51 protein-coding genes (2 of these 51 only partly in view) are annotated in these 57130 nt (G+C 69.1%); 27 read left to right on the plus strand and 24 right to left on the minus strand.

The genetic code is table 11. The features are described from left to right. Positions 1 to 334 carry the 5' portion of an SDR family NAD(P)-dependent oxidoreductase gene (locus tag J2850_RS16350; RefSeq protein WP_209983515.1) on the minus strand. 452 nt of this gene lie to the left of the window's left edge, so 334 of the gene's 786 nt are visible here — the first part of the coding sequence; the start codon lies at positions 332 to 334; its stop codon lies beyond the left edge, outside the window. Positions 335 to 435: 101 nt separating this feature from the next. Between J2850_RS16350 and J2850_RS16355 the strand changes: the two genes are divergently transcribed. The 4 genes from J2850_RS16355 to J2850_RS16370 all read left to right on the plus strand — a co-directional run bounded on the left by J2850_RS16355 (position 436) and on the right by J2850_RS16370 (position 3991). Then, positions 436 to 1068, plus strand: a complete 633-nt coding sequence (locus J2850_RS16355) for a TetR/AcrR family transcriptional regulator (RefSeq protein WP_209983517.1) — start codon at positions 436 to 438, stop codon at positions 1066 to 1068. Between the two features lie 415 nt (positions 1069 to 1483). Beyond that, on the plus strand, positions 1484 to 2611 hold the full coding sequence (locus J2850_RS16360; protein ID WP_209983519.1) for a branched-chain amino acid ABC transporter substrate-binding protein: 1128 nt from the start codon (positions 1484 to 1486) through the stop codon (positions 2609 to 2611). A gap of 130 nt (positions 2612 to 2741) precedes the next feature. Next, the gene (gene hmuQ, locus J2850_RS16365; RefSeq protein WP_209983522.1) at positions 2742 to 3068 is read left to right on the plus strand and encodes a heme-degrading protein HmuQ; all 327 of its coding nucleotides are present in this window, start codon (positions 2742 to 2744) and stop codon (positions 3066 to 3068) included. Between the two features lie 14 nt (positions 3069 to 3082). Next, a complete protein-coding gene (locus J2850_RS16370; RefSeq protein WP_209983524.1) occupies positions 3083 to 3991 on the plus strand; it encodes a pirin family protein in 909 nt (302 codons plus the stop codon). Between the two features lie 11 nt (positions 3992 to 4002). Here J2850_RS16370 and J2850_RS16375 read toward each other — a convergent pair whose 3' ends face one another. The 7 genes from J2850_RS16375 to J2850_RS16405 all read right to left on the minus strand — a co-directional run bounded on the left by J2850_RS16375 (position 4003) and on the right by J2850_RS16405 (position 13077). Further along, on the minus strand, positions 4003 to 4902 hold the full coding sequence (locus J2850_RS16375; RefSeq protein WP_209983654.1) for a hydroxymethylglutaryl-CoA lyase: 900 nt from the start codon (positions 4900 to 4902) through the stop codon (positions 4003 to 4005). Between the two features lie 2 nt (positions 4903 to 4904). Then, a complete protein-coding gene (locus tag J2850_RS16380) occupies positions 4905 to 6908 on the minus strand; it encodes an acetyl/propionyl/methylcrotonyl-CoA carboxylase subunit alpha (RefSeq protein WP_209983526.1) in 2004 nt (667 codons plus the stop codon). A gap of 5 nt (positions 6909 to 6913) precedes the next feature. Next, positions 6914 to 7696: an enoyl-CoA hydratase/isomerase family protein gene (locus tag J2850_RS16385; protein WP_209983528.1), complete on the minus strand. Its 783-nt coding sequence runs from the start codon at positions 7694 to 7696 to the stop codon at positions 6914 to 6916. A 10-nt stretch (positions 7697 to 7706) separates the two neighbouring features. Continuing rightward, positions 7707 to 9314, minus strand: a complete 1608-nt coding sequence (locus J2850_RS16390) for a carboxyl transferase domain-containing protein (protein WP_209983530.1) — start codon at positions 9312 to 9314, stop codon at positions 7707 to 7709. Positions 9315 to 9360: 46 nt separating this feature from the next. After that, the gene (locus J2850_RS16395) at positions 9361 to 10494 is read right to left on the minus strand and encodes an acyl-CoA dehydrogenase (RefSeq protein ID WP_209983532.1); all 1134 of its coding nucleotides are present in this window, start codon (positions 10492 to 10494) and stop codon (positions 9361 to 9363) included. A gap of 181 nt (positions 10495 to 10675) precedes the next feature. After that, positions 10676 to 11857, minus strand: coding sequence for an acetyl-CoA C-acyltransferase (locus J2850_RS16400; RefSeq protein WP_209983533.1), 1182 nt, complete (start codon positions 11855 to 11857; stop codon positions 10676 to 10678). Positions 11858 to 11904: 47 nt separating this feature from the next. Next, a complete protein-coding gene (locus tag J2850_RS16405) occupies positions 11905 to 13077 on the minus strand; it encodes an isovaleryl-CoA dehydrogenase (protein WP_209983535.1) in 1173 nt (390 codons plus the stop codon). 299 nt (positions 13078 to 13376) lie between these two features. Here J2850_RS16405 and J2850_RS16410 point away from each other — a divergent pair, with 299 nt between their 5' ends. Together J2850_RS16410 and J2850_RS16415 are read left to right on the plus strand one after the other, a co-directional pair. Continuing rightward, the gene (locus J2850_RS16410) at positions 13377 to 14372 is read left to right on the plus strand and encodes a bile acid:sodium symporter family protein (RefSeq protein ID WP_209983537.1); all 996 of its coding nucleotides are present in this window, start codon (positions 13377 to 13379) and stop codon (positions 14370 to 14372) included. Between the two features lie 139 nt (positions 14373 to 14511). Then, a complete protein-coding gene (locus J2850_RS16415) occupies positions 14512 to 15006 on the plus strand; it encodes an Lrp/AsnC ligand binding domain-containing protein (RefSeq protein WP_209983538.1) in 495 nt (164 codons plus the stop codon). A gap of 98 nt (positions 15007 to 15104) precedes the next feature. Here J2850_RS16415 and J2850_RS16420 read toward each other — a convergent pair whose 3' ends face one another. Together J2850_RS16420 and J2850_RS16425 are read right to left on the minus strand one after the other, a co-directional pair. Beyond that, positions 15105 to 15707, minus strand: a complete 603-nt coding sequence (locus tag J2850_RS16420; RefSeq protein ID WP_209983540.1) for a TetR/AcrR family transcriptional regulator — start codon at positions 15705 to 15707, stop codon at positions 15105 to 15107. An 83-nt stretch (positions 15708 to 15790) separates the two neighbouring features. After that, positions 15791 to 17509: an AMP-binding protein gene (locus tag J2850_RS16425; protein ID WP_209983543.1), complete on the minus strand. Its 1719-nt coding sequence runs from the start codon at positions 17507 to 17509 to the stop codon at positions 15791 to 15793. A 200-nt stretch (positions 17510 to 17709) separates the two neighbouring features. On the opposite strand from J2850_RS16425, the gene J2850_RS16430 reads away from it, so the two are divergent. The 7 genes from J2850_RS16430 (at position 17710) to J2850_RS16460 (ending at position 26493) form a co-directional block, all read left to right on the plus strand. Beyond that, positions 17710 to 18594, plus strand: a complete 885-nt coding sequence (locus J2850_RS16430) for an ABC transporter ATP-binding protein (protein ID WP_209983544.1) — start codon at positions 17710 to 17712, stop codon at positions 18592 to 18594. Further along, on the plus strand, positions 18594 to 20537 hold the full coding sequence (locus J2850_RS16435) for a long-chain fatty acid--CoA ligase (protein WP_209983546.1): 1944 nt from the start codon (positions 18594 to 18596) through the stop codon (positions 20535 to 20537). The genes J2850_RS16430 and J2850_RS16435 overlap by 1 nt, the downstream gene beginning before the upstream one ends. A 189-nt stretch (positions 20538 to 20726) precedes the next feature. Continuing rightward, on the plus strand, positions 20727 to 21614 hold the full coding sequence (locus J2850_RS16440) for a branched-chain amino acid ABC transporter permease (protein ID WP_209983549.1): 888 nt from the start codon (positions 20727 to 20729) through the stop codon (positions 21612 to 21614). Between the two features lie 10 nt (positions 21615 to 21624). Next, positions 21625 to 22698, plus strand: coding sequence for a branched-chain amino acid ABC transporter permease (locus tag J2850_RS16445; RefSeq protein ID WP_209983551.1), 1074 nt, complete (start codon positions 21625 to 21627; stop codon positions 22696 to 22698). A gap of 142 nt (positions 22699 to 22840) precedes the next feature. Continuing rightward, on the plus strand, positions 22841 to 24154 hold the full coding sequence (locus J2850_RS16450) for an ABC transporter substrate-binding protein (protein ID WP_209983553.1): 1314 nt from the start codon (positions 22841 to 22843) through the stop codon (positions 24152 to 24154). A gap of 155 nt (positions 24155 to 24309) precedes the next feature. Further along, on the plus strand, positions 24310 to 25092 hold the full coding sequence (locus J2850_RS16455; RefSeq protein ID WP_209983656.1) for an ABC transporter ATP-binding protein: 783 nt from the start codon (positions 24310 to 24312) through the stop codon (positions 25090 to 25092). A 171-nt stretch (positions 25093 to 25263) separates the two neighbouring features. Beyond that, entirely contained in the window at positions 25264 to 26493 is a 1230-nt protein-coding gene (locus J2850_RS16460) for a phenylacetate--CoA ligase family protein (protein WP_209983555.1), read from the plus strand. A 41-nt stretch (positions 26494 to 26534) separates the two neighbouring features. Here J2850_RS16460 and J2850_RS32235 read toward each other — a convergent pair whose 3' ends face one another. Further along, positions 26535 to 27158: a glutathione S-transferase family protein gene (locus J2850_RS32235; protein WP_209983557.1), complete on the minus strand. Its 624-nt coding sequence runs from the start codon at positions 27156 to 27158 to the stop codon at positions 26535 to 26537. Positions 27159 to 27454: 296 nt separating this feature from the next. Between J2850_RS32235 and J2850_RS16470 the strand changes: the two genes are divergently transcribed. The 12 genes from J2850_RS16470 to J2850_RS16525 all read left to right on the plus strand — a co-directional run bounded on the left by J2850_RS16470 (position 27455) and on the right by J2850_RS16525 (position 43643). Continuing rightward, the gene (locus tag J2850_RS16470) at positions 27455 to 27844 is read left to right on the plus strand and encodes a response regulator (RefSeq protein WP_209983559.1); all 390 of its coding nucleotides are present in this window, start codon (positions 27455 to 27457) and stop codon (positions 27842 to 27844) included. Between the two features lie 123 nt (positions 27845 to 27967). Beyond that, a complete protein-coding gene (locus J2850_RS16475; RefSeq protein WP_209983562.1) occupies positions 27968 to 28894 on the plus strand; it encodes an NAD-dependent epimerase/dehydratase family protein in 927 nt (308 codons plus the stop codon). 110 nt (positions 28895 to 29004) lie between these two features. Next, entirely contained in the window at positions 29005 to 29832 is an 828-nt protein-coding gene (locus tag J2850_RS16480; protein ID WP_246513128.1) for a glycoside hydrolase family 191 protein, read from the plus strand. Further along, positions 29832 to 32189, plus strand: coding sequence for a polysaccharide deacetylase family protein (locus J2850_RS16485; protein ID WP_209983566.1), 2358 nt, complete (start codon positions 29832 to 29834; stop codon positions 32187 to 32189). The genes J2850_RS16480 and J2850_RS16485 overlap by 1 nt, the downstream gene beginning before the upstream one ends. 10 nt (positions 32190 to 32199) lie before the next feature. After that, a complete protein-coding gene (locus J2850_RS16490) occupies positions 32200 to 35220 on the plus strand; it encodes a tetratricopeptide repeat protein (protein WP_209983568.1) in 3021 nt (1006 codons plus the stop codon). 10 nt (positions 35221 to 35230) lie between these two features. Next, on the plus strand, positions 35231 to 36877 hold the full coding sequence (locus J2850_RS16495; RefSeq protein WP_209983571.1) for a hypothetical protein: 1647 nt from the start codon (positions 35231 to 35233) through the stop codon (positions 36875 to 36877). A 24-nt stretch (positions 36878 to 36901) separates the two neighbouring features. Next, the gene (locus J2850_RS16500; protein WP_209983573.1) at positions 36902 to 37633 is read left to right on the plus strand and encodes a hypothetical protein; all 732 of its coding nucleotides are present in this window, start codon (positions 36902 to 36904) and stop codon (positions 37631 to 37633) included. A 61-nt stretch (positions 37634 to 37694) separates the two neighbouring features. Next, positions 37695 to 39089 (plus strand): GAF domain-containing protein, encoded by a 1395-nt coding sequence (locus tag J2850_RS16505; RefSeq protein WP_209983574.1) that lies wholly within the window; start codon positions 37695 to 37697, stop codon positions 39087 to 39089. After that, positions 39086 to 40234, plus strand: coding sequence for a tetratricopeptide repeat protein (locus tag J2850_RS32240; RefSeq protein WP_209983576.1), 1149 nt, complete (start codon positions 39086 to 39088; stop codon positions 40232 to 40234). Before J2850_RS16505 ends, J2850_RS32240 begins: the two co-directional genes overlap by 4 nt. Then, positions 40231 to 41784, plus strand: coding sequence for a GT4 family glycosyltransferase PelF (gene pelF, locus J2850_RS16515; RefSeq protein ID WP_209983578.1), 1554 nt, complete (start codon positions 40231 to 40233; stop codon positions 41782 to 41784). The genes J2850_RS32240 and pelF overlap by 4 nt, the downstream gene beginning before the upstream one ends. 1 nt (position 41785) lies before the next feature. Then, positions 41786 to 43165 (plus strand): exopolysaccharide Pel transporter PelG, encoded by a 1380-nt coding sequence (gene pelG, locus J2850_RS16520; RefSeq protein WP_209983580.1) that lies wholly within the window; start codon positions 41786 to 41788, stop codon positions 43163 to 43165. Between the two features lie 16 nt (positions 43166 to 43181). Further along, on the plus strand, positions 43182 to 43643 hold the full coding sequence (locus J2850_RS16525; RefSeq protein WP_209983581.1) for a hypothetical protein: 462 nt from the start codon (positions 43182 to 43184) through the stop codon (positions 43641 to 43643). Between the two features lie 113 nt (positions 43644 to 43756). Here J2850_RS16525 and J2850_RS16530 read toward each other — a convergent pair whose 3' ends face one another. From J2850_RS16530 to J2850_RS16565, 8 genes are all read right to left on the minus strand, one after another. Next, a complete protein-coding gene (locus J2850_RS16530; protein ID WP_209983584.1) occupies positions 43757 to 44854 on the minus strand; it encodes a LacI family DNA-binding transcriptional regulator in 1098 nt (365 codons plus the stop codon). 29 nt (positions 44855 to 44883) lie between these two features. Next, positions 44884 to 45918 (minus strand): M14 family metallopeptidase, encoded by a 1035-nt coding sequence (locus J2850_RS16535; protein ID WP_209983586.1) that lies wholly within the window; start codon positions 45916 to 45918, stop codon positions 44884 to 44886. Between the two features lie 77 nt (positions 45919 to 45995). Then, positions 45996 to 46340 carry a RidA family protein gene (locus J2850_RS16540; RefSeq protein ID WP_209983588.1) on the minus strand — a complete coding sequence of 115 codons (345 nt, stop codon included), beginning with the start codon at positions 46338 to 46340 and terminating at the stop codon, positions 45996 to 45998. Positions 46341 to 46373: 33 nt separating this feature from the next. After that, the gene (locus J2850_RS16545; RefSeq protein WP_209983590.1) at positions 46374 to 47180 is read right to left on the minus strand and encodes a transporter substrate-binding domain-containing protein; all 807 of its coding nucleotides are present in this window, start codon (positions 47178 to 47180) and stop codon (positions 46374 to 46376) included. A 68-nt stretch (positions 47181 to 47248) separates the two neighbouring features. Beyond that, a complete protein-coding gene (locus tag J2850_RS16550; protein ID WP_209983592.1) occupies positions 47249 to 47977 on the minus strand; it encodes an amino acid ABC transporter ATP-binding protein in 729 nt (242 codons plus the stop codon). Then, complete coding sequence (locus tag J2850_RS16555) at positions 47964 to 48614, minus strand: amino acid ABC transporter permease (RefSeq protein ID WP_209983594.1); 651 nt, start codon at positions 48612 to 48614, stop codon at positions 47964 to 47966. The genes J2850_RS16550 and J2850_RS16555 overlap by 14 nt, the downstream gene beginning before the upstream one ends. A 14-nt stretch (positions 48615 to 48628) precedes the next feature. Beyond that, positions 48629 to 49297 (minus strand): amino acid ABC transporter permease, encoded by a 669-nt coding sequence (locus tag J2850_RS16560; protein ID WP_209983596.1) that lies wholly within the window; start codon positions 49295 to 49297, stop codon positions 48629 to 48631. 21 nt (positions 49298 to 49318) lie between these two features. After that, entirely contained in the window at positions 49319 to 50605 is a 1287-nt protein-coding gene (locus tag J2850_RS16565) for an alanine racemase (RefSeq protein ID WP_209983598.1), read from the minus strand. 305 nt (positions 50606 to 50910) lie between these two features. Between J2850_RS16565 and J2850_RS16570 the strand changes: the two genes are divergently transcribed. After that, on the plus strand, positions 50911 to 52293 hold the full coding sequence (locus tag J2850_RS16570; RefSeq protein ID WP_209983600.1) for a YcjX family GTP-binding protein: 1383 nt from the start codon (positions 50911 to 50913) through the stop codon (positions 52291 to 52293). After that, entirely contained in the window at positions 52290 to 53306 is a 1017-nt protein-coding gene (locus tag J2850_RS16575; RefSeq protein WP_209983602.1) for a TIGR01620 family protein, read from the plus strand. The genes J2850_RS16570 and J2850_RS16575 overlap by 4 nt, the downstream gene beginning before the upstream one ends. A 6-nt stretch (positions 53307 to 53312) precedes the next feature. On the opposite strand, the gene J2850_RS16580 is transcribed toward J2850_RS16575, so the two are convergent. From J2850_RS16580 to J2850_RS16600, 5 genes are all read right to left on the minus strand, one after another. Next, complete coding sequence (locus J2850_RS16580; RefSeq protein WP_209983604.1) at positions 53313 to 53855, minus strand: arsenate reductase ArsC; 543 nt, start codon at positions 53853 to 53855, stop codon at positions 53313 to 53315. A gap of 158 nt (positions 53856 to 54013) precedes the next feature. Further along, the gene (locus J2850_RS16585) at positions 54014 to 54712 is read right to left on the minus strand and encodes a pirin family protein (RefSeq protein WP_209983607.1); all 699 of its coding nucleotides are present in this window, start codon (positions 54710 to 54712) and stop codon (positions 54014 to 54016) included. 120 nt (positions 54713 to 54832) lie between these two features. Continuing rightward, the gene (locus J2850_RS16590; protein WP_209983609.1) at positions 54833 to 55657 is read right to left on the minus strand and encodes a carbohydrate ABC transporter permease; all 825 of its coding nucleotides are present in this window, start codon (positions 55655 to 55657) and stop codon (positions 54833 to 54835) included. Beyond that, positions 55654 to 56547: a carbohydrate ABC transporter permease gene (locus tag J2850_RS16595; RefSeq protein ID WP_209983611.1), complete on the minus strand. Its 894-nt coding sequence runs from the start codon at positions 56545 to 56547 to the stop codon at positions 55654 to 55656. The genes J2850_RS16590 and J2850_RS16595 overlap by 4 nt, the downstream gene beginning before the upstream one ends. 209 nt (positions 56548 to 56756) lie before the next feature. Continuing rightward, positions 56757 to 57130: the final stretch of an ABC transporter substrate-binding protein gene (locus J2850_RS16600; RefSeq protein WP_209983613.1), read on the minus strand. 913 nt of this gene lie beyond the right edge of the window; only the last 374 of its 1287 coding nucleotides appear in the window; the start codon falls outside the window, past its right edge — the gene reads right to left on this strand; its stop codon occupies positions 56757 to 56759.

Here is a 57130-nt window from a genome sequence, read left to right on the forward strand (position 1 = left end):
CGAGGAAGACGCCGGCATTGTTGACGAGGATGTCGAGGCGGCCCAGCGCCTCCACCGTCCGCTCCACCGCCGCGCGCACCGCGGCGGGATCGCCGTTGTCCGCCGCGATGGCGATGGCGCGCCGTCCCTCGCCGCCGTGGCGGCGGCCCTCCTGGCGGCCCTCCTGGCGACTGTCCTGGCGAATCGCCTCCGCCACCGCCTCCGCCCGCTCCGGGTTCGCGACGTAGGTCAGGGCGACGTCGGCGCCCTCGGCCGCCAGCCGCCGCGCGATGGCGGCGCCGATCCCGCGGCTGCCGCCGGTCACCAACGCCACCTTGCCGTCCAGTCGGGACATGACCGCATTCCTTTCTGTGTCATTCGATACAAAAAGGCTGATCGACTTGAATCCGCCGGTCAAGTCATTTATTTGTCGATCGGTACAGAAAAGGAGCCGCCATGCCCAGCCGGGGCCGTCCCCGTTCGTTCGACCGCGATGCCGCCCTGCGCCAGGCGATGGAACTGTTCTGGGCCAAGGGCTATGCCGGGACCTCGCTGGCCGACCTGACCGCGGCGATGGGCATCAACTCGCCCAGCCTCTATGCCGCCTTCGGCTGCAAGGAGCGGCTGTTCCGCGAGGCGGTCGAGCTCTACCGCGAGACCGAGGGGCTGGGGGCGTGGAAGGCACTCGACGCCTGTCCCACCGCGCGGGACGCGGTCGACTGGATCCTCACGCAGACGGCGGAGTTCGCGGCGCGACCGGGCAAGCCGACCGGCTGCCTCGTCGTGCTGGGCGCCGTCCCCAGCGGCGGGGTGGTCAGTGATGCAGGGGAAGGGCCGGATGACCCGGTCAGCCGCGACCTGTGCGACCGCCGGCGCGATAACCTGGAGGCGCTGGCCCGTCGCCTGGACCGTGGGGTGGCCGACGGCGACCTGCCGCCGGGCGTCGATTCCCGCGCGGTCGCCACCTTTTACCTGACCGTTCAGCAAGGTATGTCCCTGCAGGCCCGCGACGGCGCCACCCACGACACCCTGCTGGGTGTCGCGCGCTCCGCGATGGCCGCATGGCCGGCCTTGACCGGGCAGAAGTGACCGCCCTTCCCGGAGCGGGAGAGGGCTGGCAGACGGCCACACCCTGATCCCGTTATCCTGGCATTTATCCGCCACGGCTTCCGCTGGCATCGGGATAGGACTATAAACTTAGTGATGCATCATGCCCGGAGGTTTTGCCGATGCCGGCCGCCACACCCACTGCCGCCCCACAGGTGAACCCATCGGTGAAACAGTGGAACAGCCGCCGGAAAATGTTCCATGCTGTTTCAAATGCTCCATTCGCCGCCCGCACCGGTGCCCGCCTCGCCGGCCATGCGACATCGGGACACCCACCGGCGGGACGGCCTTCTCCATGATCGCGCTTTCAAAACGACGCCGGTTCGGTCAGAAACAGTCGCGGATTGCGGCCGCTTGGAAAGGTCGCAACGGAAAGTGACAGGTTCGGAGAAATATCATGCGTTCCAGCAGCAAGCGCCTGTGCGCGCTCCCCATCGTCAGCGTGGTCGCGCTGCTCGCCGGACTCGGCGCGGCGCAGGCGGATATCGTCATCGGCCTCGGCACGGCGACCACCGGCCCGGTGGCCGCGCTGGGCGAGCAGTCGGTCTATGGCGCCAAGCAGGCGGTGGCGGACATCAACGCCAAGGGCGGCGTGCTGGGGCAGAAGCTGGTGCTGAAGGTCGGCGACGACGCCTGCGACCCGCGCCAGGCGGTGGCGGTCGCCAACCAGTTCGTGCGTGAGGGGGTGGCGGCGGTGGTCGGGCATCTCTGCTCCGGCGCCTCGATCCCGGCGGCCGAGGTCTACCAGGAGGAGGGCGTGGTGATGGTCAGCCCGACCGCCACCAACCCGCTGCTCACCTCCAAGGGCTTCCCGACCATCTTCCGCGTCTGCGGCCGCGACGACCAGCAGGGCGTGGTTGCCGGCGACTATCTGGCCAAGACCTTCAAGGGCAAGAACATCGCCGTTCTCGACGACAAGCAGGCCTATGGCAAGGGGCTGGCCGACGTCGTCGCCAAAACGCTGGAGAAGGCGGGCGTCAAGGTCGCCTACCGCGGCTCGGTGACCGCCGGCGAGCGCGACTTCTCGGCGCTGGTGACCAGCCTGAAGGACAAGGCGATCGACGCCGTCTATTACGGCGGCTACCACCCCGAACTGGGGCTGATGGTGCGCCAGGCCCAGGAACAGGGGCTGAAGCCGCAGTTCATCGCCGGCGACGGCCTGAACAACCAGGAATACTGGTCGATCACCGGCCCGGCTGGCGAGGGCACGCTCTACACCGACAGCCCGTCGGCCGCCAGCGATCCCAAGGCGCAGGAGCTGATCGCCTCCTTCAGGAAGGCCGGCCTGCCCGAGCCGGGCAACTTCGCCTTCTACAGCTATGCCGCCGTCCAGGTGATCGCCGAAGGGCTGCAGAAGTCGGGGTCCGTCGACGGGCCGAAGCTGGCCAAGACGCTGCATTCGGGTTCCTACGACACGGTGGTCGGCCCCATCGAGTTCGACAAGAAGGGCGACGTCACCAAGCCGGCCTATGTCATGTATGTCTGGCATGACGGAAATCCGGTGATGCAGCAGGCGGCCAAGTGAAGGCCGGCCCGGCGGCGGTCCCGGCCCCGGCCCCGGCGGCGATGGCGGCCTGCCGCGTCGTTGCCGCCGCCGGGCCGCGCGCCTATCCTGCTCCTGCCGTTTCCAACGACCGCGCGAGGAAGGACAGCCGATGTACATCGCGATGAACCGCTTCAAGGTCCGCCACGGCGCCGAGGCCGAGTTCGAGGAGATCTGGCTGAACCGCGAGGTCCATCTGCACGGCGTGCCGGGCTTCGTCGAGTTCCACATGCTGCGTGGGCCGGATCGTGACGACCACCGGCTCTACTCCTCCCACACCGTCTGGGAGTCTGAGGCCGCCTTCCTCGGCTGGACGCGGTCGGAGGCCTTCCGCAACGCCCATGGCAACGCCGGCTCGCGCAAGCCGCTCTATGTCGGCCATCCGGAGTTCGAGGGCTTCGAGGTCATCCAGACCGTCGCGCGCAACCCGCAGGGATGAAGGGGAGGGGAGCCATGCTGGAACTGGTCATCGAGCAGCGCCGCAAGAGCCTCGGCGGCTTCGAGGTCGGGCGGGTGCTGCCCTACGTGCAGCGCCGGATGGTCGGCCCCTTCGTCTTCTTCGACCATATGGGGCCGGTCGACCTCCGGCCCGGGCTGCCGCGCGACGTCGACGTCCGCCCCCACCCCCACATCGGCCTGTCGACCGTCACCTACCTGTTCGAGGGCGAAATCATGCACCGCGACAGCGTCGGGTCGGAGCAGGCGATCCGTCCGGGCGAGGTGAACTGGATGACCGCCGGCCGCGGCATCACCCACTCCGAACGCTTCGAGCGGGCGCGGCTGCAGGGCGACCGGATGCACGGCATCCAGGCCTGGGTGGCGCTGCCCACGGCCGACGAGGAGACCGACCCCGCCTTCGCCCATTACGGCACCGGCGACCTGCCGCTTTTCGAGGACGGTCCGGCCGGCGCTGCCGTCCGCGGCCGGCTGGTGGCGGGGGAGGCGTTCGGCGCCAGGGCCGGCGTGAAGACCCATTCGCCGCTGTTCTACATCCACTGGGATCTCGGGGCCGGCGCCCGCGCCGAGCTGCCGGCCGACGGCTGGGAGCGCGCGGCCTATGTCGTAACCGGCTCGGTCGAGGTCGAGGGCCGGACCCTGGAGGCCGGCCGGATGGCGGTCTTCACGCCCGGTGAGCCTGCGGTCGTGACCGCGCTGGAGCCCAGCATCGTCATGGCGGTCGGCGGCGAGCCGCTCGGCCAGCGCTTCATCGACTGGAACTTCGTCTCCTCGTCCAAGGAGCGCATCGAGCAGGCCAAGGCCGACTGGCGGGCCGGCCGGATGAAGCTGCCGGACCTCGACGACGGCGAGTTCATCCCGCTGCCCGAAGCCCCGCCGCCGCGCCCGGCCAACCCCATGTCGTAAAACCCCACGCCTCAGGCGCAGCCGCGGGCGCGGGCCACCTTCGAGGCGGTCGGCCGGCCGATCGCCTCGCTGATGAAGGCGCCGGCGGCGACCAGCCGGTCGAGGTCGACCCCGGTCTCGATGCCGAGGCCGTTCAGCATGTACAGCACGTCCTCGCTGGCGACGTTGCCGCTGGCCCCCTTGGCATAGGGGCAGCCGCCGAGCCCGGCGACCGAGCTGTCGACCACCGCCACGCCCATCTGCAGCGCCGCCAGGATGTTGGCCAGCGCCTGCCCGTAGGTGTCGTGGAAATGGACGGCGATCTTGTCGACCGGCACCCGCTCCGCCACTGCGGCGATCATCAACTGCGCCTTGGTCGGCGTGCCGGTGCCGATGGTATCGCCGAGCGAGATCTCGTAGCAGCCCATGGCGTAGAGCCGCTCCGCCACGTCAGCGACCGCCTGCGGCGCGATCTCCCCCTCATAGGGGCAGCCGAGCACGCAGGAGACGTAGCCGCGCACCGGCACCCCCGCCGCCTTGGCCTGCTCCATGACGGGGGCGAAGCGGTCCAGGCTCTCGGCGATCGAGCAGTTGATGTTCTTCCGGCTGAAGCTTTCGGAAGCGGCGCCGAACACCGCCACCTCGTCGGCCTTGGCCGCCAGCGCGCCCTCCAGACCCTTCAGGTTGGGAGTGAGGGCGGCATAGCGCACGCCGGGCTTGCGGGCGATGCCGGCCAGCACCTCGGCGCTGTCGCCCATCTGCGGCACCCATTTGGGCGAGACGAAGCTGGCTGCCTCGACCACGGTGAGCCCGGCGTCGGACAGGCGGTTCACCAGCTCCACCTTCACCGCGGTCGGCACCATCGACTTTTCGTTCTGGAGGCCGTCGCGCGGACCGACCTCCACCATGCGGACGAATTTCGGCAGTTGCATCATCAGGACTCCGCGATGTCGAGAACCAGCAGGTCGACGCCTTCGGACACCTGGTCCCCGGCGGCGAAGTTCACCGCGCTGACGGTGCCGGCGGCCGGGGCCTTGATGGTGTGCTCCATCTTCATGGCCTCCAGAAGCATCAGCGGCGCGCCGGCCTCGACGCTCTGGCCCGGCTCGACCAGCACGCGGACCACGGTGCCCGGCATCGGCGCGGTCAGGCGGCCGGAGCCGCCCTCCTGCTCCGCCGCGCGGGCGCTGGGGTCGTCCAGCGTCAGGCGCGACACGGCGCCGTCGATCAGGACGGTGAGGTCCAGCCCCTGCTGCACCACGGTGGCGCGGGTGCGCATGCCGTCCAGCGTCGCGGTCAGCAACCCGTCGGCGAGGCTGACCCCGATCACCGGCATCGGCTTGCCGCCATCCACCGCGACTTCATAGCCGTCGGCCCGGAAATGCAGAGTCACCTCGCGGGCGGTGTCGCCGTCCATCAGGCGCAGGTCGTAATGGTTCTCCTCGTTCAGCCGCCAGCCATTGGCGAGCAGCCAGGGCGAATGGCGGTCGGAGCGGGCACGCAGGGCGGCTTGGGCCTCCTCCCGGCGCGTCAGCAGCACCGACAGGGCGGCGGCGGCCAGCGCCCTGTCGGCCACCGGGGCCGGCGGCGGCAGCAGGTCGGCACGGTGGCGCTCGATGAAGCCGGTATCGATCTCCACCGCCTTGAAGGCCGGATGGCCGGCGATCGCGCCGAGGAAGGCGACGTTGGTGGTGACGCCGACCACCTCGTATTCGGCCAGCGCCACGCGCAGGCGGCGCAGCGCAGAATCGCGGTCCTCGTCCCAGACGATCAGCTTGGCGATCATCGGGTCGTAGAACATAGTAACGGAATCGCCTTCGCGGACGCCGGTATCGACGCGGACATGGTCGTTCTCGGCCGGCGGGCGCAGGCGGACCAGCCTGCCGATGGCGGGCAGGAAATCGCGCTGCGGATCCTCGGCGTAGAGCCGCGCCTCGAAAGCATGGCCCCGACGGGTCAACTGCTCCTGGCGCAGCGGCAACTCCGCTCCGGAGGCAACCCGAAGCTGCCACTCGACGAGGTCGAGGCCGGTGATCTTCTCGGTCACCGGATGCTCGACCTGCAAACGGGTGTTCATCTCGATGAAGTAGAAGCCGCCATCCTCATAGAGGAACTCGACGGTGCCGGCGCCGACATAGTTCACTGCCTTGGCGGCGGCCACCGCGGCCTCGCCCATGCGGCGGCGGAGATCGTCGGGCAGGTTGGGGGCCGGCGCCTCCTCGATCACCTTCTGGTGGCGACGCTGCACCGAACAGTCGCGCTCGAACAGATAGACGCCGTTGCCGTGGGTGTCGCAGAAGACCTGGATTTCGACATGGCGTGGCCGGCCGAGATATTTCTCCAGCAGCAGACTGTCCTCGCCGAAGGCGGCCTTGGCCTCGCGCTGGGCGCCGGCCACCGCGTCGGCCAGCTCGTTGGCGGCGCGCACCACGCGCATGCCCTTGCCGCCGCCGCCGGCCGACGCCTTGACCAGCACCGGATAGCCGATGCGTTCGGCCTCCCCCGACAGGGTGGCGAAGTCCTGGTCGGTGCCGTGATAGCCCGGCACCAGCGGCACGTCGGCGTTCGCCATCAGCCGCTTGGATTCCGCCTTGGAGCCCATGACGCGGATCGCCTCGATCGGCGGACCGATGAAGACGACACCGGCCGCAGCACATGCCGCCGCGAAGCCGGCATTCTCCGACAGGAAGCCATAGCCGGGATGGATGGCTTGGGCCCCCGTGCGCTTCGCCACGTCGAGGATGACGTCGCCGCGCAGATAGCTTTCGCCGACCGGGGCCGGGCCGATGCAGACGGCCTCGTCGGCCATCTGTACATGCATCGCCTTGGCGTCGGCCTCCGAATGGACGGCGACGGTCTTGATGCCCAGACGGCGGGCGGTGCGGATGACCCGGCAGGCGATTTCGCCGCGGTTGGCGATCAGGATCTTGTCGAACATGTGGATCAGCTCCGCCAGGACGGGGTGCGTTTGTCGAGGAAGGCGCCGACGCCCTCCTTGCCTTCGGCGCTGGCGCGCTGGCGGGCGATGCGCTCCGCCGTGTCGCGCACCACGTCGTCGGTCAGCGGCCGACGGGCGACGGCGCGGATCAGCTCCTTGGCGGCGCTGACCGCCGTCGGGGCGCTGTCCATCAGGCTCCTGACCGTCTTCGCCACCGTCTCCTCCAGCCCGTCGGCGGTCGTCAGCTCATGCAGCAGGCCGATGCGGTGGGCCTCCGCTGCGCTGAAGCGCTCGCCGGTCAGGAAATAGCGGCGGCAGGCGCGCTCGCCGATGGCGGCGATGACATAGGGGCTGATCGCGGCGGGGATGATGCCCAGCCGCACCTCCGACAGGGCGAAGGTCGCGGTCTCGACACCGATGGCGATGTCGCAGGCCGACACGAGGCCCACGCCGCCGCCGAAGGCCGGACCCTGCACCACGGCGATCGTGGGCTTCGGGCATTCGTCCAGCGTGCGCAGCATGGTGGCGAGGCCCATGGCGTCGGCCAGATTCTCCTCGTGGGAGTAGCCGGCCATCTTCTTCATCCAGGACAGGTCCGCCCCGGCCGAGAAGCTCCTGCCCACCCCGCGCAGCAGGACGACGCGCACCGCCGGATCCTCGCCCACCCGGCTGAAGGCCGCGGTGAGGTCGGCGATGACCTGCTCGTTGAAGGCGTTGTGGACGTCGCCGCGGTTCATGGTGACGGTGGCGATGCCGGTGTCGGCGATGTCGATCAAGATGTCGCTCATGGCCGCCCCCTCACATCCGGAAGACGCCGAAGGGCGTCTTCGGCACCGGCGCGTTCAGCGAGGCCGACAGGCCGAGGCCCAGCACCATCCGGGTGTCGGCCGGGTCGATGATGCCGTCGTCCCACAGCCGGGCGCTGGCGTAATAGGCGTGGCTCTCGCGCTCGAACTGGGCGCGGATCGGCGCCTTCAGCGCCTCGTCGTCCTCGGCCGACCAGGGCTTGCCCTGGGCTTCCATGGCGTCCCGCTTGACCTGGGCCAGCACGCCGGCCGCCTGCTCGCCGCCCATGACCGAGATGCGGGCGTTCGGCCACATCCACAGGAAGCGCGGGGAGTAGGCGCGGCCGCACATGCCGTAATTGCCGGCGCCGTAGCTGCCGCCGATGATGACGGTGAATTTCGGCACCTTGGCACAGGCGACCGCGGTGACCAGCTTGGCGCCGTCCTTGGCGATGCCGCCGGCCTCGTATTTGCGCCCCACCATGAAGCCGGTGATGTTCTGCAGGAACACAAGCGGGATGCGGCGCTGGCAGCACAGCTCGACGAAATGGGCGCCCTTCAGCGCGGATTCGCTGAACAGGATGCCGTTGTTGGCGATGATGCCGACGGGATAGCCGAAGATGTGGGCGAAGCCCGTAACCAGCGTCGTGCCGTAGAGCGGCTTGAACTCGTCGAAGCGCGAGCCGTCGACCACCCGCGCGATCACCTCGCGCACGTCGAAGGGCTTGCGGGCGTCGCTGGGGATGACGCCGTAGAGCTCGCGCGGATCGAAGGCGGGTTCCTCCGGCTCGCGCAGGTCGAGGTCGATGTGCTTGGCGCGGTTCAGGTTCGACACCACGCGGCGGGCCATCGCCAGGGCATGGGCGTCGTTCATCGCGTAATGGTCGGTGACGCCGGAGGTGCGGGAATGGACGTCGGCGCCGCCGAGATCCTCGGCCGACACCACCTCGCCGGTCGCCGCCTTCACCAGCGGCGGGCCGCCGAGGAAGATGGTGCCCTGGTTGCGGACGATGATCGCCTCGTCCGACATCGCCGGGACATAAGCGCCGCCGGCGGTGCAGCTTCCCATCACCACGGCGATCTGCGGGATGCCCTCGGCCGACATGTTGGCCTGGTTGTAGAAGATGCGGCCGAAATGGTCGCGGTCGGGGAAGACCTCATCCTGGTTCGGCAAGTTGGCGCCGCCGCTGTCGACCAGATAGATGCAGGGCAGGTTGTTCTGCTGGGCGATCTCCTGCGCGCGCAGGTGCTTCTTGACCGTCAGCGGGTAGTAGGTGCCGCCCTTCACCGTCGCGTCGTTGGCGACGATCATGCATTCCTGCCCGGCGACGCTGCCGATGCCGGCGATGATGCCGGCCGACGGGATGTCGTCGGCATAGACGCCGTCGGCGGCCAACTGCGACAGCTCAAGGAAGGGCGAGCCGACGTCGAGAAGCTGGCGGATGCGTTCGCGCGGCAGCAGCTTGCCGCGGGCGAGGTGCTTTTCGCGTGCCTTGGCCCCGCCACCCTGCTGGATGGCGGCAACCTTCCGGCGCAGATCGTCGACCAGCGCCTGCATGGCGTCGGCGTTGGCCTGGAACTCGGCGGAGCGCGCGTTCAGGGCGCTCTTCAGGACGGTCATGCCGTCTTCCTCCCGGTTTGGCGGTCTTGATTGTTGGACTTGGGGGTTATTGGACAAGGGCGCGGCTGATGACCAGCCGCTGGATGTCGCTGGTGCCCTCGTAGATCTGGCAGACCCGGACGTCGCGGTAGATGCGTTCGACCGGGAAATCGTTGAGGTAGCCGTATCCGCCATGGATCTGGATGGCGTCGGAGCAGACCTTCTCCGCGATCTCCGAGGCGAACAGCTTCGCCATCGCGGCTTCCTTCATGCAGGGCACCCCGGCATCGCGCAGGCTCGCGGCATGCAGCACCATCTGGCGCGCCGCCTCCACCCGGGTCGCCATGTCGGCGAGGCGGAAGGCGATGGCCTGATGCTGGATGATCGGCACGCCCATGCTCTGGCGTTCCTGGGCGTAGCGGATGGCGTGGTCGAGCGCCGCGCGCGCCATGCCGACCGACTGTGAGGCGATGCCGATGCGCCCGCCCTCCAGGTTCGCCAGCGCCACCTTGTAGCCGGCGCCTTCGGCCCCGAGCATCAGGTCGGCGGGAACCCGACAGTCCTCGAAGACGATCTGGCAGGTGTCGGAGCAGTGCTGGCCCAGCTTCTCCTCGGTCCGCGCCACCTGATAGCCGGGGGTATCGGTCGGCACGATGAAGGCGCTGAGCCCCTTCTTGCCGGCGGCCGGGTCGGTCACCGCAAAGACGATGGCGACGTCGGCCTGCGAGCCCGAGGTGATGAACTGCTTGGTGCCGTTCAACACCCAGTGATCGCCGTCGCGCCGGGCGCGGGTCTTGATCGCGGAGGCGTCGGACCCGGCCTGCGGCTCGGTCAGGCAGAAGGCGCCCAGCCTCTCGCCGCGCGCCATCGGCTTGAGGAAGCGGTCCTTCTGGGTGTCGCTGCCGAACTTCAGGATCGGCATGCAGCCGACCGAGTTGTGCACGCTCATGATGGTGGAGACGGCCCCATCGCCGGCGGCGACCTCCTCTATGGCGAGCGCGTAGGCGACATGGTCGGTGGCGGCGCCGCCGAACTCCTCCGGCACCAGCATGCCCATCAGGCCGAGTTCGCCCATCTCGGCAAGCTCGGCCTTGGGGAAGGCGCCCGTCCGGTCGCGCTCGGCGGCGGTCGGGGCGAGCCGGTCCTGCGCGAAGGCGCGGGCCATGTCGCGGACCATGGTCTGTTCTTCGGTCAGGTGCATCGGGCGTTTCCTCGGGCGATGGGTTTTTGTTGGTGGCGTGCTGTGCCCCCTCCCCATCCCTCCCCCGCCTTCGGCGGGAGAGGGGGTAGGACGCTTGTCGACGTGGTTTATGTGCCAAAGCGGCGGCAGTCCCCTCTCCCGCGAAGCGGGGGAGGGTTAGGGAGGGGGCAGTTGCCTGCCCTTACACCCGCTCCACCGCGATCGCCGTCGCCTCGCCGCCACCAATGCACAGGCTGGCCACGCCGCGCTTCAGGTCGTACTTCTCCAGCGCTGCCAGCAGCGTCACGATGATCCGCGCACCCGAGGCGCCGATGGGGTGGCCGAGCGCGCAGGCGCCGCCATGGACGTTCACCTTGTCGTGCGGCAGGTCGAGATCGCGCATCGCCGCCATGGTCACCACGGCGAACGCCTCGTTGATCTCGAACAGGTCGACGTCGCGGGCCGACCAGCCCACCTTCTCGAACAGCTTCCGCAATGCGCCCACCGGGGCGGTGGTGAACAGCGCCGGCTGCTGGGCGTGGTTGGAGTGGCCCTTGATCTCGGCGATCACGCGCAGGCCGCGGCGATCCGCCTCGCTGCGGGTGGTGACGATCAGCGCCGCACCGCCGTCGGAGATCGACGAGGCATTGGCGGCCGTCACCGTGCCGTCCTTGGCGAAGGCGGGCTTCAGCGTCGGGATCTTCTTGGGATCGCCCTTGCCCGGCTGCTCGTCGGTGTCGACCAGCGTGTCGCCCTTGCGGCCCTTGACCAGCACCGGCGCGATCTCCGCCTTGAAGGAGCCGTCCTCCACCGCCTTGCGGGCACGGTTCAGGCTCTCGATGGCGTAATTGTCCTGGGCCTCGCGGGTGAAGCTGTAGCTGCTGGCGCATTCCTCGGCGAAGGTGCCCATCAGGCGGCCCTTCTCGTAGGCATCCTCCAGACCATCGAAGAACATGTGGTCCAGCACCTTGCCGTGACCCATGCGGTAGCCGGCGCGGGCGCGGTCCAGCAGGTAGGGGGCGTTCGACATGCTCTCCATGCCGCCGGCCACCACCACCTTGGCCGAGCCGGCCTTGATGACGTCATGGGCGAACATCACCGCCCGCATGCCCGAGCCGCAGACCTTGGAGATGGTGGTGCAGCCCACCCCCTTCGGCAGCCCGGCGCCCAGCGCCGCCTGGCGCGCCGGGGCCTGGCCCAGCCCGGCCGACAGCACGTTGCCCATGAACACCTCGTCCACCGTGTCCGCGGCGAGGCCCGAGCGCTCCAGCACCGCCTGGATGGCGACGGCACCCAGTTGCGGGCCGGTCAGGCCCATGAGGTCGCCCTGGAAGCCGCCCATCGGCGTGCGGACGGCGGCGGCGATGACGATGCTGTCGGTCATGGTGGTCGGTCCCTCTTCCTCGATGCCCTATTCTTTGCCGAAACGCCTTATGCCGTTTCCTTGAACAGCTCGCGCCCGATCAGCATGCGACGGATTTCGCTGGTGCCGGCGCCGATCTCGTAGAGCTTGGCGTCGCGCAGCAGGCGGCCGGTCGGGTATTCATTGATGTAGCCGTTGCCCCCCAGGGTTTGAATGGCCTCCAATGCCATCCAGGTCGCCTTTTCGGCGGAATAGAGGATGGCGGCCGCTGCGTCCTTGCGGGTGGTCTCGCCGCGGTCGCAGGCCTTGGCGACGGTGTACACATAGGCCTTGGCGGCGTTCATGATGGTGTACATGTCGGCCAGCTTGCCCTGCATCAACTGGAACTCGCCGATCGGCTGGCCGAACTGCTTGCGGTCGTGCAGGTAGGGGATCACCACGTCCATGCAGGCCTGCATGATGCCGAGCGGGCCGCCGGACAGCACCGCGCGCTCATAGTCCAGCCCCGACATCAGGACGTTCACGCCGCGGCCGACGCCGCCCAGGACGTTCTCCTCCGGCACCTCGCAGTCCTCGAACACCAGCTCGCCGGTGTTGGAGCCGCGCATGCCGAGCTTGTCCAGCTTCTGCGCCACCGAGAAACCCTTGAAGCCCTTCTCCACCAGGAAGGCGGTGATGCCGCGCGGGCCGGCGTTGATGTCGGTCTTGGCGTAGATCACCAGCGTGTCGGCGTCGGGACCGTTGGTGATCCACATCTTGGTGCCGTTCAGGACATAACGGTCGCCCTTCTTCTCCGCCCGCAGCTTCATCGACACCACGTCGGACCCGGCGTTCGGCTCCGACATCGCCAGGGCACCGATATGTTCGCCGGAGATCAGCTTGGGCAGGTAGCGGCGCTTCTGCTCGTCGGTGCCGTTCTTGCGGATCTGGTTGACGCAGAGGTTGGAGTGGGCGCCGTAGCTCAATCCGACCGAGGCCGACGCGCGGGAGACCTCCTCCATCGCCACGACATGCTCCAGATAGCCCATGCCGGCGCCGCCATACTCCTCCTCCGCGGTCACGCCGAGGATGCCGAGATCGCCCATCTTGCGCCACAGGTCGTTCGGGAACTCGTTGGAGCGGTCGATCTCGGCGGCACGGGGGGCGATCTCCGCGGCGGCGAAGTTGCGTACCGAATCGCGCAGCATGTCGGCCGCTTCGCCGAGGTCGAAATTCAGCGTCGGATACTGATTGGACAGCATGGGCGTATCGCTCCCCTGGGAAATCATCCGTTCTTGAACCATACGTTACCGTATGGCGACGGCGGTGGCAAGGGCAACATTGGGCGCTTTGGAAATCTACTCTTATTCAAGGGATTAGCCTTTGTTTGCCGTTGCGAGCGGCGCAAGCGCCTCTGCCGCATCGTGGAACAAGCCGAAAAAGCCAGTTGCTTCAATGCTGCCATGCATACTGGATCCAGTATTCCAAGGCCTCCGCCCCTTTCCATTCGCTGCGCTGCGGCGTTAGATCCGGTTCATGACGTTCGATGGGAGATGAGCAGATGATCCGCGTACCGCGCCCCAGCCTCGACGGTTTCACCATTGCTCTGGTGGCGACGGTGGGCTTGGCGACCGTGCTGCCGGTACGGGGAGGGGCTGCCGAAGCCGTCCATTGGCTTGCGGAGGCGGCCATCGCCCTGCTGTTCTTCCTGCACGGAGCCCGTCTGCCGCGGGAGGAGGTGGTGGCCGGCCTCGGCCATTGGCGACTGCACCTGCTGATCTTCTCGTTGACCTTTGCCGCCTTTCCCTTGATCGGCTGGCTCGTGGTGGAGACGCTGCCGGAGAGCCTGTTGCCGCCGGCGCTTTCCATCGGCGTGCAGTTCCTCTGCCTGCTTCCGTCGACGGTCCAGTCTTCGATCGCCTTCACCTCGATGGCACGGGGCAACGTTGCGGCGGCGGTGTGCAGTTCCACCCTGTCGAACATCGCCGGCATCCTGATGACGCCGCTGCTGGTGGCGCTCTTCCTCAAGGTGCAGGGCGGTGCCCTGTCGCTCGATTCACTGCAGACGATTGCCGCGCAACTGCTGTTGCCCTTCGTCCTTGGGCAGCTCCTGCGCCGCTGGGTCGGCGCATGGGCGGCGCGGCACAAGACGATGCTGAAGTTTACCGACCGCAGTTCGATCCTGCTGGTCGTCTATATCGCCTTCAGCGAGGCGGTGGTGAACGGCCTGTGGCATCAGGTGCCGCCGACCGCCTTGGCGATGGTTGTGCTGGTCGACTGCGTGATCCTCGCAGTCTTCCTGGGCGGCACCATGCTGTTGAGCCGCCGCCTCGGCTTCTCGCGTGCCGACGAGACCGTCATCGTCTTCTGTGGTTCGAAGAAGTCGCTGGTGAGCGGCGTGCCGATGGCCGGGGTCCTGTTCGCTCCGGCCACGGCGGGCCTTGTTCTGTTGCCGGTGATGGTCTTCCACCAAATCCAGTTGATGGTCGGTGCGGTGCTGGCACGCCGTTACGCCGACGACGTGGCGGCCCGCGACGCCCTGCCGGCGGCTTCGTGATCCGCCCGCCGTCCCGGCTCCGGCGAAACAAGCTTCGCGCTGGAAGGCGGCTTGCCGACCCTGCTATGGTTTCGACCTCAGGCTTCCGACGCTTTCCCAGCCAGCGGAAGCCTTCGCCGAAGACCGTTCGGAGCGTGGGATGGACCGCAGCCTCGATTCGACCGACATCAAGATCCTGCGCGAGTTGCAGGAGGACGGCCGGCTGAGCAATGTCGAGCTGTCGCGGCGCATCAATCTCAGCCCGGCCGCCTGCCTTGAGCGGGTGAAGCGGCTGCAGAGCGACGGCATCATCGAGAGGTATGTCGCCCTGCTCGACCCGCACCGCCTGGAAGCGGGGATGCTCGTCTTCGTCGAGGTGGTGCTGGACCGCACGACGCCGGACAATTTCGACGACTTCAAGGCCACCGTCCTGCGCATGCCGCAGATCATGGAATGCCATATGGTCGCCGGCGGCTTCGACTACCTGGTCAAGGCCCGCGTGCGCGACATGAACGAATACCGGCTGTTCCTGGGAGAACTCCTGTCCACCGCGCGTGGCGTCCGCGAAACCCACACCTATGCGGTCATGGAGGAGGTCAAGAGCGTCACCGCCATCCCCCTGGACGGTTTGGCCGGGGGTTTGTCGCGCGGCTAGCCGCGTGGGCTGCATTGCGCTTCGGCGTGACGTGCCGTCTCCGTCCTCTCCCGTCCACCCGGCCGGTGCAAGCACGGCCGACAGGGCGGGAGATGGGGTCAGCCCTTTGCCGCCCGCCCGTCGCCCGCCTTCGTCTCGGCCGCCTGTTCCTGAGGTACCAGCACGCTGGCGCAGATCCGGCGCACCGCATCCGCGCGGTCGGCGGCGGCGGCCGGTGCGAGCAGGCCCTGGCCGAACGCGAACGCGTAGAAGAGGTAGGCGCGGGCAAAGGCTTGGTCCGGCGGCAGGCCAAGTGCCGCGAACAGACCGGCGACGCTGTGCAGTCGCTCGCGGTCGACTTCCGCGATGATGCTCTCGGCTTCCGGCGCGCGGCGAGCCCAGTCGCGGACCGCCAGCTCGATCGCCATGCCGCGCGGTTTGCTGCCGCCATAGAGGGCAAGCATGTCCCGGAGCTGCTGCGCCGGTTCGCGCGCATCCAGCCGCGTCTGCTCCTTGATCGCGGCGATGCGTCCCTGTTTCCAGCTTTCGAGCAGTGCGCTCATCAGCTCGGTCCGGTCGCGGAAGTGCCAGTAGAAACTGCCCTTGGTGACCTTCAGCGCCTTGGCCAGAAGCTCCACCCGCACCTTGTCGACACCGCCCTCGGCCAGTGCCGCAAAGGCGGCGGCCAGCCACGACTCGCGGTTCTTCGTCTTGGATTCCATTCCCGTCCTTCGTGCTCCCCCTGGGCCCGGCGGCCGGGCCTCGGGGCTCCAGGCGATCTATACCCGAAAACGGCCGCTGCTGCCTATTCGCCCTGCTGCATCTGGATCGCATCCGATGCCCGGCCGCGGTAGTGGATGTTGCCATCCTCATCCAGGAAGGCCCGGTCGCCGGTCAGATAATAGCGGCGGCCGTGGCGAAAACGCCGGGCGGTCCGGTCGGGGCTATTGGCGTAGGATTCGAACCAGAACAGGGGCGAGTGGTCGACGTCGATCGCGATCTCCCCTTGCCCGCCCACCGGAGCTTCGCGTCCGTCGGGATCAAGGACGACGACACGAAAGCCCGGCATCGGCCGGCCGAGCGATCCGCTGGGCGGCTGGACGGCGTCGGGGCTGTCCGCGCCATCGGGGTCGTACCGGTTCACGATGAAGATTCCGGTCTCGCGCTGGCCATACTGGTCGAGCAGCGGCACCCGGACGGTGCGGTTGGCCCAGGCGATCAGGTCGGCAGGCAGCGGCTCGCCCACCACGGACAGGATGCGCAGGGCGAACTGGTGCGACACGCCGGGGTCGGCGCCGTGCCAGGCGCGTATCTGCGACGGTGCCGCGGTCAGGTTGGTGACGCCGAACTTGGTCAGCATGCGATACCCCTGCCGCACGTCGTAGGGACCGTCGCAGAAGATGGTGGTGCGCCCCAGCAGCAGCGGCCCGACCAGTCCGTAATAGGCGCCGTAGGCCCAGCCGGGATCCGCCATGTTCCAGTAGATGTCGTCATCGCGCAGGTCCAGGCCGATGCGCATGTACTGCTCGATTCCGGAGAGCGCCTTGACCGGCAGGGAAACGCCGAGCGGCGTCGGCTCGGACTCCGAGGTGTAGATCAGGGCGAAGGCGTCGCACTCCCGGTAGCGCGCGACCTCCGCCAGCGGTGCTGCATCGTGCAGTGACGACCAGAACGGCACCGCATCCGGCCCGAAGGCCTCGTCGCCCTCCACGGTCACCACCGGCCGCGTGTTGTCCCGCGGCACCTTGCGGCGCAGGAAGCCGTTGGTGACGATCGCCCGGGCCTCGCTGTCGGCCAGCCGGTACGCGACCGCCGCGGTCGTATAGGTCGTGAAGAGCGGCATGTAGACACCGCCCAGCCGCCAGATCGCCAGCGCGGTGATCAGCAGTTCAGGTCCCTTCGGCAGCAGCACCGCCACACGGTCGCCCCGCCTGACCCCCAGCCCCGCCAATACGGTGGCGAAACGCGCCGAATCCCGTGCAAGCCGGGCGAAGCTCAGTTCCGTCGTCTGCCCGGCGACGCTTTCGTGCAGCAGTGCCGCACGGGCGCCGTCGGCGGCGCGGACATGACGGTCGCACAACAGGTGCGCCAGCGGGATCGAAATGCCACGATATTCCGGCCGCAGGAATGCCGACGGACGCGCTGCCGGAGCAGGCGGCTGTGGTTCGGGGAAGGGCGATCCGGCGACCGGGAGGCCCGAACCCGTTTCCGGCGGCTGGGACGTGGCAGGGGAGGGAGGGTCGATGCCGCGGCGCCACTGCGCCAGCTCGCCCAATGGCACGAGGCCGGAGCCAAGATGGTACCGCTTGCTGCGCATGTCCTGATCCACCAGCGCCTCGCGGGCCAGCGCCATCAGGAGCCGGTGTGCCGTCGCTTTCGACAGGCCGACCGCGGCCATCAGGTCGGCCAGCCGCGCTCCGTCCGGCTCGGCCGCGGCGACGGCGCGCAGCAGGGCTATGGCGCGCTCCAGGCTCTGGGTGCCGCCGGCGGCAGGCGGGGTTGCGGGATCGGGCTGTCTGATCATGGGTCCATCATATGGACCATTGGTGTGGCCTTGCCTAGAAAAAACATGCAATGACGGAATGTCAGTGTTGATAACAGACCGGGTCACGGTATATAGTGGCCTCGTTGCTCAATGATTGGTCCACATTATGGACCCTGCTGGCCAACAAAGAGCCGGACCACGGCCCCGAGAAGCGGTTAGAAACAGCAACGGAGGAGGACATGTCCGGCGCGCCCGTCGCACCACACCCCGGCTCTGCCCAAAAGTCGCCGACCACCCCGGCGGAGACCATTTTCGAGGCTCGGGGCGTCAATCTGCGCTTCGGGGGCGTCCATGCGCTGACCGACGTCAGCTTCGGCATCCGCAAGGGCGAGCTGTTCTCGATCATCGGCCCGAACGGTGCGGGCAAGACCTCGATGGTCAACTGCATCTCCGGACGGTACCGGCCGACCGACGGCAAGGTCTTCTTCAAGGGCAGGGATGTCACCGGCACGACGCCGAACCATCGCGCGGCGCTCGGCATCGGCCGCACCTTCCAGAACCTGGCGCTGTTCGGGCACATGTCGGTGCTGGACAACATCATGGTCGGCCGCCACCACCTGCTGAAGAACAACTTCCTGACCGGGCCGCTCTATTGGCTGACCGGCGCCAGGAAGGAGGAACTGGCCCATCGGCGCGAGGTCGAGGAGATCATCGACTTCCTTGAAATCCAGCATGTGCGCAAGGCGACCGCCGGCACCCTGTCCTATGGCCTGCGCAAGCGGGTGGAACTCGCCCGCGCCATCGCGCTGAAGCCGGACCTGATCCTGCTGGACGAGCCGATGGCCGGCATGAACCTGGAAGAGAAGGAGGACATGGCCCGCTACATCGTCGATCTGAACGAGGAGTTCGGCATGACCGTGGTCATGATCGAGCACGACATGGGCGTGGTCATGGACATCTCGCACCGGGTGATGGTGCTGGAATTCGGCAAGAAGATCGCCGAGGGCAAGCCGGAGGAGGTCCTGGCCGACCCCCGCGTCCGGCGCGCCTATCTGGGTGAGGACGACGTCGAGGACGATGTGCCGTCGGCATCCTCTCCGCCGGCCCGCAAGGAGGTCGCGTGATGGCCGCCCATACTCTTCCCGACCTCTCCGTCTTCGATACCCTGCCGAAGCTGGTGGCGCTGCATGCCCGCGAACACGGCGGCGACATCGCCATGCGCGAGAAGGACTTCGGCATCTGGCGCAGCTATAGCTGGGCCGACGTGCACGCCCGCGTCCGCGCCTTCGCGCTCGGCCTGACCAAGCTCGGCGTCGTGCCAGGCGAGGTGGTCGGGCTGCTCGGCGACAACCGTCCGGACTGGGTGATGGGCGAGGTCGCGACCCATGCGGTGCGCGGCTACAGCCTGGGCATCTACCGCGACGCGCTCGACGAGGAGGTCGCCTACCTCATCACCTATGCCGACGTGAAGGTGGTGTTCGCCGAGGACGAGGAGCAGGTCGACAAGCTCCTCAATCTCGCCGACCGGCTGCCGACGCTGCAGCACATCATCTATTCCGACCCGCGCGGCATGCGCAAATACCACGACCCCCGGCTGATGCCGGTCACCGAACTCGTCGGCATGGGCGAGGAGCTGCTGGCGCAGCAGCCGGACCTCTACGACCGCATGGTCGCCGCGACGAAGGGCGAGGAGGTGGCGATCCTCTGCACCACCTCCGGCACCACGTCGAACCCGAAGATGGCGATGCTGCCGGCCGGCCGCCTGATCCGCCATGTCGCCAGCTACCTGTCGGCCGATCCCAAGGGGCCGGAGGACGAGTATGTCTCGGTCCTGCCGCTCTCCTGGATCATGGAGCAGGTCTATGCCGTCGGCATGGGGATCGTGTCGCGGATGCGCGTGAACTTCGTCGAGGAAGCCGAGACGATGATGCACGACTTCCGCGAGATCGGGCCGAGCTTCGTCCTGTTCGCGCCGCGCCTGTGGGAGGCGATCGCCGCCGACGTGCGCGCCCGCATGATGGACGCCTCGCCCTTCAAGCAGAAGATGTTCGAACTCGGCATGAAGCTGGGGCTGGAGGCGCTGGCCAAGGGGCAGCGCTCGGCGATGGCCGACCGGATCCTGTTCAAGGCGCTGCGCGACCGGCTGGGCTTCACCAACCTGAAATCGGCGGCGACCGGCGGTGCCGCGCTCGGCCCCGACACCTTCAAGTTCTTCCAGGCGCTGGGCGTCCCGCTGCGCCAGATCTACGGCCAGACCGAGACGATGGGCGCCTACACCGTCCACCGCGGCACCGACGTCGATTTCGACACGGTGGGCGTGCCGTTCGACAGCGGCATCGAGGTGAAGGTGATCGACCCCGACCACAACGGCGTCGGCGAGATCGTCACCCGCCATCCCAACATGTTCGCCGGCTATTACCGCAACGAGAAGGCGACCGTCGCCGACATGCGCGACGGCTGGATGCACACCGGCGATGCCGGCTTCTTCGACAAGAAGGGCCATCTGGTCATCATCGACCGCATCAAGGACATCGCCACCACCGCGCACGGTGACCGTTTCAGCCCGCAATACATCGAGAACAAGCTGAAGTTCAGCCCCTATGTGGCCGAGGCGGTGATCCTGGGCGACCGGCGCGACTATCTGTCGGCGATCGTCTGCATCCGCTTCTCGATCGTCTCGAAATGGGCGGAGAAGAACCGCATCGCCTTCACGACATATTCCGACCTGTCCTCGAAGCCGGAGGTCTACGAGCTGCTGCGCAGCGAGGTGGAGAGGGTCAACCAGACCCTGCCGGAATACCAGCGCATCTCCAAGTTCCTGCTGCTCTACAAGGAACTGGACGCCGATGACGGCGAGCTGACCCGCACCCGCAAGGTGCGCCGCGGTGTCGTCGCCGAGAAGTACGGCACCATCATCGACAGCATCTATGCCGGCCAGCCGGAGATCGACGTCGATACGACGATCGCCTTCCAGGACGGCACCAAGCAGCGCATCCGCACGACGCTGACCGTCATCGACCTCGCGCCCGGCGCCGCCAAGGCGCCGCCGCAGCCGGTCGCGGCCTGAGGAGCGTGCGATGCACACCGCCAATCGCGCCCTCTCCCGTCCCGGGAGAGGGAGGGGACCCGTGCGGAGCACGGGGAGGGTGAGGGGGCCGGCAAGAAACGCTCGCCCTGATCCTTGGATGACCCCTCACCCGACCGCTTCGCGGTCCCCCTCTCCCGGGGCGGGAGAGGGACAGAACGAGGCCACGCCATGACCCTTCTCTTCCAGCTTCTCGTCAACGGCCTGATCGTCGGCGCGCTGTACGGCGTGGTCGCCATGTCCTTCGTGCTGATCTACAAGGCCAGCCGCATCGTCAACTTCGCGCAGGGCGAATTCCTGCTGATCGGCGCCTGGACCTGCTGGTGGCTGCTGACAAGCTGGCAGCTTCCCTTCTGGATCGGCTTCCCGATCACCCTGGTCTTCATGCTGGCCTTCGGCGTCATCCTGCAGGTCGTCGTGCTCCGGCCGATGATCGGCGAGCCGATCATCTCGGTCATCATGGTGACCATCGGCCTGTCGATCGTCTTCCAGGCGGCGATGAAGTGGATGTTCGGCGTCTTCGCCAAGCCCTTCCCGCAGATCTTCGCCCACGCCACCATGAACGTCTTCGGGCTCCAGGTGCAGACGGTCTACGTCGTCTCGCTGGCGATCTCGCTGCTGATCATGGCGGGCTTCGGCTGGTTCTTCAAATATTCGCGCCTCGGCCTTGCGATGCGCGCGACCGCCTTCGACCAGCAGGTGGCGCAGTCGCTCGGCATCTCGGTCCGCCAGATGTTCGCGATGAGCTGGGCGATCTCCGCCATGGTGTCGGCGGTGGCGGGCGTCACGGTCGGCGTCGTCAACGGCGTGTCGTCGGCGCTGTCCTTCTTCGGCATCAAGGTCTTCCCGGCGGTGATCCTCGGCGGGCTGGACAGCGTCATCGGCGCCGTCGTCGGCGGCCTGATCGTCGGCGTGCTGGAGAATGTGGCGCACTACCTGGACAGCCAATGGCTGAACTGGGGCAACATGTACGAGATCGCGCCCTTCTACGTCCTGATCGCCATCCTGATGATCAAGCCCTACGGCCTGTTCGGCACCAAAGACATCGAGCGCGTGTGAGGCCAAAGACATGGCGAACGTCAGCATCATCCCGAGCGGCGACTTCAAGACGTCGTACGCCGCCGACACCACGATCTTCCCGACGAAGACCAGCCGCAACTTCGCGATCCTCGGCGTCGTCCTGCTGCTGGCCTGCCCGGCCTTCCTCGACCGCTACTGGCTCAGCCTGCTGATCCAGATCGGCTATCTCGGCATCGCGGCGCTTGGGCTGAACATCCTGGTCGGCTTCACCGGCCAGATCTCCATCGGGCATTCGGCCTTCTTCGGCTTCGGCGCCTTCGCGTCAGCCTGGCTCAACAACAGCCTGGGCGTTCCGGTGGCGCTGGCAATCCCGCTGGCGGGCGTGGTCACCACCGGCGTCGGGCTGATCTTCGGCGTGCCGGCGGCACGGCTGAAGGGGCTGTACCTCGCCATCGCGACGCTGGCGGCGCAGTACATCCTGCAGGACTTCTTCGGGCGGGCCGACTGGTTCACCGGCGGCAGCGCCGGCACCATCGCCGAGCCGCTGACGATCTTCGGCTTCGCCTTCGACACCGACGAGCGCTACTTCTACGTCGTGCTGGTGGCGATGGTGGTGATGTACATCCTCGGCACAAACCTGATGCGGACCCGCGATGGCCGCGCCCTGGTGGCGGTGCGCGACCATTATCTCTCCGCCGAGATCATGGGCATCAACCTCACCAAGTACCGCACGATGTCCTTCGGGATCTCGGCCTTCTATGCCGGCATCGGCGGTGCGCTCTACGCCCACTACCTGCAGTTCGTCTCGGTCGAGAACTTCACCATCCTCTTCTCGATCCAGTTCCTCGGCATGATCATCATCGGCGGCCTGGGGTCGATCATGGGCACGCTGATGGGCACGGCCTTCATGGTGCTGCTGCCGGAGGTGATGCAGGCGGCCACCAAGCTGGTCAGCGGCACCGCCGTCGACACCGCGCTGAACCTGCGGGAGAACATCGCCTTCCTGCGCGAGATGTCGATCGGCCTCGTCATCATCCTGTTCCTGGTGTTCGAGCCCGACGGCCTCGCCCACCGCTGGAAGCAGATCAAGGCCTATTGGAAGCTCTATCCCTTCTCGCACTGACGTGCCGCCGCTCTCGACCGTCCTTCCCGCCTGCGCCGGCAGGACGCAAAAACCCTGCGCCGGCAGGACGCAAAAACAAGGCACCAGACTCGGTTCATCCGGCATCCGCAACGAACAGAATCGAATAGGGAGTAAACGCAAGATGACGATCCAAACCGGCTCGCTCCAAGCAGGCTCGCTGAAGACCGCGCTGTTCGCCTCCGCCGCCATCCTGATGGCGACCGCCGCCGCAGCCCAGGCGGCCGACATCCCGATCGGCCACCTCGCCGACCAGTCCGGCGGCACTTCGGACGTCGGCGTTCCCTATGCGCAGGGCGTGTCCGACGCGCTGGCCTACATCAACGCCCATGGCGGCATCAACGGCACCAAGATGGCCGTGGACTCGGTCGATTACGGCTATCAGGCGCCGCGCGCCATCAGCCAGTACAAGAAATGGTCGTCGGGCAGCGACAAGATCGTAGCATTGCAGGGCTGGGGCACCGCCGACACCGAGGCGCTGACCGGCTTCGTCAGCAAGGACGAGATCCCGGCCTATTCCGGTTCCTACTCGGGCCACCTGACCGACCCGACGGGCAAGGGGCCGCACGGCTCCAAGCCGGCGCCCTACAACTTCTTCTACGGTCCGTCCTATTCCGATGCGCTGCGCGGCATGCTGACCTGGGCGGCCGAGGACTGGAAGAAGAAGGGCGGGCAGGGCAAGCCGAAATACGTCCACATGGGCGCCAACCATCCCTTCCCCAACGCGCCGAAGGAAGCCGGCGAGCAGATCGCCAAGGAACTGGGCTTCGAGGTGCTGCCGCCGGTGCAGTTCGCCCTGACGCCGGGCGACTACAGCGCCCAGTGCCTGACCCTGAAGGAGGCCGGCGCCAACTACGCCTATCTCGGCAACACCGCCGGCTCCGGCATCTCGGTGCTGAAGGCCTGCCAGACGGTCGGCGCCAAGGTCCAGTTCATGGGCAACGTCTGGGGCATGGACGAGAACGCCGCCAAGGCGGCCGGCTCCGCCGCCGACGGGGTCGTCTTCCCGATGCGCACCGCCGTGACCTGGACCGGCGATGCGCCCGGCATGAAGCTGATGAAGGACATCTCCAAGATCTCCGACCCGTCCGGCAATGCCTATCGCCCGGTCCACTACATGGCCGGCGTCTGCACCGCCTATTACATGAAGGAGGCGCTGGAGTGGGCCGGCAAGAACGGCGGCCTGAGCGGCCCGAACATCCGCAAGGCGATGTACCAGAAGAAGGACTGGGTTCCGGCCGGGCTTGAGGGCGTGTGCATCCCCTCGACCTGGACCGAGACCGATCACCGCGGCATGACGGCGGTCAACATCTACCGCGCGTCGGTCAAGGGCGACACCGAGGCCAGCGTCGACGAGCTCGTCAAGTCCGGCGCGATCAAGCTGGAGAAGGTCGCCACCGAGGACGTGCCGCGCAAGCCGGAATGGCTGGGCTGGTAAGCCTCCAAGCAACGGCGTCCCGGCGGCCCGTCCGCCGGGCGCCCCCCGTCCTTCCAACGATCAGGTGCCGCATGCCGAACGCCGCCACGGCCGCCACCCATCACGCGGCCTCCGATGCCCCCGTCGCGCCGCCGGTGGCCGCCGCCAAGCGGACCATGCTGTCCGTCAACAACATCGAGGTCGTCTACAACGACGTGATCCTCGTGCTCCGCGGCCTGAGCCTGGAAGTGCCGGAAGGCGAGATCGTTGCCTTGCTGGGCGCCAACGGCGCCGGCAAGTCGACGACGCTGAAGGCGATCTCCGGCCTGCTCAAGACCGAGGACGGCGAAGTCACGCGCGGCGACATCACCTTCGCCGGCGAGCGGATCAACGGCATCGATCCCGACAAGATCGTCCGCAAGGGCATCTTCCAGGTGATGGAGGGCCGGCGCATCATCGCCGACATGACCAGCCTGGAGAACCTGCGTCTCGGCGCCTACACCCGCCGCGACGGCGGCGTGAAGGACGACCTGGACATGGTCTACGGCTATTTCCCCCGGCTGAAGGAGCGCACCGGGCTTGCCGGCTACCTGTCCGGAGGCGAGCAGCAGATGCTGGCGATCGGCCGCGCCCTGATGGCGAGACCGAAGCTGATCCTGATGGACGAGCCGAGCATGGGCCTGTCGCCGCTGATGGTGAAGGAGGTGTTCAGCATCATCCAGCAGATCAACAAGGATCTCGGCGTGACCATCCTGCTGGTCGAGCAGAACGCCCGCATGGCGCTCCAGGCTGCGGCGCGCGGCTACATCATGGAGAACGGCAAGGTCGTGCTCGACGGCACGGCCGAGGAACTGCGCAACAACGAGGACGTGAAGGAATTCTACCTCGGCGGCGGCAACGAAGAGCGCAAGAGCTTCAAGAACCTCAAGAGCTTCAAGCGGCGCAAGCGCTGGATTTGAGGCTGCTGCCGGTCCCTTCTCCCTGACCCCTGCCTTTCGCCGGGGAGAGAATTGCCGCAGCGCGCCCGCAAGGCTCCGCCCCCCTCTCCCGCGGAGCGGGGGAGGGATGGGGGCGACGCGGGCGGCGATGGACGGCGCGCATCCGGGCGACCCCTGAACGGACGAACGACCATGACCGACTTCTACGACGACCTCGAGACCCGTTCCTCCGACCGGCGCGAGGCGGAGCTGTTCGCGGCGTTGCCTGCCCATCTCAGCCATGCCAAGGCAGCCGCCCCCTATTTCGGCCGGCTGCTGGCCGAGGTCGATCCGGCGGCGATCCATGACCGGATGGCGCTGGCCTCCCTGCCGGTGACGCGCAAGTCGGACCTGATTGCCCTGCAGCGGGCGGATCCGCCCTTCGGCGGGCTGGCGGCGGTGGAGGTGGGACGCTTGGCCCGCGTCTTCGCTTCGCCGGGGCCGATCCATGACCCGGAGCCGCACGGCAGCGATCCATGGCGAAGCGCCCGGGCGCTCCATGCCGCCGGCTTCCGGGCCGACGACCTCGCGCAGAACTGCTTTGCCTATCACCTGACGCCGGCGGGCTCGATGTTCGAGACGGGGGCGCATGCCATCGGCTGCGCCGTCATCCCCGCCGGCACGGGCAACACCGAGATGCAGGCGCAGGTGATCGCCGGCCTGCGGCCCCGCGGCTACATCGGCACGCCCGATTTCCTGAAGGTCATCCTGGAGAAGGGCGACGCGCTTGGGCTCGACGTCTCGTCGGTCCGCATCGCCTGCGTCTCGGGCGGGCCTTATCTGCCCGATGCCCGCGCCTTCTACGAAGCGCGCGGCGTGGAGGTCACCCAGTGCTACGGCACCGCGGATCTCGGCATCGTCGCCTACGAGACGGCGGCACGGTCGGGGTTGGTGGTGAACGAGGGATACATCGTCGAGATCGTACGGCCCGGCACCGGCGACACGGTGCCCGACGGCGAGGTGGGGGAGGTGGTGGTGACCGTCTTCAACCCGGCCTATCCGCTGATCCGCTTCGCCACCGGCGACCTGTCGGCGGTGCTGGCCGGACCCAGCCCCTGCGGGCGCACCAACATGAGGCTGAAGGGGTGGATGGGCCGCGCCGACCAGACCACGAAGGTCAAGGGCATGTTCGTCCATCCCAGCCAAGTCGCCGAGGTCCTGCGCCGCCATCCCCAGCTTTCCCGTGCCCGGCTGGTGGTCGGTCGCCGGGATGCCGGCGACACGATGACCTTGCGGTGCGAAGCGGAGGAAACCGGCGAGGCGCTGGCCTCGTCGATCCGCGACACCCTGGCGGCGGTCACCAAGCTGAACGGTTCCGTCGAGTTCGCCGCACCCGGAACCCTTCCAAACGACGGCAAGGTGATCGACGACCAGCGGGGGTGAGTCGCGTCACCCCCGCTTCTGCCGTCGGCGACGCCTGTTTCTCAGCACTCCGCGTCGGCGGCCGGCATCAGGTCATATTGCGGTTTGAAGCCGGGCTGGGCACGCATGCGGGCGGCCCATGCCCGGATCTCCGGATAGTCGGCGGCATCGATGCCCGATTCATCCAGGAGATCGATCCAGGGAAAGGCGAAGATGTCGGCGATGGTCAGCCGGTCGCCCTCGATGAAGGTGCGGCCGACCAGATCCTGGTTGAACTGGACCAGCCCGCTCTTCGCCGCGGCGTCGATCCAGGGCAGGGCGTTGGCGTCGCCGTTGAACTTGCGGACGGCGCGTGCGCGCTGCACCGGCAGCAGGACGTCCGCCAGCCAGCTCAGCCACTCGGCAATGCGCAGCTTCTCGACGTCGTCCCGGCCTCCGAACTTGCCGGTCTGCTCTGCCAGGTAGGTCAGGATGACCGCGGATTCCGATACCGATCGATCCCCGTGGACCAGCGTCGGCACCCGGCCGAAGCGGTTGATGGCGAGGTAGTCGGGGGCCTTCTGCTGGCCGCTGCGCAGGTCGACGTGGCGATACTGGAACGGCGTGCCGGCCAGTGCGAAGAACAGGGCGATGCGGGTCGCCGGCTGCGAGTTCAGGTTGCCGTAGAGGATGAAGGGGGCGGTCACGGTGGCTCTGTCTCCCTGATGTGCGGGGCCGCCGGCCTCGGCAGGCTCCGCTTCGCGGCGAGGATGGCGCCATCAACGGCTGCAGGCCAGTGGAAAAGCAGTTTTGGCGGTTTTGAGTAAAGTCTTCGACAGATGGTGTAATAGTCCAAAAAGGTAACGCGGGTTCCGGAGCGGCCAACTTGACCGGGCTATACGGAAGCGGTAGACACTGGACTGCACGTTGATGTTGCAGCCGCTTTGCCGCCGTTTTTGCGGCGGGCCGCGGCGCAAGGCCCGCACAAGCCCTGGAAGATGAAATGGTGGAAACGCCCGAGAAGACGCGGACGATCCTCGTGGTCGAGGATAATGTGCTGATGCGTAAACTGTTCGTCCGCTGTCTGGAGGAGGGTGGCTTCACCGTCGTCGAGGTTTCCGATCCCGCCGCGGTGATCGGGGTGATGCGCGAGACGGCGCCCGACCTCGTGGTGATGGACATCGTCATGCCCGGCATCTCCGGCCTGGACCTGATCAAGCAGATCCGCGGCGACGACAGCTTGGCGTCGACGCCGGTGATCGCCGTCACCAATCTCGCCACCCCGGCGGACAAGCGCCGCTTGGCGGAGGCCGGCTTCAGCGGCCATGTGTCAAAGCCGATCAAGCCCAGGGAATTCCAATCCGCCGTCGCCGGTTTCCTGACGACGGCCTGAGCACGCGCCGCCCTCGGCCATCCGCGCCGGCAAGACAGATCTTGCCCCGGGCCGGGATGGCCGGGCAGCCGGCCGCGTGCGTATCCAGTCATCAAACACGAAAAAGCAGAAGGAGCGGAGGTCATGGCGCGCTATCTGGTCACCGGCGGTTGCGGCTTCATCGGTTCCCACCTGATCGAACGGCTGCTTGCGGCGGGGCATGAGGTGCGGGTGTTGGACGACCTCTCCACCGGAAAGCGTGAGAACCTGCCGGCCGGCGTGCCGGTGAGCGTCGGCAGCGTCGCCGATGCCGCGGCCGTGGAGACGGCGATGGCGGGCGTCGACGGCTGTTTCCACCTGGCGGCGGTCGCCTCGGTCGATCGCTCGCGCGAGGCATGGCTCGAAACCCACCAGACGAACCTGTCCGGCACCATCGCGGTGTTCGACGCCGCGCGGCGCGCCAACCCGCGCGGGCCGGTGCCGGTGGTCTACGCCTCGTCCGCCGCGGTCTACGGTGACAATCCGGAGATGCCGCTGACGGAGGATGCGGCGACGCGCCCGCTGTCCGCCTACGGCGCGGACAAGCTCGGCTGCGAACTGCATGCCAGGGTCGCCGACGGCGTTCACGGCGTGCCGACGACCGGCTTCCGCTTCTTCAACGTCTATGGGCCGCGCCAGGATCCGAAATCGCCCTATTCCGGCGTCATCTCCATCTTCGCCGGCCGGATCGCGAAGGGGGAATCCATCACCATCAATGGGGATGGCGAGCAGGTTCGCGATTTTATCTTCGTTAAGGATCTCGTGCGTTATCTGAGCGCGGCGATGGACACCCCGCGGCCGGGAGCCCCGGTCTTCAACATCTGCACCGGCCGTCCGACTTCGGTCAATCGGCTGGCGGAGGTGCTGGCGGAACTGTCCGGCCGCAAGCTCGACCGCCGGTATGGCCCGGCGCGCGCCGGCGACATCCGGGTTTCGATCGGCGATCCGGCCCGTCTGGTCGCCGCCTTCGGGATGACTTGCGACACGCCGCTGGAGGACGGGCTGCGGGAGACGCTGGCCTGGCTGGGATAGGAGAGCCCGGGCACGTCGCCCCGGCCTAGCGAAGGGGTGCGGGTGGCGTGAGCGGTGGTGCGATCGGTCGGCGGTCCTTTGCCGGTGGGGTTCTTTCGGGTGCGGCGCTGTTGGCACTGCCCGGGAACGGCCTGCGAGCCGAGACCGCCGGCCAGGCTTCCGCTTCACCGGTCAACTGGGCGGTCTATTACGCGGCGTCCGCCCCTGCCGCCGATTTCCAGCCCTACCGGCTGCTCGTCCTGGACAGCCGCACCCACCCGCCGCTGCGTCCGCTCGCCGACCGCGGCAAGACGCTGCTCGGCTATATCAGCGTCGGCGAGGTGGAGACGCACCGGCCGTGGTTCGGCCGGGTGAAGGGCTGGGGCATCCTGGACCAGGAAAACCCCAACTGGCCGGGCAGCTTCTATGTCGACGTCCGCGACCCCCGTTGGGTCAGGCTGGTGGTCGAGGAACTGGTGCCGGCCCTGCTGCGCGAGGGCTTCCACGGCGTCTTCCTCGATACGCTCGACAACCCGCCGCACCTGGAGCGGACGGACGCCAAGCGCTGGCGGGGAATGACCGATGCCGCCGCCAGGCTGGTGCGGGCGATCCGCACCAATTGGCCGGACATCGGCATCATGCAGAACCGCGGCTATGAAATCCTGCCGCGCACCGCGGCGGTCATCGACCATGCGCTGGGCGAGAGCGTCTATTCCGGCTGGGATTTCGCCGCCAAGCGCCCCCACCGCCAGAGCGACGGGGACTACCGGTTCCAGGTGGAGGCGCTGCAGGCGGCGAAGGCGGCTAATCCGCGCCTCGGCCTCTACACGCTCGACTACTGGGATCCGGCCGACAAGGCGGGTGTGCGGGCGATCTACGACCTGCAGCGGGCCAACGGCTTCTCCCCCTACGTCTCGGTGGTCGAACTCGACCGGCTCGTGCCGGAGCCGCCCCGGTGATGCCCGTTCCCCTCCCCTCCATCCGGCTTGCCCGCATTGCCTGCGCAGCGGCGGTCGCCGCCGGGCTGCTTGCGCCCGGTGCGGCGGCGCAGGCGCAGGGCAGGGACGCGGGTGGCAGGGCGGCTGCCGTCCCTGCCCCGGCCGCTGCTTCCGCCCCCGCCGCCCCTGCTGCGGTGAAGGCCGTTCCGCGCACGGTGCTGGCGCTGGTCGACCTGCGCGAGGAGCAGACGATCCGGCTGAGCCGCATCCACACGTCCGCCGAACTGCCGCTCAACCATCTCGGGCTGTCGGTGGTCTACTGGAACGTCGCCGACGGCCTGCCCGACCTGTCCCGCTATCCGGACCTGCGCGGCGTCGTCACCTGGTTCGCCGGCGAACCGTTCGCCGATGTCGGGGCCTATGTCGGCTGGGTCGCCCGCGCCATGGACAGCGGCGTCCGCGTCGCCGTCCTGGGGCAGCCGGGGATCCGCCTGGAAACCGGCGGCAGGCCGGTGCCGTTGACCTTGGTGAACCGCTTCTTCGCCCGCTTCGGCCTGCGCGACGACGACGGCTACTCCGACCTGACCTACAAGTCGAAGCCGGCGGCAGCGGATGCGATGATCGGCTTCGAGCGGCCGCTGACCGGGGCGCTGCCCGGCTATCCACTGTTCCGCAAGATCGACGAGCGCTTCGCCTCGCATCTGGTGATGCGCCGTGGCGACGATCCGGCGACCGACAGCCATCTGGTGGTGACCGGCCCGACCGGCGGGCTGGTGACCGACGGCTATGGGCGCTACTACGACGCCGAATACAACCGGCGCCAATGGATCCTCGATCCCTTCGCCTTCTTCAGGGAAGCGTTCACCACCGACGACCTTCCCAAGCCTGACGTCACCACCTTGTCCGGGCGACGGCTCTATTTCAGCCAGATCGACGGCGACGGCTGGCGCAACGTGACGGAGGTCGCGCCCTATTCCGCCAAGCGGGTGCTGTCCGCCGACATGGTGCGGATCGCCGCCATCGAGCCGTTCCCGGACCTGCCGGTGAGCGTCGCGCCGATCGTCGGCGACCTCGACCCGACCTGGAGCGGCACGCCGGACTCGCTGGCCGCGGCGAAGGCGCTGTTCGCCCTGCCGCAGGTGGAGCCGTCCAGCCACACCTGGACGCATCCGTTCCAGTGGGCTTTCTTCAAGGACTACAACCGCGCGAAGGAGGCTCCTTTCCTTGAGCGCGACGGCACCCCTCGCGCGGCCAAGGGCGAGGACCATGCCGCGGAGACGGCGGGCGAGGTGTCGGACATCGGACGCTACGCCTTGCCGCGCGCCTATCTGCAGCAGCCCTTCGACCTGGACCAGGAGATCGGCGGGGCGCTCGCCTATTTCACGCGGCTGGCGCCGGCCGGGAAACGGGCGGTGCTGGTGCAGTGGTCGGGTGACACCTCGCCGTTCGAGGACGCCCTGGCCGCGGTGCGCAAGGCCGGCGGCGTCAACATCAACGGCGGGGACGCCCGCTTCGACGCCGATTTCCCGTCGGTCATCGGCCTGCCGCCCATCGGCCTGCCGGTCGGTGCCGAGCGCCAGATCTATGCCGCCGGAAGCAACGAGAACACTTACACCGACCTCTGGACCAACCGCTTCTACGGCTACCAGAACCTGGTGCACACCATTCGCAATGCCGGCAGTCCGCTGCGGCTGAAGCCGGTGAACATCTACTACCACATGTACAGCGGCCAGAAGGCGGCCAGCCTGAGCGCGCTGGTCAAGAACCTGACCGCTGCCCGCGCCATGGAGCTGGCGCCGGTCGCGGCATCTACCTATGCCCGGATCGCCGAGGGATTCTACGGCACGCGGTTCGAGCCGCTGGGGACCGCGGGAGAGCGGCGCTGGCGCGTGCGCGGCCGTGGGGCGCTGAACACCCTGCGTTTCGACCATGCCGCCTTCACGGCCGTCGATTTCGCCCGGTCCGCCGGGGTGCTGGGGCAGCGCCACACCCAGGGAAGCCTCTATGTCGCGCTGGATCCGGCCGTGGCGGAGCCCGTGGTGGCGCTTGCCGCCACCGAGCGCGGGGATATCGATCCCCCGGCGCCGGTGCCTTACCTGATCGACGGGCGGTGGGCCTTTTCCGGGCTGTCGCTGGACGGGGGCGGCTTCAGCGTCACCGCGGACGGCTACGGCGACGGCGCCATGGTCTGGCACGTCCCGCAGCCCGGCCGTTATGCCGTCACCGTCGAGCGCGATGGCGAGGCGGTGTGGTCCGGCACCGCCACGGCCGATGCCGACGGGCGCCTGGCGCTGACGGTTCCGGTCGCCGGCATTCCGTCCGGGGCCGTCCGGCCGCTGCGGCTGCGGCTGCGGCCCGCCGACGGCGCGGCCGGTTAGGGCGGCGCCGATGCGTGCGAACATCCTGGTCGTTCTGCTGGTGCTGCTGCTGGGCGTCGGCGCCAGCCTGCTGCTGATCCCCCGCAGCGGCGAACTGGCCCTCCAGAAGTTCCGTGACCGCGATTACGAGAGCGCGAGGGCGGCCTACGAGGAGCGCTACGCCGCGGGCGACCGCAGCGCCGAGACGGTGATGCCGCTGACCCGCCTCACCCTGACCCAGGGCGACGTCGACCGTGCCATCGAACTGACCGAGGCCTTCGTCGCCGCCCCCACCCTCAACGGGCCGTCCGCGGTCGAAGCGCGGGAGCTTCTGGACCGCCTCTACCAGGACGCCCAGCGGCCCGGCGACCGCCTGGAGAACCTGAAGGCGCTGGCCGACCTGCGGCACAGCGCCGAGGCCTACCGCGACCTGGCTTATGCCGCCGGCTTCCGCGATCGGATGGACCTGAAGGCCGAGGCGCTGGCCCGCTACTGCGCGCTGAAGCCGGACGACGTCGACGCCCAGCAGGAGCTGGCGGCCCTGCTGGCCGCACGCGGCGACCATGCCGGGGCGGTGGACTGGCTCATGCGCGCCGACGACCGCGCCACCGGCCACATCGAGGCCAACAGCCGCGAATTGCTGATGAGCCTGCTGATCGACCTCGACCGCGAGGAGGAGGCGTTCGGCCGCGCCCGGCGCTGGCTGGGCGAGAATCCCACCGTCGCGGACATGATCGGCCTGGCGAGCCAGCTCGCGGCGGCGGCCCGTCCCGATCTGGCGCTTCGCCTGATCGAGCCGCAGGTGATCGGGCGCCGGCCGGTGCTGGCGCTGGAGTTGACCTACATCGACCTGCTGACCGCCACCGGCCGCAAGGAGGAGGCGCGAGGCAGGCTGTCGGCGCTGTCCGATCCGGTCGACGATTCCCAGTTCGGGCGCCTGCTGGGCCTGGAGATGAACGCCGGCATGCCTGGGCCGGCGTTGGCGGCGGCCAAGGCCCGCGACCTCCGGCTGGTGCCCGACTGGGTGCTCGCCGGTCTGGCGGAGAAGGCCCTGCGCGACGGCGACCGCCCCTTCCTCGACCGCATCGAGCATGACCTGGGAGCCGAGATCCTGGCCGACCAGCCGGTGCTGGCGGCGAACATCGCGCTCGGCCGTGGCGACCGCGAGGCGGCGGCGCGGTGGGCGATGCGCGGGCTGGCCGGCAACATGCCGGCGCTGTCCGACCGGCTGGCGGCCATCCGGGTGCTCGATCGCGCCGGCCGTCGTGTCGAAGCCGCCGCGGCCTTCGACCGGCTGGGTTTCGCCGGCCTGTCGACCGGCGAGCTGCCTGGCGACCAGTTGGAGGAGGTGGCGGCACTGTTCGTCGATCTCGACCGTGCTCCGGCCGGCCTCGCCTGGTTCACCGCGCGTCGGCAGGCGGCGCCGTCGCCGGCCGCCGACCAGGGCTGGGCGCGGCTGGCGGCCAAGGCCGGCAATCCGTCGGCGGTCGTGGAATGGCTCGCGGCCCACCCGGATCTGCCCGTCGCTCTGCTGCGGGACATCGCCGGCAGCGCCGCCGAGCGCGGGCCGCAGGGCGCACCGCTGGCTCTCGCCGCCGCCGAACGCGCCTTCGCGCGCGATCCCACCCCCCGCAGCCGCCTGGCCCTGGCGAACGCCCTGATCGCCGGCAGGCGCCCGGCCGAGGCGCTGCCGTTGTTGCAGCCCCTGCTTGCCGGCGGGGGAGCCGATGTCGACGCCAGCTATATCACGGCGCTGGACGGTGCCGGCCGGTCGGCGGAGCTGACGCGCTACCTGTCGGCGAAACTCGCCGCCGGCGGGCTGTCGGACGAGGAGGAGCGGAACATCGCCTTCCTCCTGATCGATCACAAATCCTACCGGGCGGCCTTGCCGCTGCTGCGCAGGCAGGCCGAGCGGGAAGAGGCCGGACGGAAGGGGGGCGGGCGCGAGGGCGGTGCGTGGCTGTCCGCCTACGCCGATGCCGCCGCCAAGGCCGGGGCGCTGGGCGAACTCGCCGACCTGCTGCAGGCGCGGTCGGCCGCCGGTCCGCTGGGCGACGCCGAGGAGTCGCTCTACCGCGACACGCTGGCCAGGCTCGGCCGCAAGACGGATCTGCGGCGCTACCTGCTGGCGCGGGCCGGCGACGGGCGCCTGCCGGTGGATCGGCGGCGCGAACTGGCTTCGGCGCTGCTGGCGCTCGACGACAAGGCGGGGGCGGAACAGGTGCTGCAGCGTCTTGCCGCCGACCAGGGGCCGCAGAGCGACGACTTCGGGCAGCTCGCCTATCTCTGGGGGCCGCGTCCGCCGGCAGCCGGGCTGGACTGGCTGGAGGCGCGTGCCAAGGCGGCCGGCACCCCGGCCGAGCAGGCGGCGTGGTACGACCGGCTGGCCGAGCTGGGCGGCGCCTCGCGCGTGTCGGCGAAGCTGGGGCAGGGTGGCCCGCCGGCCGAGGCGCCGCTCAAGGCCCCCTACATCGAAGCGTTGGCGGCAGCCGGCAAGGGCCGCGAACTGGCCGAGGCGGTCCGCGACGCCTTGCCCGGGGAAACGGCGCCCGAGCGGCTGCGCCGCTACGCCCGGCTGGCCGAGCAGACCGGCCAGCGCAAGGCGGCCGCCCAGGCCTGGACCGCGCTGCTTGCCCGCAAGCCCGCCGACGGCGACGCCCTGCGCCAGCTCGGCATGCTCGCCTACGACGAGAACCGGCTTCCCGACGCCGAGCGGCTGCTGCGCGGCTACGTCGCGCGCGGTCCAGACGATTACGAGGCCTATTACTTCCTGGGCGAAGCCCTGACCGCACTCAAGCGGCCGACGGCGGCAACGCCGTTCTACCGCACGGCGCTGGCGCAGCTCCGCGCGCTGCGCGGGCGTGCCGACTCCACTGTCCAGACGGAGGCCAACCTGCTCAACCGTCTCGGCAAGGTCGACGATGCCGTAACGCTGTTCGAAGCCCTGCGCAAGCGCCGGCCGACCGACCGGCAGCTCAAGGCGGACTATGCATCGATGCTGATCGAAAACGGACGACTGCCGGAGGCGCGCCGTGTTCTGGCCCTTCCATAGGCGGTTCCCCGTGTCCATTCTCCCGTTCCGCCGCGACGGCGTCCTGGCGCGCCATCCCTTCGCCGGCCAGATGCTGGCGATGGTGCTGCTCATGGCCGCGGCCCTGCCGGTCCAGCTCCACGCCCAGGTGGCGGGGGGCTCCCGGCCGGCGGCGGCCCGCCTGGAGGAGGTCCGGCTGGAGAAGCCCCGGCTGGAAGCGGTGCGCGAGGACCGCTCGGCCCGCTTCGCCCTGCGCTGGTCCGCGGCGGTCACGACGGAGGCCGAGCATAACGGGCGCGAGCTGGTCCTGCGCTTCAGCCGGCCGCTGGGTGACGTGGCGCTCGACACCGTGCCCGAGCGGCTTCAGTCCTGGGTGGACAACATCCTCTACGGCTACGACAGCGTCGCGCTGGTGCTGGCGTCCGATGTCGAGGCGACGGTCCTGCCGGAACCCGGTGGCGTCACCGTCGCGCTGGCCCGGAAGCCTGCGGCCCGCCCCGCGCCGCAGGCCGTCGCGGCCGACCGTGCGGCGGAGCGGAGGATCGGCTATTTCCGCGCGCTGGCGATGATGGAGGAGGGCGAAGCCCGCCCCGCGCGCAAGCTGCTGCGCGGCCTGCTCGCACAGAATCCGGACGATGCCCAGTCGACGGCGCTGCTGGCCCAGGCGGAGGAAAGGCTGGGTCGCTGGCGCGAGGCCCTGCTGGCCTACGACGGCGCGTTGAAGCTCACCCCCGACGAGCCGTCGCTGGTCGAGGGCAAGGCGCGGGTGCTGCACGAGAACGCCGACCGTCTGCGCCTGGATGTCGACTGGCAGCGGGTCCGCAATGCCGAGACGCAGCGCATCACGCGGGCCGGCGGCGTGCAGGAGATCGGCGGATCGACCCGCTTCACCTGGTCTTTCGAGCGGCGCGACGTCGACATCGGCGCCGCGCGTCGCGCCGACGGCCGGCTGGAGGCCTTCCATGACGCGCGATCCCGCCTCGACGTCGGGCTGGTCCATGACTGGCCGGAGCTGCAGCGTTCCAGCCTGACCTTCTACGCCGCACCCCGCACCCTGGGCGCAGGCTATACCCATGCCTGGCGCAGCGAGGAGGCGGAGACCCGCGCCGGCTTCGCCCTTAAAGAGCCGAACTTCGCCTTCCTCGAAGGGATCATCGGCGCCGGCCGGCGCGACCGTCTGTTCGTTCAGCATGAGGAGCGGCTGTCGAGCCGCTGGGCGCTGGCGCTGGGGGCCGGCTGGAACCGTTACGGCCTGGCCGGCTCCGCCGACCTGGCGCGCAGCGCGACGGTCGAGGGATCGCTGCGCTACACGCTGAACACCGAGGGGCCGCTCACCAGCGTCGCCTATGTGCTCGATGCCGAATATGTGGGGCGCCGCAAGGAGCGGCTGGACGCGCTGGGCCAGATCTATGTCCCGTTGCCGGCGGCGACGCGCGAGGTCCATGCGGTCCAGCTCAACATCGAGGACCACATCACCGACTATGTGCGCTACGCGGCGCAGGTCGGCTACGCCTACGACCGGCGCGGGCAGAGCGGTCCGCAGGGGGCGGTTTCTCTGGCCTGGGAGCCGGCGGAAAATCTCGAGGTCGGGCTGCGGGCGAGCCACGCCCGGTCCACCGCCCGCGGCAGCGCCAGCGCGGTGGACAGCGTCGGCGGCTTTCTGGTCTGGCGCTATTGACGGTGTGTCAAGGACTGTACGGGTATGAAGAAGGGAATGGCGATGGGTGACGCGATGCGGATGAGGGAAGAGGGAATGGGGCGGCTGGAGCCGGGGGCGCGGGATCCGGGGCGGGCGGCGGGCGGCCGGTCGCCGATGGCACGGCGATCGGCCCTGCGCACCGGCTGCGCGTTGCTCGCCGCCGGGGTGCTGCTGGCCGGCTGCAGCGTCGGCCGGATCAACAGCCGCGACTTCTCCTCGCCGGGCGGCGGCCTGCCGGCGGGCGCCACCATCGCAGTCCTGCCCTTCGAGAACCTGACCAACCATCCCAACGCCGGCCAGATCGCCGCCGACCTTGTTTCCACCGAGCTGTACGGCCAAGCCGGCATCCGCGCCGTCGACACCGGCCGCGTGCGTGCCAGGCTGGCCGCCGCGAAGCCGGCGACCGGTCCCGCGGCGGACGCCTCGGCCGATGCCGGATCTCCGGCGGAGGGCGCTCCGGTCGACGCCCAGGCGGCCGGGCGGCTGCTGGGGGTGGACGCGGTGCTGGCCGGCAGCGTGTCCGAATACGGCTATCAGCACGGCCTGCGCGAGGAGCCGGTGGTCGGGTTGAACGCCCGGCTGGTCCGCAGCTCCGACGGGGTCGTGCTGTGGACATCCAGCCAGTCGGAGGCCGGACGCGGCTGGTTCAGCCGCGACAGCGTCAACAACGTCGCCCAGCGCGTGGTGACCCGCATGATCGAGAGTCTGCGGCCGGTGATCGCCGGTACGCCCTGATCCGGAACAGGCAGGACCGCCAGTGCCACCGATGGACCGCAGCCCGAACGAGCCCTCCACGATGATGACGGAACCGATGCCTGCGGAACGGCCTTCCGCACCCGCCGGGGCCCCGCGCCGCTGGTTCGGCCTGCGCCCGGTGGCGCTGGTCGAGCTGGTGCTGTTCTTCGGCGTGGCGCTGGGGCTCGACCTGTATCTCGGGGCCGGAACGCGGTTCGAGGGAGTGCAGCCGCATCCCTTCTGGATCCCGGTGCTGTTGCTGGCGATCCAGTACGGGACCAACGAGGGCGTGCTGGCGGCGCTGGTCGCGACGGCCGCGCTGCGGCTCGGCAACGTCCCGGATGCCGGCATCAACCAGGATCTCTACGACCATCTCTTCACCCTGACGCGCGAACCGATCCTGTGGCTGGTGTCCGCGGTGATGATCGGCGAGCTGCGCATGCGCCAACTGCGCGAGCGGGCGGATCTGCGCGCCGGCCTGGAGGCCGCGCGGCGGGAGGCGGAGGCGATCGCCCGGTCCTACCGCTCGCTGAAGTCGGTGAAGGAGACCCTGGAAACACGGGTGGCCGGCCAGTTGCGTACCGTCCTGACCCTCTACCAGGCGGCCAAGGCGATCGACCGGCTGGACGAGGGCGAGGTGATGCTGGGGGTCGCCGATCTCGTCCGTTCGGTCATGAAGCCGGAGAAATTCTCGCTGTTCCTGTTGAACAACGATGTGCTGGAATCGGTGGCCAACGACGGCTGGGACGAGGAGCGCGACGCCTACGCCCGCTGGTTCGACAATGGTAGCGCCATTTTCCAGACGGTGATCGGCCGCCAGCGCCTGCTCTGCGTCAACCGTCCGGAGGACGAGCGCATCCTGGGCGGCGAGGGCATGCTGGCCGGTCCGCTGATCAGTGGCGACACCGGCGAGGTCGTCGGCATGCTGAAGATCGAAAGCCTCGGCTTCACCGACCTCAGCGTCAACACGGTGGAGAATTTCCGCATCCTGTGCGACTGGATTGGCACCGCCATGGCCAAGGCTCGCCGCTACCGCCTCGCCAGCGAACAGCGGGTCTTCACCGACGACGCGCTCTATTCGTCCGGCTTCATCGGCCGCCAGGCCGAGTTCCTGGCCCTGCTCGGCCGCCGCCTGGGATTCGAGACGACCACGATCACCATTCGGCCGGGCGGGCTGAGCCGCCTGTCGGTCGGCCAGCGGGCCGAACTGGCTGCCGCCATCGGACAGGCCGTGCGCACCAGCCTGCGCGACACCGACCTCGCCTGCGACTTCGGCCAGCAGGGCAGCTCCTTCGGCGTGGTGCTGGCCGGTACGCCGATCGAGGGGGCGAGGCTCGTCGAGTCGAAACTGGAGCGTGCGGTCCGCAAGGCGTTGCCGGCGGCGCTCGTCGACATCCCGATCAGCTTCGCGACCAGGCGTGTCGAGGTGCCGGCGGACGGGCGGGGGGCAGCGTGAACACCGGCGGCGCTTCCCTCTCCTGGCCGCCGGCCGCCGACAAGCCGGCCGCCGGCACCGGCGATCTCCTGGCCTGCGGCCTGCTCGCCGGGCTGCTCGATGCGGGCGTGGTGGCGGTCGGCCTGTCGGCGGTCCCGTTCGCCGCACCGCTGGCGCTGGGACTGCACATGGCGCTGTGCGCCCTCCTGGCGCTGTGGCTGCGCCGGCGGCGTGACCGCGACCTCGACCTGCGGCTTTCCGGGCTCCTGCTGGTGACCATGGTTCCGCTCGGGCCGCTGGGTGCCGCCTGCACCTTGATGACCGCCGGGTTGCATGCCCTGTTCTCGCGCTATGCCACCGGTTTCCAGGACTGGTACCTGTCGCTGTTCCCGGACGACGAGATGGAGCCGGCACAGGAACTGTACGAGCTGATCGTCTCGGGGCGGGAAACCGCGCATCTGGCCGCCGCCCAATCCTTCACAGACGTGATGTCCGTCGGCACGCCGCCGCAGAAGCAGGCGGTCATCGCGCTGGTCGCACGGCATTTCCGCCCGGCCTTCACGCCGGCGCTGAAGGCGGGTCTGGCGGACGCCGACCCGTCGGTGCGTGTCCAGGCGGCGACGGCCACCGCGCGGGTGGAGCATGAGTTCAACGAGCGCTGGCTTTCGCTCGACGCCGCCGCGCAGTCTGGCCACGACGACCCGGAGGCGCTGGCGGCACTGGCCCGGCATCTCGACGACTACGCCTTCTGCGGCCTGCTCGATACCAACCGCGAGGCGGAAATCCGCGAGAAGGCGCTGGACGGTTACCGCCGTGCGCTCGACCTGTCGCCGGACGAGGACGGTCTGCGCCTCGATCTCGGCCGGCTGCTGCTTCGCTGCGGCCTCCCGTCCGAGGCGGCCGAGCGGCTGGAGCCGCTGGTCGACAGCACCGGCGACGCCAGGGTGCTGTTCTGGTACGCGGAAAGCCTGTTCCGGCTCGGCCGCTTCGCCGAGCTGCGCGCGCTGCAGTCCCGCCGGCCCGAGCTGCTGGGCGACGAGACGGCGTTGCCCGACACGCTGCGTGACGTCTTCGCCCTGTGGCGCCAGGGGGAAGAAGGGCGGACCGGAGGCGGCGAGGGCTGTGGCGATGGGAATGATGGCGGCAGGCGGGAGATCGTCGCATGAGTACCCGCCACCTGCCGGAGGCGCCCGGGGCGCCACGGGCCGACGTCTGCCTGCTGATGGAGGGATCCTATCCCTACGTCGCGGGCGGCGTCTCCACCTGGACGCATGACCTGATCAGGTCTCACGCCGACCTGACCTTCCATGTGGTTGCGCTGGTCGCCGACCGCAGCACCCGCAAGCTCGCCTACGAGCTTCCCGACAACGTCACCGGCCTGACCCATGTCTATCTGCAGGACCCGCCCGCCGGGCCGCTCTGGCAGCCCGGTGCCGGCCGGCTGACCGCGGCCCTGGAGGGGCCGCTCGCCCGCCTGCAGCAGGGCGGCGGCCTGCCCGAGGTTGCCGAGGTGCTGCGCCTGCTGGCGGCAAGGCGCGGCCGGATCGGCAAGCGGACGCTGCTGAACTCGGAGGACGCCTTCCGCATGGTGGTGCGGATGTGCCGGTCGGCCCTGTCCGACGCCTCCTTCCTCGAATATTTCTGGGGCAGCCGGGCCCTGATGAGCGGCCTGTTCGCCACCCTGCTGGTGCCGATGCCGCAGGCCAGGGTCTATCACGCCGTCTCCACCGGCTATGCCGGGCTGTTCGCGGCCCGCGCCCGGCTGGAGACTGGCAGGCCGGCCCTGCTGACGGAGCACGGCATCTATACCAACGAGCGGCGCATCGAGATCCTGATGGCCGAATGGCTGTTCGAAGGGGCCGACACCTCGCTGGCCCTCGAGCGCAAGAAGCGCGACCTGCGCGATCTCTGGCTGGACACCTTCGCCAGCTATTCCAAGGCCTGTTACGATGCCTGCGACCGCATCATCACCCTTTATGGCGGAAACCAGGAGTTCCAGCGCCGCCAGGGCGCCGATCCGGCCAAGCTGACGGTCGTGCCCAACGGCATCGACTATGCCGGCTACTCGAAGGTCGTGCGCGACCCGGCGCCGCGGCCGCCGACCATCGCGCTGATCGGCCGCGTCGTGCCGATCAAGGACGTCAAGACCTACATCCGCGCCGCCGCCATCCTGCGCGAGGACATCCCCGACCTGAAGGCGATGATCCTCGGGCCGCTGGAGGAGGATCCCGGCTATGTCGAGGAATGCCGGACCATCGTGAAGCACCTGGGGCTGGAGCAGACGGTGATCTTCGCCGGCCGCGTCAAGCTGACCGACTGGCTCGGCCGGGTCGACGCGATCGCGCTGACCAGCGTCAGCGAGGCGCAGCCCCTGGTGATCCTGGAGGCGGGCGCCTCCGGCGTTCCGACGGTGGCGACCGACGTCGGCTCCTGTTCGGAGCTGCTGATGGGGCGGCCGGACGAGGAGCCGCCGCTGGGGGCGGGCGGGGCGGTGACGCCGCTCGCCAGCCCGCTCGACACCGCACGGGAACTGCGCGCCCTGCTGCTGGACCGCCCCTGGCGCGACCGCTGTTCGCGTGCGATCGCCGAGCGGGTCGCCCGCCATTACGACAAGGTCGCCATCGACCGGATCTATCGCGCCATCTATGACGAGCACATCGCCATGCCCGACCGGCCAACCCTGCCCGATGCCGCCGTCCTGAGAGAGGGATCCTGACATGGCCGGCATCGGTTTCGCCCTGCGCCGCCTCGCCCGGCGCGACGACCTGCTGGGGATCCTGCAGGGCTACGCCCATTCGGCCTTCATCACCTCGGGGCCGTGGATGTTCACCATCCTGGCGCTGGCCGGGATCAACCTGATCGGCCGCGACCTCGTGGGGATGGAGCAGCTCACGCTGTTCCGGGTGGTGGTGATCTACAATTTCGGCTTCTCGGTGGTGTTCACCGGGCCTCTGGTCCTCGTCGCCACCCGCTATCTCGCGGACGCCATCTACGCCAAGGAGGTAGAGGCCGCACCCGGCATGCTGCTGGCGACGCTGGGGCTCGCCTACGCCATCGCCGCCGTCACCGCGGGTCCCTTCTACACGCTGTTCAGCGGCCTGCCGCTGCCGGTGATGCTGGGCGGACTGGTCAACTTCTTCCTGGTGTGCGGCATCTGGGTGGTGTCGATCTTCCTGTCGGCGTTGAAGGACTATCTGGCGGTCACGGTGGCCTTCGGCGCCGGCATGGCGCTCGGCATGGCCGCCACGGTGGCGCTCGGCGGCCCCTATGGCGCCGCCGGCATGGTGTGGGGGTTCTCGCTGGGACTGGCGGCGATCCAGTTCGGGCTGATCGCCCGCGTCTTCGCCGAATATCCCTACCGCGTCGCCCGGCTGTTCGATTTCCTGTCCTACTTCCGGCGCTACTGGGATCTGGCTCTGATCGGGCTGTGCGCCAACGTCGCGGTGTGGAGCGACAAATGGATCATGTGGTTCGTGCCGGAACGCGAGGTGGTGTCCGGCGCGATGGTGATCTACACCGCCTATGACAGCGCGATGTTCGTTGCCTACCTGACCACGCTGCCGGCGCTGACCCTGTTCACGGTCAACATCGAAACCCGCTTCTTCGAGCATTACCAGGGCTTCTACCGCGACATCCAGAAGCACGCGACCTACGACCAGATCGCGCGCAACCACCGGTCCATCATCTCCGCGCTTCTCGACAGCAGCCGCAACCTGCTGATCCTGCAGGGCGCGGTCTGTGCGGTCGGCATCTTCCTCGCGCCGGCGATCATCGGCGCCGTCGGGCTGCAGTACCAGCAGGTCGGCATGTTCCGCTTCGGCGTGCTCGGCGCCTTCTTCCAGGTGCTGTTCCTGTTCTGCACCGTCATCCTGGCCTATTTCGACCTCCGGGCGAGGAACCTGACGGTGCAACTCGTCTATCTCGCCGCCAATGCCGGCTTCACCCTGCTGTTCAGCCGGCTGGGCTTCCCCTGGTACGGCTACGGCTATTTCCTGGCGTCGCTGGTCGCCTTCGCCGTGGCCTACCTGATGGTGGCCGACGCCGTGCGGCGCCTGCCGTATTTCGCCTTCATCGCCAACAACCCGTCGATCCGCTGAGGGAAGGGAGCGAGGAATGGCGCGTGCGGCGACCGTCCTGATCCTGGCCGGGCTCCTGGCCTTGCCGGCCGTCGCCGGTGCGCAGGAGGTGCTGCGCACCGAGCGGACCGACCCCCGCCACCTCCGCCCGCCCTTCGGCGCCGGGGAACAGCCGCCCCTGCCCAGCCCGCGCACGCTCCATACCGAAAGCCGGGCGGTCTACCGACTGCCCGACGGCATCAAGGGCTTGGCGGTCCTCGACCGGACCCTGTCGCACCTGTGCAACCGCGGTGCGTTCCTCCAGAAGATCGACGGCTTCTATTGGGCGGCTGCCCCCGACCGCCGCTATGGCGTCGCCTTTTCCGGTGGCGCTAACCTCGTCGATCCACAGAACAAGCGCCAGCCCGGCAAGGTCTATTTCTTCCGTGACCAGGACAGCCGCTGCAGCGTCTGGGTCGGCGATCAGGCCAAGCTGATGCCGAACTATATCGGCGGCTGAGGCTCGCGCTTAGAGTCTGCCTGGTGCTTCTTGAAGCACCAGGCAGACTCCAAGCTTTTGGTTTTCCGTGTGAGTCACGTTTCAAGCGATATACCGCTTGAAACGATCACACTTTAGCTGCTGCCGCGCTGGGCCAGCGTCAGATCGACGACCTGGGTCAGGCTATCCGGCGTCTCGCTGCGCATCCGCTGCAGGATCAGTTGCCCGGCACGGCGGCCGAGGTCGCGGCTGTCGATCCCGACGGTGGTCAGGCCGGGCGGCAACTCGTCGGCGATGTCTTGGTGGCCGAAGCCGAGGATGGCGATGTCGTCCGGCAGGCGCATGCCGCGCCGGCGGGCTTCGAGCAGGGCGCCGGTCGCCAGCAGGTCGTTGGCGCAGAACACCGCCTGGACCGAGGCGTCGCGGGACAGCAGGTCGCCGAGGGCGCGGCGGCCGTCGACCATGCTGCTGACGCCGTCGACCGACAGTTCGGCGACGATGTCGAGCCCGGCCTCATGGGCGCCCTCGCGGAACCCGCTGAGGCGGAGGGCGCCGCGCCCGCTGCGCCGGCCGATGAAGGCGACGCGGCGATAGCCGCGCCCGGCGAAATGCTCGGCGGCCAGACGGCCGCCGTCGATGTTCGAGAAGCCGACCAGCATGTCGATCGGGTCGCGCGGGTAGGCCCAGGTCTCCATGATCGGAATGCCCAGCGCCCGCAGCGCCCGCCGGTTCTCCTCGATCTCGATGACGCCGGTGAACATGACCGCAGCCGGGCGCATCTCGCGCAGTGACTGGATCATCGTCGTTTCCTTGGCGTAGGAGTAGGAGGTCTGCCCGATCATCAACTGGTAGCCCTGCGGCTCCAGGACCTCGCCGCAGCCCTGCACGGCGAGGCAGAACTGCTGGCTCTGGATGTTGGAGACGAAGGCGGCGACGATGTTCGACTGGCCGGACCTCAATGCCCTGGCATGGGGGTTGGTGGCGTAGCCGGTGCGCTCGACGATCTCCAGGATCTTGCGCCGCTTGGCCTCGGCCACCTTCTCCGGCTGGCGCAGGGCGCGCGACACGGTGATCGGCGAGACGCCGGCGAGCCGGGCGATCTCGACGATCCGCGGCGGAGCCGTCCCTTCACGGACTGCGCCGTCCTCGGCGGGAAGCTCAGGCTCCGCCTTGGCGACGCGGACGACGTCGTCGATGGTCGGCGGACGCTTCTCCGCGCCGGTGTCAGTCATGCCGTCCGCCTCCCGTCCGTCCCCTGCCGTCACGCCGCGCGCGCCAGGATGCCCGCCTCCTCCACCGGACGCGCCACCTGGATCAGGCAGTCGCCGGCCTCGCTGTCGCTGTGCAGGCGCCGCGAAATGACGATGCCAGCCTCCTGGAAGCGGAGCTCCTCCTCCGGCAGGTCGAGCCGGGTCAGGTCGTGGAACCAGCCGGCGAGGTCGCCGGCCGCGACGCGCGCGCCGACATCGACGGCCGGCTCGAACCAGCCCCGCCGCAGCGCGTAGATCGCCTGCCGGTGGCTGTCAAGCTGCAGCAGTTGCATCGGCCCGGAAGCCGGTGCTGTGTCCGCGAGAACCGGCGCGTCGGTCAAACCGACGGCGATCAGCAGGTTGTCGATCGCGCGCGCGGTGTAGGCCATGGTTTCCGGCGTCACCGTCCCGCCGCCGCCGAACTCGCCGCTGATGCCGATGGTGCCGGCCCGTGCGGCGGCGGCCATCGAGGTGGGGGCGGCCGCGCCGTTTTCCGCGACGAAGCCGTAGGGCATGCCCAGCGCCCGCATCAGCTCCAGGGCGCGGCCGAGCCGGTCCGGCGTCCCCTGGCGCTCGATCAGGGCGCAGGGCAGGTGGGCCATCGAGGTGCCGCCGGAATGGAGGTCGAACACCACGTCGTGGCGCGGGAACAGCTCGTGCTCCAGGAAATGCGCCAACCGGAAGGTCGGGGTGCCGGCGGGATCGCCGGGAAAGGCGCGGTTGAGGTTGCCCTCGTCCAGCGGCGACCGCCGCCGCGCCGCCATCACCGCCGGCGCGTTGACGGCCGGCAGGATCGTCACCTCGCCGCGGATGCGCGCGGGATCGAGACGGCGGAACAGCCGGCCCAGCAGCAGTTCGCCTTCATATTCGTCGCCGTGGTTGCCCGCCATCAGCAGCACGCGCGGACCCGCCCCGTTGCGCACGCGGCAGACCGGGACCTTCACCTGGTAGTAGGGCGAGCGATCCACCGAAAAAGGGATGCTGAGGAAATCCAGCGACTTGCCGTCTGCGGCGAAATCGAGCGCGTGGAAGAGGCCAGTGTGCATTCCAAAAACCTTCTAGCGGAGGGGCGCCCGGGCAGCGGCTGCCCCGGCGCCTCCTCCGATCCGCCGGAAAAGCCCGGTTACAGAGCGGCGAGCGCCGTCATCTCAACGCGCAGGTTCGGGTCGGCCAGCCGCGCTTCGGTGCAGGCGCGGGCCGGCGGATTGGCCGGATCGATCCAGGCGTCATAGACCTCGTTCATGGCGTCGAAGTCGGTGATGTGCGGCAGGAAGACGTTGACGGCGACCAGCTTGGACTTGTCGGTGCCGGCTTCCTTCAGCAGGGCGTCGATCTTCGCCAGCACGTCGCGGGTCTGCTCCTGGATGGAGCCGGTCCGGTTGTCGGCGACCTGGCCGGCGATGTGGACCATGCCCTGGCAGACGACGGCCTGGCTCATGCGCGGACCGGTCTGGAACCTCTTGATCATCGAAAAGACCTTTCTCGGAGACTGAACGTTGACTTACATCTGCGGAAGCGTCTGCTTTTCCTTGAACCACTTCATCTGAAGGGCACCCAGCTTGCCGTTCAGGCGGTTGTAGAACAGGAAGGTGTTGACCCAGTCGCGCAGGTCCTGCTCGCCGTGGCGGAGGACCACATGGGCCGGCGACTGGCGGATCAGGAACTTCAGCTCGACGTCCTTGCCCGGGTTGTCCTCGGAGACCTTCAGCGCGATGGCGCTGTTCTCGGCGAAGGTCTCGACCTGCCCGGCCAGATAGGCGGCGATGGCACCGGGGGTGTCCTCGAAGCGCACCAGCTTGGCTCCGGGGGCGTTGTCGGTCAGCCAGATGTCGAGCGTCGAGCCCTTGGCGACGCCGATGCTGTGGCCCTTCAGTTCGGCCGGGTCGGTGGCGGTGGCCATCGACTTCGGCCCGTAGACGCCGAGGTTGACCGCGGCATAGGGCTGGCTGAAGGTCACCTGCTGGGCGCGCTCCGGCGTCGCGCCGGCGGCGGCGACCAGCACGTCGACCTTGTTGGCGAGCAGGCTGGGAATGCGGTTGGCGCCGGTCACCTGGACCAGATCCAGCTTCACGCCCATGTCGGCGGCCATCAGCTTGGCCAGGTCGATGTCGAGGCCGGCGGCCTCGCCCTTGGCATCCTTGAAGCCCCAGGGGGCGGCGTCCATCAGCACGCCGACGCGCAGCTTGCCGGCCGACAGCACGTCCTGCAGGGCGTCCGCCTTGGCGGGCACGGCGGTTGACAGGGCGGCGGGCAGGGCGACGGCGGCGCAGACCGCGGCGGCGGCGGCGAGGGTCCGGAAGAATCTCACGACATTGCTCCTCTGTTCTGGTCGTTGTCCGGCCTTTGCCCGGCTCGATGCAGGGGGCCGGTGCGGTGTCAGCGCGCTGAGGCGATGAAGCTCTGCAATTCGGGGGTGCGCGGGTTGGCGAAGAGCTCGGCCGGCGGCCCCTCCTCCCAGACGCGGCCCTGGTGCATGAAGACGATCTTGGAGGCGACGTTGCGGGCGAAGCCCATCTCGTGCGTGACCAGGACCATGGTCATGCCCTGGCGCGCCATGTCCTCCATCACCTTCAGCACCTCGCCCACCAGTTCGGGATCCAGCGCCGAGGTCACCTCGTCGAACAGCATCAGGTGCGGACGCATGGCGAGGCAGCGGGCGATGGCGACGCGCTGCTGCTGCCCGCCGGAGAGCTGGGCCGGATAGGCGTCGATCTTGTCGGCCAGCCCGACGCGGGCCAGCACGTCCAGCGCCAGCGCCCGGCCTTCCGACTTGGCGATCCGCTTGTTGAGGACCGGCGCAAGCGTGATGTTGCGCTCCACCGTCATGTGCGGGAACAGGTTGAAGGCCTGGAAGACGATGCCGACGCGCTGGCGGAAGTCGCGCAGGTTCGGCATGTCGGTGCGCACCGACTGGCCTTCCACCGTGATCTCGCCGCCGTCGATGCGCTCCAGCGCGTTGATGCAGCGGAGCAGGGTCGATTTGCCGGACCCCGACTTGCCGATGATGGTGACGATCTCGCCTTCCTTGATGTCGAGCGACACCCCCTTGAGCACCTGGGTCGACCCATAGCTCTTGGTAACGTTTCGGATGTCAACGAGCGCCATTGAGACGGACCTCCAGGGAACGGGCCCACAGGGTGAGCGGCAGGCAGGCGGCGAAGTAGATCGCCGCGACGATCGAGTAGACCAGCAGGGGCTGGAAGGTGGCGGCGCTGACAAGCTGGCCGGCGCGGGCGAGTTCGACGAAGCCGACGATGGAGGCCAGCGACGTGCCCTTGATCAGTTGGACGAGGAAGCCGACGGTCGGCGGCAGCGCCATGCGGAAGGCCTGGGGTGCTATGACGTAGCGGAATTGGTGCCAGGTCGACAGGCCGAGGCAGGCGGCGGCCTCCCACTGCTCGTGCTTCACCGCCTCGATGCCGCCGCGCCAGATCTCGCCGAGGAAGGAGGCGGTGTAGACGGTCATGGCGATGCCGACGGCGACCAGCGGCGGCATCTCGACGCCCAGGAAGACCGGCATGCCGAAATAGAAGAACATCAGCAGGCCGAGCAGGGGCACCCCCTGGACGAGCTGGAGGAAGGCGGTGGCGGTCCAGCGCAGCGCGCGGCTGGCGCTGGTCCGCATCAGGGCGAGCAGCAGGGCCAGCGGCGCGCCGAAGCCGAGCGCGATGACGACGAGGACGGCCGTCCATTGCAGGGCGCTGAGCAGCGACAGGAAATCGCCGAGGGAGAAGGAACGCATGGCCGGTGTCTCCGTCAGCGCCGAACCGGCCAGCGGAAGGCGAGGTGCCCCACCGCGGCGAACAGCAGTTTGAAGGTCATCACCAGGGCGAAGTAGATGCCGCAGATCACGGCATAGACCTCGAAACTGCGGTAGGTGCGCGTCTCGATGAAGCCGCCGGTGTGGAACAGCTCCTCCGCCGAGATCTGCGAGGCGAGCGAGGTGCCGAGCAGCAGCAGGACGAACTGGCTGGTGAAGGCGGGATAGACGCTGCGCAGGGCCGGCGGCAGCACGACATGGCGGAACACCTGCCAGCGCGTGAGGCCCAGGCACTGGCCGGCCTCGACCTGGCTGCCCGGAATGGCGTCGAGGCCGGCGCGGACGATCTCGGTGCAGTAGGCGCCGAAATAGAGGCCGAGCGCGATCGCCGCCGCCTCGAAGGCCCCCATCCGCAGGCCGAAGCCCGGCAGCACGAAGAAGACGACGAAGAGCTGGATCAGCGACGGCGTGTTGCGGATCAGCTCGACATAGCCGCGGATCGCCCAGCGCACCGGGCGGGGTCCGCTGCGCACCGCCGCAGCACCGGCGACGCCGATGACGGTGCCGATCGCCGCCGCCGCCAGGGTCAGCAGCAGCGTGTGCAGCGTGCCGTCGATCAACTGGTCCTGGTAGCGCCAGAGCTGCTGGAAGTTCAATGTCTGCATGGGGTGCCGGGGCGCCTTGGATCAGCCGAAGAAGGTGCGGTAGGCGGTACGGACCCGACCCTCGGCATCGAGGCCGAACAGCACCCGCCAGCGGTCGATGCAGGTGCAGGGATGGGAGATGCCAAACTCGATGATGTCGCCGACGGCCAGTTCCTGACCCGCCGCAACGGCGACGAAGGCGTGCTGGTCGTTCAGCCGGGTCACCCGCAGGCCGTCGGCGGGAAGGGCGCCGTCACGGTGGACCCGCAGGGGCCGCGGCAAATCCTGGTCGAAGGAGGCGTCGCGCATGCCGAAGCCGCAGATCGCCAGACCCGGCTCCGGCCGGGTCAGCACCTCCGCCCACAGGCGCAGGGCCGGACGGAAATCGGCCGCCGTCGCCCCGCCGCAGGCGAAGCCACGGCGGGCATCGAGCGCGCCCAGCGCGCGTTCGTAGACGCCGTGGTCGTGGAAGAAGATGGCGCCGCTGCGCAGCACCAGCGTGGCGTTGCCGTCTGCCTCGGCGACCGGCGCCAGACCGGCGACCACCATGTCGAAGAAAGCGGAGCCGCCGGCGGTGAGCAGCAGCGGCCGCTCCGGCACCAGTGAGCGCACCAACGCGAAGGCTTCCGCCGTGCGATCCATCAGGGCGGCGATGTTGGCGGCGGTTTCGGCCGGGTCGGAGGTGGCAGCGGCCCCTTCGTAGGTGGCGACGCCGTCGAGGACCAGCAGCCCGCGCTGCGCGACGACCGCAGCGATGATCGCCTCCACCGCCGCCCGGTCGCGGGCGCCGCCGCGGCCGGTGCCGACCTCGACAAGGACGGGCAGCGGCCGTCCGCCGGCACGCCTGGCCGCGGCGGCGAGCGTCTCGACCGCGGCCGGGGAGTCGGCGAAGGCGTGCAGGTGGGCGACGGGGTGGGCGGCAAGCAGGGCGCCCAGCCGTTCGCCGCTGGCCCGGCCGCCGATCTCGTTCGCCAGGATCAGCCGGGTCACGCCGGCGCGCAGCAGGACCGACGCCTGTTGCAGGTTGGCGACGGTGGCGCCCCAGGCACCGGCCTCCACCAGGCCGGTGGCGATCTGCGGCGCCATCGGGGTCTTGGCATGCGGGGCCAGCGCCACGCCATGGCGGCGGGCATAGGCGAAGATCAGGTCGCGGTTGGCGGCGAAGGCATCCTCGTCCAGCGTCAGCACCGGCAGCGCCATGTCGCCGGCGGCCGGCCGCCAGCCCATGGCGGCGACGTCGCGCAGGCGCAGCGGCGCGGTTCCCGGCGGCACCCCACGAATGCTGTCGTCCAAACCGCTGTCCAGCAGCGCATCGATAAAGGTGCTCATGGCGGAGATCCTGATCAGCCGAACCGGTGGGAAGAGGCGGTGATTGCCCGATGACAACGTTACCATACCCTGATATTCCGGCAATGACAACGTTGTCATTGCCGGAATATCGGGATTCGGCGGCGCAGGCCGTCGGCTCGCTTCCCCCGCTGGGCCGCCACATGCGTCAGCAGGATCGCGGCAGGGCTGGGAGCGGGGCGGGGAGCAGCATGGGAAACCCCGTGCCGGCGGGCGACCTCCCCTTCGCATCCGGGATCGCCGGCCCCATATAGGGGTGGTCATCGGCCAGACGCGAACAACCGACCTTGCGCATTCCCCCTCTCAACAGCCTGTATGACACGGGCAGCAGGCTTCTCCTGGAATCCACGGTGCGCGTCGGCGTCACCGGCCTGCGGCGGGCCGGCAAGACCGTCTTCGTCACCACGCTGGTCGACAACCTGCTGAAGGCCGGGCGGCTGCCCTTCCTCGACGTCGTCTCGTCGGGGCGCTTCCAGGCGGCGCGCCTGCAACCGCAGCCCGACCCGGACGTGCCGCGCTTCGACGTCGAGGGCCATCTCGCCGCACTGACCGGTCCCGACCCCCATTGGCCGGAACCGACGCGCGGCATCGGCCAGTTGCGGGTGGCGTTGCGCTATCGGCCGGAATCGGCGCTGAAGCGGGCGCTGCAGCCGGTGGCGACGCTGAACCTCGACATCGTCGACTATCCCGGCGAGTGGCTGCTCGACCTCCCGCTGCTGCGCCAGAGCTTCGCGGAATGGAGCGCCCTGACGCTGGAGTTGGCGGCGCGTCCGCCGCGTGACGAACTGTCCGCCTCCTGGCGCGGCTGGCTGGCCGGCATCGAGCCGGCGGCTGCTGCCGAGGAGGAGGTGGCGCGCCGCGGTGCGGCGCTCTACACCGACTATCTCCACGCCTGCCGCCGCGCCGACACCCTGCTCAGCCTGATCCAGCCCGGCCGCTTCGTCGAGCCGGGCGACATGAAGGACGCACCGCTGCTGACCTTCTGCCCGCTTCCTGGCGGCCCGCGCGGCCGCGGCAGCCTGTGGGCGCTGATGGACGACCGCTTCGAGGCGTACAAGACCAACGTGGTCCGACGCTTCTTCGCCGAGCATTTTGCCCGTCTCGATCGGCAGATCGTGCTGATCGACGTGCTCGGCGCGCTGAATGCCGGCCCGGCCGGCATGGCCGACATGAAGCGGGCGCTGGAACTGAGCCTGGAGCCCTTCCGCCACGGCGCGTCGGGCTGGTTCGACTGGCTGTTCGGCACCAAGATCGACCGGGTGCTGTTCGCGGCGACCAAGGCCGACCATATCGCCGCCCACCAGCATGCGCAGCTCCGCGCATTGCTCGACCGGCTGGTGGCGGACGCCCGCAACGCCATCCGTTTCGAGGGCGCCCAGGTGGACACCATGGCGATCGCCGCGCTGAAATGCACGGAGAGCGTGGTCACCGAACATGACGGCCGCCAGCTCCGCTGCGTGCGCGGCGTGCCGGTCGGGCGCGACCGCCCGACCGTCCTGTTCCCCGGCGAGATCCCCGAGGATGCCGAGGCCTTTCCCCCCGGCCGGGAGCGGCCCTACAACTTCATGGCGTTCCGGCCGCCCGACGACCTGGCGCGCGATCCGCGCGGCCTGCCGCACATCCGCGTCGACCAAGCCTTGCAGTTCCTGCTTGGGGACCACCTGCAATGACCGCGGACACCGGCGACAAGTCCGCGGGTTGGGTTCCGCCGATGGAGATCGATCCCGGGCGTGCCGCGCCGCTCGCATCGGGAGAGGAGGCGGCACTGCTGTCCGGTGCCGGCGATCCCGCCGTCGATCTGCTGCCGGTGGCGGTCGCCGTGCCGCGCCCGCGCCGCCGTCTCGGCCTTTGGCTGGCCGGCGCGGTCGCGGCGCTGGTGGTGGTGGCGCTGGGCTTCGACACCGCGGACCTGCTGATGCGGGCTTTCGCCACCAGCGTCGCACTGGGCGTGCTGGTTGGGGTTCTGGCGGCCGTCGCGGTGGTGGCCGCCGCCGCGATGCTGATCGGTGAGCTGCTGTCGCTGCGCCGGCTGCGCCGGATCGAGGAGCTGCGGGCGGAGGCCGGGCGGCTGGAGCTGGAAGTCTCCGGCGGCCGTGCCGACCGCTTCGCCGGCTCGCTGGTGTCGCTGTACGCCGACCGGCCGGAACTCGCCCCGGCGCTGGCCCGCGTCCGCGACCATGTCACCGACGCCCATGACGAGCACGAGGTGGTGCGGCTGCTCGACCGCGAGGTGCTGGCCCCGCTCGACCGTGCCGCCTACCAGCGGGTGATGCGCGCCTCGCGCGACACCGCCATCGCCACCGCGCTGAGCCCTGCGGCCCTTCTGGACTTCGCGGTGGTGCTGTGGCGCAACCTGAAGCTGGTGCGGGAGATCGCCGCCCTCTACGGCGCCCGGCCGGGCTATGTCGGCTCGCTCCGGCTCCTGCGCCGGATGCTCGCCAACATCGCCGTGGCCGGGGTGACCGAAAGCGCCCATCACGTGGCGGTGGAGGCGCTGGGCGGTTCGCTCGCCGCCGCGATCTCCACCCGGATGGGGCAGGGGATGATCAACGGCCTGCTGACCGCGCGGGTCGGGCTGACCGCCATGCACCTGTGCCGCCCCATCGCCTTCGGGCCGGACAACCGCCCCAGCCTGAACCGCATCCGCAAGGAGCTGCTGACGCTTCCCAAGCAGGTGCTGTGAGGCCGCTCACGCGTCGGCCAGTTCGCCCTCCGGCAGCCCGTGCACGCTGCCGATGGCATGCAGGGAGCTTTGCAGGGTCAGGCGGTCGAGCTGCTCCACCCGCAGGCTGCCGAAGATCTTGATGCGGCTTTCCAGTTCGACGTAGGTGCGGCGGAAGGCCATGCGGACGCGGTCCTCCGGGCCGGTGGCGGCGGCGGGATCCTCCACCCCCCAATGCGCGGTCAGCGGCCGGCCGTTCCAGGCCGGGCACAGCTCGCCCGCCGCCTGGTCGCAGACGGTGAAGACGAAGTCGAGCGCCGGCGCCTGCGGCCCGGCGAACTCGTCCCAGCTCTTGGAGCGCAGGGAGTCGGTCGGCAGGTTGAAGGCGCGCAGCGTCGCCAGCGTGTGCGGGTTGATGGTTCCGGCCGGGTGGCTGCCGGCCGAATAGGCGGTGAAGCGGCCGGCGCCCCACCGGCGCATCAGGCATTCCGCCATGATGCTGCGGGCGGAATTGTGGGTGCAGAGGAACAGGACGGTGTAGGTCTTCTCGGAACCCGACTGCGTGGTCATGGCCCACCCCCAGATTGTTGCCCGTCGGCGGGAGGCCGGCGGAAACGGGACGGCGTCATCCTGGCGCCTGTCCCGCTTCCGTTTCAAATCAAGCTTTTGTTGCGGGCGGAAGACGGGCCGGAGACGGGTTCCGCTCCGGCCCGCGGTCGTTCCGTCCGTCAGGCGAGGTCGAAGACCAGCACCTCGGCGCCGATGCCGCGGTCGAGCGTCAACGCCTCCTCGTTGCTGACCGCGGCGCCGTCGCCGGCCTTCAGAAGCTGGCCGTTGAGGGTGACGTGGCCGCGGGCGACCTGGACCCAGGCATGCCGGCCCGGACGCAACGGCAGGGTGACGCTTTCATCATCGTCCAGCAGCGTCGCATAGAGGTCGACGTCCTGGTGGATGGTGACGCTGCCGTCCCGCCCGTCCTGCGAGCCGACCAGCCGCAGCTTGCCGCGCTTCTCCGCCGCCGGGAAATCCGCCTGCTCGTAGCCGGGCGCCAGCCCGTTCGCCTGCGGCAGGATCCAGATCTGCAGGAAGTGGACCGGGTTCTTGCCGGAGGCGTTGTACTCGCTGTGGCGGATGCCGCGGCCGGCGCTCATGCGCTGCACCTCGCCGGGGCGGATGACCGAGCCGGTGCCGATCGAGTCCTTGTGCTCCAGCCCGCCCTCCAGCACGTAGGAGATGATCTCCATGTTGGCGTGGCCGTGGGTGGGGAAGCCGCCGCCGGGCGCCACGCGATCCTCGTTGATGACGCGCAGCGCCCGAAAGCCCATGTGCGCGGGATCCATGTAGTGGCCGAAGGAGAAGGTGTGATGGCTGTTCAGCCAGCCCATATCGGCGACCCCGCGCTCGTCGCGATGGCGAATGGTGATCATGGTCGAACCCTCCGTGCCCTTGGGGCGTGTCGTTGTCTGGAGGGGAATTTGGCATGGCGGCGCCCTGGGAACAATCCGCCGGCTATGCACAGGATTGTTCCTCGACAGGAGACAATAGCCTTACTTGATCCCGGCCCTCATGAAGCTCTGGACGAACTGGCGCTGGAACAGCAGGAAGGCGATCAGCAGCGGGGCGGCGGTCATCAGCGTCGCCGCGGTGATCACCGACCAGTCGACCCCCTGGTCGGTGGAGGAGAAGACGGCCAGCCCGACGGTGAGCGGCCGGGTTGTGACCGAGTTGGTGACGATCAGCGGCCACAGGAAGTTGTTCCAGTGGTAGCTGATCGAGACCAGGCCATAGGCGACGTAGACCGGCCGGGCGAGCGGCACATAGACGCGCCAGAGGATGCCCAGCGTTCCCGCCCCTTCGACCCGCGCGGCGTCGTCGAGTTCGCGCGGCACCGTCTTGAAGGTCTGGCGCAGCAGGAAGATGCCGAAGGCCGACGCCATGTAGGGCAGGGCCATGGCGGCGACGCTGTCGATCAGGCCGAACGCGTGCATGGTCCGGTAATTCTCCACCACCAGCGCGTCGGGCATGATCATCAGTTGCACCAGGACCAGCAGGAAGGCGACGTTGCGGCCCCGGAACTCAAAGCGGGCGAAGGCATAGGCCGCCAGCGTGCACAGGACGAGCTGCCCGGCGAGGATCGAGGTCACCAGCAGGAAGCTGTTCAGCAGGTAGCGCGGGAAGGGGGCGGCCGCCCAGGCCTGGACGAAATTCTCCAGCGTCAGCGGTGCCGCCAGGTCGAAGCGGACGGCGAAGGCCGCCGGATGGAAGGCCGTCCACACCGCGAACAGCAGCGGCAGCACCCACAGCAGGCCGAGCAGCCACGCGCCGGTATTTTCCAGCAGGGCGACAAGCCGGTCGGGGAAGGAGCCGTTCATCGGTAATGCACCTTGCGGTCGAGATAGACGAACTGCCCGATGGCCAGCACCACCAGGATGACCACCAGCACGGTGGTCAGCGCCGCCGCGTAGCCGGTGTCCCAATAGCGGAAACCGACCTCGTAGATGTGGTAGAGCAGCAGGGCGGTGGCGTTGTCCGGGCCGCCGCGCGTCATCACCACCACGAGGTCGACGGTGCGGAAGGCGTTGATCACCGCATTGACCAGCACGAACAGGGTGGTCGGCATCAGCAGGGGGAGGGTGACGCGGCGGAAGATGCACCAGCGCCCGGCCCCTTCGAGCATCGCCGCCTCACGCAGCGACGGCGGCATCGCCTGCAGGGCCGCGAGGTAGAAGATCATGAAGAAGCCGGCCTCCTTCCACACCGTCACCACCATCAGGGCGGGCAGCGCGGTGGCGGGGCTGCCGAGCCAGTTGGTGTCCGGCAGCCCGAACAGGCCGAGGACCTGATCGATCAGGCCGTAGCCGGGCGTGTAGAAGAACAGCCAGATGTTGGCCACCGCAATCATCGGCAGCATGGTCGGCGTGAAATAGGCCATGCGCAGCGCCGTGCGTCCACGGATCCTGCCGTTCACCCACAGGGCCATCAGCAGGGCGATGGCGACCGACAGCGGCACGGTGCCGAGCGCGAAGAGAACGTTGTTCCACAGGCTCTGCCAGAACACCGGGTCGTCGACCATGGCGGCATACTGGTCGAGCCCGACGAAGCGGGCCGGCCGGGCTCCCTTGGGCGTCGAATGCAGGGAACTCCACAGCGCCGCCACCGCCGGGAAATAGGTGAAGGCGGCGAGCAGCGCCACTGCCGGAAGCAGCAGCAACCAGCCATGGACATGGGGAGCGAGCTGGGAACCGAGGCGGCGATCAGGCATGGGGCTTCGGGGGTGTGGGAGAGGGGAGGGGTGCGGGCGGGGCCTTGCCCCCACCCCGGCCCTCCCCCGCTGGGCGGGGGAGGGAGCAGGTGCCTGTCGGAACAAGCGGCGGCAGTCCCTCCCCCGCCCAGCGGGGGAGGTCAGGAGGGGGTAAAACCAGCGCCCCAGCCCCCCCGCGGAACGAGCCGCCGGAGGCGCCATTCCGCCGGTTACCGGTAGGCCTTCAGGATGCGGTCGGCCTCCTTCTGGGCGTCCTCCATCGCCTGCTTGGCCGGCTTGCCGCCGGTCAGCGCCGCCTGCAGGCCGTCGTTCAGCGCCTTGGTGACGCGCTGGTTCTCATGGGTGGACAACTCGGCGGTGGCCTGTGGAAGCTGGTCGCGGGCAACGGCGGCGGCGGGGAAGTCGGCGACGTAGGCCTTCATCGCCGACGTCTCCCAGGCATCGGGACGGACGGCGACATAACCGGTGTCGATGCCCCACTGGGCGGCGCGCTCCGGCGTGGTCATCCACTTGACGAAGCGGAAGGCGGCGTCCTGCTGTTCCGGCGAGGCCGACTTGAAGACGTAGAAGTTACCGCCGCCGG

Origin of the sequence: Azospirillum picis (assembly GCF_017876115.1) — a bacterium.
Lineage (GTDB): Bacteria > Pseudomonadota > Alphaproteobacteria > Azospirillales > Azospirillaceae > Azospirillum > Azospirillum picis.

Bases quoted from the DNA above. Each gene is read 5' to 3' on its own strand.
- J2850_RS16420 (WP_209983540.1), bottom strand. From the start codon at position 15,707: ATGGAATCCAAGACGAAGAACCGCGAGTCGTGGCTGGCCGCCGCCTTT.
- J2850_RS16390 (WP_209983530.1), bottom strand. From the start codon at position 9,314: ATGACCGTCCTGAAGAGCGCCCTGAACGCGCGCTCCGCCGAGTTCCAG.
- J2850_RS16400 (WP_209983533.1), bottom strand. From the start codon at position 11,857: ATGACCGACAGCATCGTCATCGCCGCCGCCGTCCGCACGCCGATGGGC.
- J2850_RS16560 (WP_209983596.1), bottom strand. From the start codon at position 49,297: ATGCAGACATTGAACTTCCAGCAGCTCTGGCGCTACCAGGACCAGTTG.
- pelG (WP_209983580.1), top strand. From the start codon at position 41,786: ATGGCCGGCATCGGTTTCGCCCTGCGCCGCCTCGCCCGGCGCGACGAC.
- J2850_RS16525 (WP_209983581.1), top strand. From the start codon at position 43,182: ATGGCGCGTGCGGCGACCGTCCTGATCCTGGCCGGGCTCCTGGCCTTG.
- J2850_RS16435 (WP_209983546.1), top strand. From the start codon at position 18,594: ATGGCCGCCCATACTCTTCCCGACCTCTCCGTCTTCGATACCCTGCCG.
- J2850_RS16380 (WP_209983526.1), bottom strand. From the start codon at position 6,908: ATGTTCGACAAGATCCTGATCGCCAACCGCGGCGAAATCGCCTGCCGG.
- J2850_RS16580 (WP_209983604.1), bottom strand. From the start codon at position 53,855: ATGACCACGCAGTCGGGTTCCGAGAAGACCTACACCGTCCTGTTCCTC.
- J2850_RS16540 (WP_209983588.1), bottom strand. From the start codon at position 46,340: ATGATCAAGAGGTTCCAGACCGGTCCGCGCATGAGCCAGGCCGTCGTC.
- J2850_RS16385 (WP_209983528.1), bottom strand. From the start codon at position 7,696: ATGAGCGACATCTTGATCGACATCGCCGACACCGGCATCGCCACCGTC.
- J2850_RS16555 (WP_209983594.1), bottom strand. From the start codon at position 48,614: ATGCGTTCCTTCTCCCTCGGCGATTTCCTGTCGCTGCTCAGCGCCCTG.
- J2850_RS16505 (WP_209983574.1), top strand. From the start codon at position 37,695: ATGATGACGGAACCGATGCCTGCGGAACGGCCTTCCGCACCCGCCGGG.
- J2850_RS16370 (WP_209983524.1), top strand. From the start codon at position 3,083: ATGCTGGAACTGGTCATCGAGCAGCGCCGCAAGAGCCTCGGCGGCTTC.
- J2850_RS16475 (WP_209983562.1), top strand. From the start codon at position 27,968: ATGGCGCGCTATCTGGTCACCGGCGGTTGCGGCTTCATCGGTTCCCAC.
- J2850_RS16395 (WP_209983532.1), bottom strand. From the start codon at position 10,494: ATGCACCTGACCGAAGAACAGACCATGGTCCGCGACATGGCCCGCGCC.
- J2850_RS16415 (WP_209983538.1), top strand. From the start codon at position 14,512: ATGGACCGCAGCCTCGATTCGACCGACATCAAGATCCTGCGCGAGTTG.
- pelF (WP_209983578.1), top strand. From the start codon at position 40,231: ATGAGTACCCGCCACCTGCCGGAGGCGCCCGGGGCGCCACGGGCCGAC.
- J2850_RS16425 (WP_209983543.1), bottom strand. From the start codon at position 17,509: ATGATCAGACAGCCCGATCCCGCAACCCCGCCTGCCGCCGGCGGCACC.
- J2850_RS16535 (WP_209983586.1), bottom strand. From the start codon at position 45,918: ATGCACACTGGCCTCTTCCACGCGCTCGATTTCGCCGCAGACGGCAAG.
- J2850_RS16490 (WP_209983568.1), top strand. From the start codon at position 32,200: ATGCGTGCGAACATCCTGGTCGTTCTGCTGGTGCTGCTGCTGGGCGTC.
- J2850_RS16355 (WP_209983517.1), top strand. From the start codon at position 436: ATGCCCAGCCGGGGCCGTCCCCGTTCGTTCGACCGCGATGCCGCCCTG.
- J2850_RS16460 (WP_209983555.1), top strand. From the start codon at position 25,264: ATGACCGACTTCTACGACGACCTCGAGACCCGTTCCTCCGACCGGCGC.
- hmuQ (WP_209983522.1), top strand. From the start codon at position 2,742: ATGTACATCGCGATGAACCGCTTCAAGGTCCGCCACGGCGCCGAGGCC.
- J2850_RS16565 (WP_209983598.1), bottom strand. From the start codon at position 50,605: ATGAGCACCTTTATCGATGCGCTGCTGGACAGCGGTTTGGACGACAGC.
- J2850_RS16470 (WP_209983559.1), top strand. From the start codon at position 27,455: ATGGTGGAAACGCCCGAGAAGACGCGGACGATCCTCGTGGTCGAGGAT.
- J2850_RS16450 (WP_209983553.1), top strand. From the start codon at position 22,841: ATGACGATCCAAACCGGCTCGCTCCAAGCAGGCTCGCTGAAGACCGCG.
- J2850_RS16530 (WP_209983584.1), bottom strand. From the start codon at position 44,854: ATGACTGACACCGGCGCGGAGAAGCGTCCGCCGACCATCGACGACGTC.
- J2850_RS16430 (WP_209983544.1), top strand. From the start codon at position 17,710: ATGTCCGGCGCGCCCGTCGCACCACACCCCGGCTCTGCCCAAAAGTCG.
- J2850_RS16410 (WP_209983537.1), top strand. From the start codon at position 13,377: ATGATCCGCGTACCGCGCCCCAGCCTCGACGGTTTCACCATTGCTCTG.
- J2850_RS16500 (WP_209983573.1), top strand. From the start codon at position 36,902: ATGAAGAAGGGAATGGCGATGGGTGACGCGATGCGGATGAGGGAAGAG.
- J2850_RS16375 (WP_209983654.1), bottom strand. From the start codon at position 4,902: ATGCAACTGCCGAAATTCGTCCGCATGGTGGAGGTCGGTCCGCGCGAC.
- J2850_RS16575 (WP_209983602.1), top strand. From the start codon at position 52,290: ATGACCGCGGACACCGGCGACAAGTCCGCGGGTTGGGTTCCGCCGATG.
- J2850_RS16550 (WP_209983592.1), bottom strand. From the start codon at position 47,977: ATGGCGCTCGTTGACATCCGAAACGTTACCAAGAGCTATGGGTCGACC.
- J2850_RS16595 (WP_209983611.1), bottom strand. From the start codon at position 56,547: ATGCCTGATCGCCGCCTCGGTTCCCAGCTCGCTCCCCATGTCCATGGC.
- J2850_RS16440 (WP_209983549.1), top strand. From the start codon at position 20,727: ATGACCCTTCTCTTCCAGCTTCTCGTCAACGGCCTGATCGTCGGCGCG.
- J2850_RS16445 (WP_209983551.1), top strand. From the start codon at position 21,625: ATGGCGAACGTCAGCATCATCCCGAGCGGCGACTTCAAGACGTCGTAC.
- J2850_RS16405 (WP_209983535.1), bottom strand. From the start codon at position 13,077: ATGCTGTCCAATCAGTATCCGACGCTGAATTTCGACCTCGGCGAAGCG.
- J2850_RS16485 (WP_209983566.1), top strand. From the start codon at position 29,832: ATGCCCGTTCCCCTCCCCTCCATCCGGCTTGCCCGCATTGCCTGCGCA.
- J2850_RS16585 (WP_209983607.1), bottom strand. From the start codon at position 54,712: ATGATCACCATTCGCCATCGCGACGAGCGCGGGGTCGCCGATATGGGC.
- J2850_RS16360 (WP_209983519.1), top strand. From the start codon at position 1,484: ATGCGTTCCAGCAGCAAGCGCCTGTGCGCGCTCCCCATCGTCAGCGTG.
- J2850_RS16590 (WP_209983609.1), bottom strand. From the start codon at position 55,657: ATGAACGGCTCCTTCCCCGACCGGCTTGTCGCCCTGCTGGAAAATACC.
- J2850_RS16455 (WP_209983656.1), top strand. From the start codon at position 24,310: ATGCTGTCCGTCAACAACATCGAGGTCGTCTACAACGACGTGATCCTC.